Origin of the sequence: Streptomyces sp. NPDC005728, assembly GCF_040630895.1 — a bacterium.
Classification (GTDB): Bacteria; Actinomycetota; Actinomycetes; order Streptomycetales; family Streptomycetaceae; genus Streptomyces.
On the sequence record NZ_JBEXYL010000029.1, the window covers coordinates 57,672 to 100,940 of the forward strand.

Sequence of the window (43,269 nt, forward strand, 5' to 3'; positions counted from 1 at the left end):
CGGGCGGACGGGGTCCGTGGACATCCGCGGCGGAACTCGACCTGCTCGGCGATCCCGGCTCGACCGCCGGTGTCGTCGACCTGTCGCGGGAGGGATGGACCGCCACGGCAAGCGACGAGGAGAGCTCCGCGGAGGACGGACGCGCCGCCAACGTACTGGACGGCGATACCGACACCATCTGGCACAGCAAGTGGTCGGGGACCCCGGCTCCGCTGCCGCACAGCATCACCATCGACATGAAGAGGCCCCGCACGGTCTCCCAGCTCACCTACCAGCCGCGTCAGGGTGCCGTGAACGGGCGGATCGGCGCCTTCACCGTCGCCACCAGCTCGGACGGGGCGTCCTTCGGTGCGCCGGTGGCCTCCGGCACCTGGGCCGACGACGACACGGTCAAGGGCGCCTCGTTCTTCCGGCCGGTGACGGCCCGGTATGTACGTCTGACCGCCACCACCGAGGCGGGCGGCCGCGGCCCCTGGTCCTCGGCGGCCGAAATCCGGTTGGCCGGGCCCGCGGATCCTGCCCAAGCGGGTGCGTGGGGTCCGGTGAAGGGCTTCCCCCTGGTCCCGGTGGCCACGGCCGTCCTGCCGAACAACAAGCTGCTCGCCTGGTCGGCGTACGGCGTCGACCGGTTCGGCGGCAGCAATGGCTACACCCAGACCGCGATCATGGACCTGACGACTGGTCAGGTCACGCAGCGGCGCATCGACAACACCGGGCACGACATGTTCTGCCCGGGGATCGCCATCCTGTCCGACGGGCGCGTCCTGGTCACCGGCGGCAGCAACGCGGAGCGCGCCAGCATCTACGACCCGGCGACGGATGCCTGGACGTCGACTGCGGACATGCACATACCCCGCGGCTACCAGGCGATGACTCTGCTGTCCAACGGTGAGGCCTTTGTCCTGGGCGGTTCCTGGAGCGGCGGCGTCGGCGGCAAGAGCGCCGAGGTGTGGTCGCCTGCCACGGGAACCTGGCGCACTCTGCCCGGCGTTCCCGTCGCCCCGACCATGACTGCGGACCCGGCGGGTCCCTACCGGGCGGACAACCATGAGTGGCTGCACGCCACTTCGGACGGCCGGCTGCTGCAGCTCGGCCCGAGCAAGCAGATGAACTGGATCACCACGACGGGCGCCGGGGCCATCGCGTCGGCCGGGTCCCGGGCCGACAGCCAGGACACGATGAACGGCAACGCGGTCGCGTACGACATCGACAAGTTGCTCACCCTCGGCGGTGCCACCGCTTACGAGAAGGCCAAGGCCACGAATCGTGCTTATACCGTCGACGCGAGCGGTAGCGGACAGCCGGTGAGCGCCCGCACCGGGGACATGCGCTTCGCGCGGGCGTTCAGCAACAGCGTGGTCATGCCGGACGGGAAGGTCGCGGTGTTCGGCGGACAGTCGTACCCGGTACCTTTCAGCGACGCGACGTCCGTCATGACTCCGGAGATCTGGGATCCGGCTACCGGGCACTTCACGCCCGCGGCGTCCATGGCGGTGGCGCGCAACTACCACAGCGTCGCCAATCTGCTGCCCGACGGCCGGATCTTCTCCGGCGGCGGGGGCCTGTGCGGGGACTGCGCCACGAATCACCTGGACGGCGCGATCTTCACCCCGCCGTATCTGCTCAACGCGGACGGCAGCGAAAGGCCACGTCCGGCCATCACCGGTCAGGTGCCCGCCCGGGCAGGAAACGGCACCCAGTTGTCGGTGTCCACCGACAAGGCGGTCGCCTCCTTCGCCCTCGTACGCGCCAGTGCCGCAACCCACTCCACCGACAACGACCAGCGCCGCGTGCCACTGCGGTTCCGGGCCACGGCCGGCACCTCGTACCAGGTCGACATCCCGGCTGATCCAGGCATGGCCCTGCCAGGGACGTACATGCTGTTCGCGCTCGACGCTCAGGGGGTGCCGAGCAAGGCCCGGATGCTCACGATCGGCTGAGGCCGAGGACCCGGCGCGCTTGGTGAGCGTGCGCGGGCGGCCTGACGTGCGGCTCCTACGGAGGTTGCATGCGGTGTACCCGCTTGTCCCGGAGATGGAGGTCGCCGCCCTGTGCGGCGAGGGCCGCCACCCGCCCATGACCGCCGCCACTCGTGAGGTGTTCGGCCGCTACCACGCCTGCCGGCAGGCCCGCGCCCCCGACCGGACTGCCGAACTCCACACGGCCGACTCGGTGTTCCATCTGCACTCCGGCCAGGGTCCTGTGCGGGGACGGGCGGCCATCCATGAGATCGTGCCGCGATGTTCGCGCCGACGAGCGCCAGGGTTCTTTGCACGCCACGCACGCCTGGCCGCCGGGTTCGGCATCGTCATTGCGACCGGATCCAGCAACCGCACCACGATCACCACAGGACTGCCGCGCGGTGCTCGGTCTGCTCCACGCCCACGAGATCCAGGTGGTCGCGCTCGCCCCTTGAGCGCGCGTGACCGGGAGCGCGTCGGGGTTTCTTAGGTGTAGGTGGTCCCGGGTGTGCTTATTGCCGCGTACCACGGCATCGGCCAGAGTGATCGGGCCCCGAGGCATCGATCCGCACAGCTGCATCGGGGGTTCACGGCCCGGAGACACTGTCCTGCCGGTCCCGGACGCGGACCTGTGCCGACGGCGCCGGATCGACCGGCGCCGTCCCAACCATGTGGCGCTGTCGGTCTGTTGCCGCAACCCGCTCCGCCGCCCGTCGACCCACGCACCGATGGAGAAGATCACCATGCTCGGCACCCCCGTCGACATCGACCGGCTCACCGGCGTCTGGCGGATCGACCCCGACCACTCCGAAGTCGGTTTCACCGTGCGCCATCTCATGGTCCGCGTGCGAGGTGGTTTCACTCGCTTCTCCGGCACCATCACCGTGGCGGAGAACCCCGCTCGGTCCGGCGTACGGGCGGAGATCGACACCACATCGGTCGACACCCGCCATGCCGGACGGGACACACGTCTGCGGTCCGGCGACTACCTCGACAGCGACCGTCACCCGACGGCGTCCTTCGAGTCCTGCAGGGTCGGCAGAAAGGACGGCCGGTACGTCGTCGAGGGGCAGTTGACCATCCGGGGCGAGATGCGTCCGGTCACCTTCGATCTGTTTCTGTTGGGTGTGGACACGGACGCATCGGGTGGGACCCGAGCCGGATTCCGGGCGTACTCCCGGATCAGCCGGTCACAGTTCGGGGTGACGGGCAATGTGCCCCTGTCGGGAGGACGCGCGCTGATCGGCGACACAGTCATGCTGGAACTGGAGATCCAGGCGGTCAAGGACCGTACACGGACGTGACGCCGGTCGGCGCGGGCGGTCGCTGCTGCCCGGGCTGCTCCTGACAAGAGGTCAGCAGGAGCATCCCCACGCCGACGCCGGCCAGGAAGCCCCCGATCGCAACGGCGGCACCGGAGTGGCGGGAGGGGAGCGGGCGTCTGTCCCTTCTGTGGCGCCCTGGCGCCGTGGACGACGTGTACGGGGCAGTCGCCGTGTTCGCCGTGGCAGCAGCGGTCGCCGGTGCAGGAGGCCGGTTGGAAGGCTGCGCGGGGACATCCGACCGGAGCGGCTCCACGAGCCGCGCCAGGAACGCCGGTTCGTTCAGCGGTACGGGGATCGCTGCCTTCGCCCGCAGATACGACTCGCCGGTCCACCATCCCAACAGCCGTACCGGTAACTGTGCTTCGAGTTGCTGGTCGAGCCGGGTCACGTCCTTGTAGACGCTCATGCAGGCGGGACAGGCGCGCAGGTGGGCCCCGAGTTCCTCCTCCGGGGGAGCCTCGGGCCGCAGCGTCAGGCGTCTTATCGCCTCCCTGCAGTCCTGACGTTCCAGCCGCTCCAGATACAAGTCCGTTCGGGCCTGGCGCAGCGCGCTACCGGCCTGGTCGCATGCATCCGGAACCGCATGGGGTGCCAGCCCCGTGATGCGGGCCGTCAACGCGGTAGTGTCCCGGTCCACCACCGAGTGCCACAGCAGACGCTGGGCGCTCACCGGGAGTCGCTCGAAGGCGAGGGCCAGCTGGCCGTCCTCTCCCCAGGGCCACCGGGATCCCGCCGCAACCCAGTCCCGGAAGTCCGGTGACAGTGTCTCGGGCTCCTGGTGCCAGCTCGTGATCGCGGTTGTACGGACGTTCCCCAGTAAGTGGGGGCGCAGACATCCGGGGTGACGGCGCTCGACGAGGGACTCGCCGGCCAGTATCTGTTGCAGCAGGCCGGCGAAGACGTGAGCGGTCACCTCCTGCGCCTGCAGTGGGCCGGCCATGCACTGGAAGGCGTACGCCTGCACGGCGGCGTAGTGGCGGCGGTAGAGGTGTCGAAAGGGTGCGATCTCTCCCTTGCGGACCGCGAGCATCAAGGCCGCGTCGGAGAGGGGCTGCTGCGGCGGCCGCAAGCCCAGGAGCAGGTGCATCGGGGAGCCATCCATTCAAGTCCGGTCGAATGAGCCCGCGTAGCCGCGATGCCGGGCTTCGGTGACGTGCTACGGGGTCGCTGCGACTGCCGTTGCACCGGCAGGAGCGGAGGCGGCATGAGCCGGCCCGTACGTCGGCTCCTGGGCGAAGTACCGGAGCCGTGGGCTGTTGTAGTAGTTGTATGTGAGCACGACGCCGGCGTTCGTCGCGGGCGGTGTGTTTCCCTCCCACCAGTCGAGCATGCCGAGTTGCATCTCGTCCCAGGGCTTGCCGTCGTCGGCTTCGGCGCGCACGAGGAAGCTGCCGTCGTCCGCGCCCTGGAACGGCTCGAAGCGGAACAGCTGCCCTGCTCCCGAGGGCCGGCAGGGCCCCGTCGTCAGGGCCAGGTTTTCGGCGTTCTGCCGCACTCGCCGTTGACCCCCGCCGTAGTCGACGCACTCGCCGGTGGCGGCGTTGCGCAGCAGGCTGTAGCCGCGATTCTGGTCGAACGACACCGTTTCCCAGATCTGGTCCCGGCGGCCGTCGCACGAGTTCTGGACCACCGTTGTGCCGGAAGGCTCGACGCACTGCGTGCCGAATCCCGCGTTGCGGAGGGTGCCCGCCCATGTGACGGCTCCGAGGCGGGCGCGGTGGGAGGCGGCCGGTCCGGCGGGCGCCGTGGGTGATGCGGCCGCCGTGGACTGCTCGGCCGGGCGTGACGGCGCGGGCCGGGAGGGCCTGGCCGTGACGGTGACGGGCGGTGGCTCGGCGACGACCGTACGGGTCGGCACGGCCTGTGTCTGCGTGGACGAGCGCTCCGTGCCCCGGCCGTCCGGCCCCAGGGGCAGGGCGAGGACGGCGAGCCCGATGGCGGCTACGATGCCACCGGCCACCGCACCCGAACGCAGCGGGAAGCCTCCGGCCCAGGAACGCCACGCCGTACGGCCGTCCGGGCGGGCGCCGCCTTCCGGAGCCGTGGACGCCCTCGACGCACCGGCGGCCCGCACTCCGGCCTCGGTCATCCTGGCCGCCGTATAAGCCCTGCTGCCCCACAGGAGCACCGCGGCCGACAGCGCCGGGCCCAGTTCCTCGTCGAGGTCGGTGAGCTCGGTCAGTGCGCCACGACAGCGCGGGCACTTCACGAGATGCCGGTCGAAGTCCTCGGTACTGCGCCGACCCGTGCGGACGACGGCGCCGAGCATGGGCCGGTAGCGGCGGCAAGCATCACTGCCGGCGTGGTCGTCGAGCGCGGCCAGGCAGGTCTCCCGCAGGCCCTCCCGGGCCCGCTCGGCGAACGTGGCGACGTCGCCCTCGCCCGCGCCGAGCAGCAGGCCCACGGACCGGGCCGGATCCCCTTCCACCACGGTGTGCCACAGCGCGGTCTGCCGGCGTTCGGGCAGCGACCGGAACGCCCGGAGCACGAGGCTGCCTTCCTCCAGGAGGAGCATGCGCGCCGCGCTGCTGTCCGTTCCGGGGCCCTCGGGCAGTTGGGCGAGCCATCGCTGGAATTCCGGTGACAGGTCGCTGCGGCGTGTCGTGTCCGCCCAGTCGGCGGCGGTACGGCGGACGACGGTGAGCAGGTACGGGCGCCAGGCCGCCTTGGGGCCGCTGCCGGACCGTACGGTTTGCAGGGCCCGCGCGAAGGCCTCCGAGGTGAGGTCCTCTGCGGTGCGCGGATCGCGGCAACAGGCGTATGCGTAGGAGAGAACCGCTGAACGATGCCGCCGGTGCAGCTTCTCGACCCAGTCGCTGGATCCCGGGTCTGTCAGGAAGCCGGTGAGCTCGGCGTCGGAGGGCGGTTGGTGGTGGTCGTCGGCCATGGGCCAGTCAAGCCTTCCAAATGCTGTGAGCGACGGTCGGTGTGCTAGGGCTCCGCGATGGGGAGGCGGGCCATGACACGGGAGCCCGCCGCGGACAAGTGGATCGTGCACCAGCTGGTGCAGGCCCTGACCAGGTCCAGTCCTCGTCCGAACGCGGCATCCTCGTCCTCTGCCACACGGCGGTGGGTGCCACGTTCCAGCCACTGGCCGGAGTCGGTGACCTCGACGGTCACGTCGAGCCCGTCGAAGACGATCAGTGTGGTGACGTCTTCGCTCCCGCTGTGGAGCACGGCGTTGGTCACCAGTTCACTGACGACGAGTGACAACGTTGCGGTCGGATCTTCAGGAAGGGCCCATCGCCGCGCCGCCTGGCGCGCGAACCGTCGTGCCTCGGGCACGGCGGCAGCCACCGCTCTGGTGATGCACAGCGCCCAGGACCGCGAAGGCCCCGGCTGCGCCGCTGGGGCGGGCCACGGGCAGTCGGCGGTGACGGAGCGAAGGCCGTCGATGATGGCCATGCCGTTTTCTCCAGGAGTGATCGCTGATGGGCTGTGCGGGGCATCGCTCCGACCGTGGCCGCCCGCGCACCACCACGACAAGCAGGAGAAGCAACTTACGGATACGTAATAACGCTGAGTACGCACGCCGCCGCCCGAACCTCTGCTTCGATACAACTCGGGCGCTGCGCGATCACGTGGCTGACCGACCACTAGGGGTCAAGGCGACGTCCTGGCAAGCGCGGAAGATCACAGGGGGACCGTGATGCGTGTGCGCGAGTGGGAGACGGCGGTACGCGAGCCACTGGCATCGGCCGCGCCGGATGCGGCGGTGCTGGTGCTCGTCGACGGAGCGGCGGGGATGGGCAAGACCCGCTTCGTGAAGTGGCTTCTCGCGCTTCCGGAGTTCGCAGGGATGCCTCGCCTGAAGGTGACGTTCAAGGCTTCGGGCGCCGTTGTCGCCCAGGAGTTCGCCCGCCCGAAAGGGACCGCGTCGGCGGTGCCGGACACCGGGCCCGCACGTCGTCTCGCAGGTACCCGACCCGCAGCCCTGGCGACGTCGGCGCCGACTCCGTCCGCGGCCTCCTCCCTGGAAGAACTGGCTGCCTCGCTCGGCACCAGTGCTCCGGTGCTGCTGGTGGTCGAGGACGTGCACCGTGCGGACGAGCAGGAGGCCCGGCTGCTGCGCACCCTGCTGGCTCATCCTCCGGTGGGATTACGCGCGGTGCTGACCTACCGTCCCGAGGAACTGGCACATCCCGGGCTCGTACTGGGTGCTCCGGTGGGCTACCCCGCTGAGATGCTCCTGGTCCGACTAAGGCTCGGCCCGCTCGACGAGGACGAGGTCCGCCGGATGGCGGTGGAAGCACTGGGCGAAGACCGTTGTCCGCCCCAGTTCATCACCCGGCTCTATGAACGATCGGGCGGCGTCGCGCAGGCGGTGGCCGATCTCGTCACAGAGCTGAAGAGGTCCGGTCCGCTTCCGGGTGGGAGGGCCACGGTGACCGGCCGGGCCCGATTGACCGCGAGGCATGTGGATGACGCCGCGGTGCCGGTCCGGCTCACCGAGCTGGTGATGGGCCGTATGGCGGCGCTCGACGATCAGACCCGGCGCCTGGTGTGGGCGGCTGCTGTGCTCGACGAGGCCGCGACGGAGGACGAGTTGGCCTTGGTCGCCGCCCTGTCGGCAGAGAACGGCCGGGACGCGCTGACAACTGCTCTGTCGGAGGCAGTGCTTGATGAGCTCAGGCTGGGCCAGTACGGGTTCCGAGTGCCGATGGAGGCCGCGGCCGTGTATCAGCTGCTGCCCGGCCCGGTCCGGCGGGAGCTGCACGGCCACGCGGCCGACGCTCTGGCGGCCAGGCGCCCGGTGCCGCGGGCGCGGCTGGCCCGCCACCAGTTCGCGTCCGGCCGGACGGCGGACTGGCTGCAGAGTGTGGAGAACGCCGCGTGGGAGGCCGCTGAGGCCGGGAACCACCAGCTGGCCATCGCGTTGCTCGAGGACACGCTGGCGCACCCCGGAATCGTGCAGGCGAACCGGGCTCGGCTGGCCCTGATGCTCGCCCGCAGCGCGTACAGCGGGCTGCATTCCGAGCAGACGGTCGAGGTGCTGGGCCGGCTGGTCGACGACCCCGAGCTGCCTGCCGTCGTGCGGGGCGAGATCCGGCTGGACCTGGGCCTGCTCATGGGAAACCAGGTCGGGCGACCGAACGAAGGACGTGTCGAACTCACCAGAGCCGTGGAAGAGGTGAGGGCCCGGCCGGCGCTGGCGGCGCGGGCCATGGCGGCGCTCGCATTGCCGTACTGGCCGGCCGGCCCGCTGGCGGACAATCTCGCCTGGCTGGCGCGGGCCGAGGCGGCAGCGGCCGAGAGCGGGGATGCGGTGGTCCGGGCGGCCGTCGCGGCGAACCGGGCGACAACACTGCTCAGCGTGGGCGATGCGGACGGGTGGCGGGAGCTGGATCAACTCCCCAGGGAAAGCGATGACTTGCAGGTCGTCAGCCACTCGGCCCGTGGTGTCTGCAACGCCGTTGACGCGGCGATCTGGCTCGGTGAGTACGCGCGGGCGCGGAAGCTGCTGGTCGAGGGACCGAGGCTGGCCGTGCGTAGTGGGGACCTGTACAACGAGCAGGTGATACGGGGTACGGCGCTGCTTCTGGATCTGGTGACCGGCCGCTGGGCGGGCCTGGCCGACCGGGCCCGTGCCTATGTGACCGAGGCGGGCGAGACGCCGTACCAAACGGGCGATGCCATGCTGGTGCTCGGCATGTTGGCCCTGGCGAAGGGCGAATGGGGTCAGGTGGGCTCATGGCTCACGGGCGCCGTCGGCCCGTCGGAGGAAGGCGGCCCGGTACCTGTGACAGCGGCGGCTTCGGGTGGTCGCGTCAGGCTCGCACTGGCCCGCAAGGACCTGGGGGCCGCGGCCCGTGGAGCCGCCGACGCGTGGGCCGGACTGCGGGCCAAGGGCGTATGGGTGTGGGCTGCCGAACTGGCCCCATGGGCCGTGGAGGCGACAGCCCGCGCCGGTGAGCCCGGAACGGCACGGGACATGGTGGACGAATTCGCGGCGGGCATCGAGAACAGACAGGCACCCGCCGCCATGGCGGCGCTGACGTGGTGCCGGGGGCTGCTGGCCGGGATCGGCGGAGAGTTTCCGGAAGCGGCGGAGCGCTTCCGCCGCGCCCGTATCTGCTATCAGGCCCTTCCCCGACCCTACGAGGCGGCTCTCGCCGCAGAGGCGGCGGGACGGTGCACCGCCCTGGCAGAAAGCCCGCAGACCACTGCGGGCATGGAGGAACTGACCGCCGCGGCAGAGGAGTTCGAAGCTCTCGGCGCGACCTGGGACGTGGCCCGGGTACGGGCGGAACTGCGCGCCCATCCCGGCGCGGAGCGACGCCCGCCTGGCCGTCCCCGGTACGGCGAGCGGCTGTCGCCGCGTGAGCAGGAGGTGGCACAGCTCGCCGGCGCCGGCCTGAGCAATCGCGAGATCGCGGCCACCCTGCACCTGTCCCCGCGAACCGTGGAGCAGCATGTCGCCCGCGCCCTCAAGAAGCTGGGCGCGGTCTCGCGACACGACCTGGCGCAGCCGGACCCGGACGGCACACGCGGAAACTGAGTACGCGGCTCACCTGCTGCGCAGTTAATTAGGTACCCGTGATGTCCTACCTCGGATAGGTAACCACCCTGCGTCGGCCATAAGTTCGTTGCACAGCCAGACGCGCTGCTGCTCGAGAGCGTGCAGTACCGGCAGGCAGGCAGAAGCCGGCACCGTGGGCATCCGCGGCATCGCAGGGCGCCTGGCGTGTGGTCACCGCCCCGATCGATCCGAGACCGGGTGCGGGACACACACCGCCCGGTGCCGTCACGGCCTCCCCCTAGCCGCCCGTGCGGCGGCCCTGACGCACCGGGCGGGCCGACCCAGGGCCCAGGACAAAACCCACCATCACCCCCCGGCTCCGGCATGCCCGGATCCGGTCGATCCGAAAGGCGCACATGAACCGCACACACCGAAAAACCCGGCGCGGTCGGATACTTGCCGCCACGGCGCTGGTCACCGCGCTCGTCGGCGGTGCCGTGGCCACCGCCATGGCAGGACAGGACTCTCCTGCCTCCCAGGCTCCCTCCTCCCCCGCCCTTCTGAAGGCCGCTCCCCCCGCCGAGCGGACCGCCGGGCTCATCGTCGGCTACAAGTCGAAGTCGATGGAGGCGCGTTCGACCAAGGCGGTACGCGAGGCCACCAAGACCATGGCCGCCGAGTCCGGCCAGAAGCTGTCGTACAAGCGCCGTCTGGGCACCGGAGCAGTGCTGGTGGACCTCGGCGGAGTACGGCCCGCCAAAGACGTCGCCGCGCTCATGAACCGGTTCCGGGCCGACCCGGACGTTGCCTATGTCGTTCCGGACCGCCGGGTGCCGGCCGTCGCCTCCCAGGACGTGACCGACGCTCCCGTCGCCGACGCCGCCGGCGACGACACCCGCACGGGCGACGCAGACCTCACCTCCGAGCAGTGGAACCTGTCCGAGGCCAAGGCAGGAGTGGACGTTCCCGACGCGTGGAAGACGTCCACCGGCAAAGGAGTGACGGTCGCCGTCCTGGACACCGGCATCACCCAGCACTCCGACCTCGCGGCCAACACGGTCCCCGGGTACGACTTCATCAGCGACTCCTTCGCGGCGAACGACGGCGACGGCCGTGACGGTGACGCCACCGACCCGGGTGACGCCACCAAGCCCGGCGACTGCGGAAGCCAGTCGGCGAACCCGTCGAGCTGGCACGGCACCCATGTCGCGGGCATCGTGGCCGCGGCCGACAACGGCAAGGGCACCGTGGGCGTCGCGCCCGGCGCGCAGGTGCAGCCGGTGCGTGTGCTGGGCCGCTGCAACACCCCGAACTCCGACATCATCGACGCCCTCACCTGGGCCTCCGGCGGAAACGTCGCGGGCGTACCCGACAACAAGACTCCTGCCCAGGTCGTCAATATGAGCCTGGGCCTGCAGGGCCCCTGCGACGCCGCCATGCAGAGCGCGGTGGACGCATCCGTCGCGCGCGGCACGACGATCGTCGTGGCAGCCGGGAACCGGGGCACGCGGCCCGCGCCTCAGGACGCCGGCAACTTCGACTGGGCCAGCTGCCGCAACGTCATCACCGTCGCCGCCACCGACCGCGACGGAAACCGGGCCGAGTACTCCAACTTCGGCAAGGTCGTGGACATCGCCGCCCCGGGAGGCGACGCACGGCAGAAGGCCGCCGACGGCATCCTTTCCACCTTCAACTCCGGCGCCGACGAACCCGGCGCCGAGAACTTCAAGTTCGAGGTGGGCACCAGTCAGGCCGCCCCACACATTGCCGGCCTCGCCGCCCTGGTGAAGGCCGCCAACCCCACACTGACACCCGCGGAGATCGAGACGGCCATCCAGGCCAACGCCCGGCCCCTGCCCGGCACCTGTGAGGGCGGTTGCGGTGCCGGGCTCGCCGACGCCGCCAAGACCGTCGAGAGCGTCTCGACGGGCGCGGCCACTTCGTCTCCCGGGCCTTCCTCGGCTCCCGCTTCGCCCACACCGTCGGTCGGTGGCGGACGGGCGGCGGACGGCACTGATCTCAACGCGTGCCTCGACAACACCTGCGAGGTCGAGGTCACGGGCGGAGACACGATCCAGCTCGACGGTACGGCGGGCGTCGATGGACTCAGGATCGACAGCGTCGCCGACAACACGCTGAACTTCACCGGATCGTCCGGCAACGGAGCCCAGCAGTCCAGCAGCAGCCAGACCGCCCCGGGCCAGTCGACGATCAACAACCTCGAGGTCGACCTCATCAGCATCGATGGCGACCGGGCGATCATCCGTCTTTCCTGATTCGACTCGCTGCGGGGAGACACCTCGGTGCACTACGGAAATCCGCCCCTTTTCCTGGCCATTCAAGGGATCACCCAGAGGCTGGATCCTGCCAGGACGTACACCGTGGGCCGTGATCCGCAGTCGGACGTGGTGTTCCAGGAAGCCATCGTTTCCCGCCGGCACGCCCGCATCTACTGGGGTGGAACGAGCTGGGTCCTGCAGGACCTGAACAGCACCAACGGCACATACGACCTCGGCCGGCGCATCTCGCTGGCCGAGGTCGGCCACGGCGCCTCGTTCACCCTCGGTGACGCCACCGAAGGGCCACGGCTTCAGGAGATGCTCCGATCGTTCGAGCTGAACAGCGTGCGAAGATCCCGCCCTGCCACGACTCCCCCTGACGATCAACTGCAGCCAATCTACGCGACCTTGAGCGCAGCCTGGCAAGCCGCATTCAGGCAGGTCTGCAGGTCGCAGCACCGACCATCGCGGTGAGACGATCGGTAGAAGGTCAGGGCAGTAGAATGGGGCTCGGCCAGCGGCCACATCGGAGCATCTGTGCCCAGCCTAATGCGGCCCAAAGCGGTGATGACCTGCACCTCATTAGTCACGGGTCTCCGCTGACCACCTGTACGAGTCCCCACTGGCCGCGCACCTTTACCGCGGACAGCAGGATCCGCCAGCCGGCCCGGGCATGGGCGGCGATCTCGGGGCCTACAGGGATGGGGCCTACCACCGGGCAGTCGTCCTCCTCGTCGTATCCCCTGTCGTAGTCCTTGAACGTGAGGGACCTCGGTGTCACTTCCGCGATCGTCAGGTACTGGCAGTCGACGCTGTCCTCGATGCGAGAGCGATCGGGCCAGGGCACGAGATGGTCGTCGCCGAACGCGTCGACGAACGCCTTGAGGGAGGCTCGCTCGTCCACGGTGAGGTCGATTTCCTCCAGGCGGAGCCGGGCCTCGTCGGCGTCGAGGTGGTCGTTCGTGACCAGCCAATTCAGCAGGTCGGTCACCACACGCCTCGCCGTCCGGAGCTCCCGGGGCGAGGCGTGCTGCTTGTGGGGCAGGGTGCTGCTGAAGAAGGTGCCCAGTTCATCGAGGACCTCGGCGGGTGTCATCTCACTGGACGGCTTGTCGGCGTACCAGCCGATGCTGAAGCGCAGCGTCGAGATGACCGCGTCGGCGTCCTCGAACGCGTGCATGTCGTCCCACCGCTCGGCCAGGAACCGCGACAGCGCGACGTCCAGCGTGGTCTGCTCGCCCCGCGCTGCGGCCCTGACCGCCTCGCCACGGTGCTGGTGGTAGGCCAGTTCGGCGGCCAGGTCGCCTGACGTCTCTTCCGGCCATTCGTCGTCCTCAACCGCCCGTTCGTCGGCCTCGTCCCATTCGACGTGGTGCTGGGCGAGCAGCGGGCTCAGTCTTTGCCACAGGTCGGGCTCGTCGGGCGGGCGGCGCTGGGCGCGCTTCGTGTGCAGGGCCTCGTCGGCCACGCAGATCCGCACCCGTGATGGACGAGTCAGCGCTGCGAGACCTTCCACGACGGCCGTCAACGCCATCTGGTGGGACGTCGCCCTGGTGCCGCTGCCGCTGATCTCGCGCTGGTGGGGCCCGTAGGTCAGGACCGCCGCCCACCCGCCGTACCCGTCCTCGGACCTCCCGGCCGCGTGCAACATGACGACCTCGTCCGAGGCAAGATCCATCAGCCCTCCCGAAGCACGCCGAGACGACGAGAGGATCTCACCACAACCCATTCGGGGGGAAGCGCAGGCGTGGTGCTCACGGTGCACGCCGGCAGAGCGGTGCCACCGGTGGTGAACCGGAGCCGACCAGTCACCTCCAGGTCCCTGTTCCGTCGCGCCGGCGATCACGGCGGTCACGGAATACATGGGCGCATCCTGCTCCGGACCGCGGCCAACTGCATCAACTTCCCGACGAGCTGTTGGAGGAGGCTGCGACCACCGAGGCGCGGCGGTCGGCCATCGTGGAGACCCTCAGGCTTCTGACCACTGCAGAGACCGCTGAAGCAGTAAGGAAACTCAATAGGTGCCTTTGGCATCTCGAGTGGTTGGCCCGCGGTCAGTTGACTGGCAGCGCATCATCGTGGACCCAGGCTTTCAGCGAATACCGGGCTGCGCGGGTCGAGTTCTACCAACATGCTCGGCGGAGCCTGCGGGTCACAGACATGGGGTCCTTGCGTGAACCACCTTGGCCTCCACCTTGGCGGCCGGTTCGAGAGCCTTTTGATCCGTAGCTATACAGAGATCGGTCAATGGAGGTCATAGGGGTCGACGTGAGGTCCCCCAGAGCGACTACGGGTCATGGTCGGTTGCTGTGGTTGCTGCACTTCGCTGCTGTACGTCCAGAGCTGTGCCCGATGTTGGAGCTACCCCCTCGGGCCTTGCCTCCACCGGCTCAGACGACGGCCACGCCTACGGATGCCGTGCAGATCGCGGTGGATCGCCGTCTTGTGGCCGTCGGACTGCTCGTCCGCCACCACTTGAAGATTCTGAGCCTTGGCACGCGCCTCTCTCACAGCTGACCAGCCGGGGTCTGAATCCGGCGGTATCTCACCATAAGCCGCCTTGCGGTTCTCCTCCTGAAGGTCCGGACAGCGATCAGCCCGAGCCTCTTGGGTGCATCAGACACCGTCGCCTGGGTCCGGGGTGCTCGCGCGTGGGGGGTCCGTGCCCGGGGAGCACAACCGCGCACTGGTCGCGTCCCGCGCCCTCCGCCGCCGACAAGGAGCCCACCGATCAAGTCGCCGTCATTGGAAGTCCTGCAAGCGATGGGGGTCGCATTCGAGCATGGCGCGGTCCCACCGTCCTCGTTCGGCTGCCGCCTCGTAGGTCGTCTGAAGGAATGCGATGAGCACGACATCCGGGTCACTGGCGGTGCGAACGTTTTCGTACGGCAGGAGGAACTGGCCGTTTTCCCTGCTGTAGAAGGCATCAGCCGGAGTGACAGGGTAATCGGCGAAGCCATCGGGCTCTGGGTAGGCATAGGCGTAGAAGGCACCTTCCTCGCCGCCGCCGGGCCAGAAGCCGCAGCTGCTCAGCTCGCGGGAGTAGCCTTCCACCATCACCCAGTCACCGCAGTTTGGTGCGCCGCCCGGGTGTTGTGGGGCAGGGCGGCCGGAGAACCTCGTGCACGCCAGGTCCATGGCTCCCCAGAAGTAGTGCACCGGGCTGACCTTGCCAGTGAAGCGTGAGCGGAAAACGTTCATGACGCGACTGGCTTGCAGCAGTTGATGCCAGAAGAGGCGGGCTGCGGTGGTGTCGTAGGAGGCGTGGCGGTAATCCTCGGCGAACGGGATCGCCGGTTCCACTTCGTTCGGGTGGGCCTGGATCCGCGCTTCGATTCCCAACTCGTCGAGGGCGCGCATCGTCTCGGTGTAGAACCGGGCCACTGGCTTGGGCTCCAGGGACACCGTGCGTACGGCACCGACGCTGGTACGGATGCACAGCTGGTGGTCGATGAAGTCGAACTCGACATCAAAGGCTCCAGACTTGTACGGGATGGCGGAAGTGGTCAGCCCGCGTGGACTGACGTACAGCGTGACCTGCCACCAGTGGTTTATCAGCGGTGCGTGCGCGAGGCGTACTTTGCCGACGATCTGGGTCCACATGTGCAGGGTGTCTCTTGTTTCGGCCCAGTCGGCCGCCCGGAGCTGCGGCCATGCTTGGCGCGTGTGCGTTGTCTGCTGTGTCACCGTTGTGCCTTCCGGATCGGCGTCACCAGTGTTCGGGACGGGGGCCGGCTCAGCCGGTGGGAAGGGCCGACTGGCTGCACAAGCTCCCGGACGCAGGGGCCCTCTTGGCCCCTGCGGGGGACGGATGCCTTTTTAAGCAGGCTCACCTCCGCGCGATGCATGGGCAACTCGGACGGCTGCACGACCACCGGCGCTGTCAGGGCACCGGCGAGAAGCGCCCCTGACTTGGGCAGACGGCGACCAGCGCGCGATGGCATCCGTTTATTCCCGGGCCAAGCGGGAACTCGGGCTCAGCCGGTCCGGGCACGAGAAGTGGGCCCGGTGTGCGGCCTGGTTCTGCACCCGCACGGGAGGGTCACAGCGATGACGACGCCTGGCGATCTGCCCACACCTGAGCAAGGGCTTGTTCTCACCCATTTCCTGACCGTGCGCGACGTCGCGAGATCGAGTCGCTTCTACGCCGAGATCCTCGGCGGTGAGATCGTACTGAAGGAGAACCCGGCCGTCGTGAAGGTGGCCAACAGCTGGATCATCATGAACCCCGGAGGCGGACCCACCCCGGACAAGCCCGGCGTGACCCTGGCACCGCCGGAGATCGGCGACACCGTTTCCAGCTTCCTGAACGTCCGTGTCGCGGACATCGGCGCCTTCTACGCCCACGCCGTGGCCAAGGGCGCAGAGTTCCTCACGGAGCCTCTCGACCGGAAGGCCGAGCTGCGCTGCTACATGCGCGACCCCGACGGCTACCTCATCGAGGTCGGCCAGGCCACTGGCATGCTCCACGGTGTGTTTGCCGACCCACCCGGCGGAACAGGTCGCTAGTCCAGCGGCCCGGGGAAGAATACTGAGGTCGGTGGAGCCTCAATTGGCCAGTCAAGATCTGTCTTCTTGCCCCGGGTCTTGTCGGGGATCTTGGTGAGCTGGGTTTTTGCTGGTCGGCGCCGCGCTCCGGTGCGCCCGAGTGGTCGTCATTGGTCGTCGTCGGCCACTGCCGAGCGGTCTCGGACGGTCCAGAGACGGCCCGAGCTTCACCCGGGATTCGCTGCCCCAGATTTGATCGCCCACGGCTTGCCTTCCCCGCCGAGGCGTGCCGCGACGAGGTCGCCCGTCGGCATCTTCGATGGACTCATAAATCGAACACATGATTGAATTTGGCAATGCGATCGCTCCCCGACGACCTCACCGAGGCGCAGCAGGAGTGGAGTGCCACCTACCGGCAGCTCGCCGAGCAGCCCGGCCGTACCGAGCTGCGCCGGAGTCTGTACCAGCTGTCGACTCAGCTGTACTTCCATCCCTACTGGCAGCATCGGCACCCACGCCCGGCAGCATGGTGGGAACTGCGTGACCTGGGACGACTCGGGCCACGAGAACCCGGTGACCCGCTTGCCCTTGATCAGGGGCTCTCCGTTGCTCAGGGTGACGTTGAGCAGGCCGGCTGCGCCATGGCAGACGGTCGCCCTGCGGGAAGTCGAACATGACCCCGTGGCCGCCAGTGAGGTGGATGGCGTCGTAGTCGTCGATGTTCGCGTCAGAGGCCCTCATGGTGTAGCTCTCCGAGCCAGAGTCCGGTCCGCAGGCCCACCTTCTGGTATTCGTCGGCGTTGGTGACGATGACAAGGATCCTCTTCTTGGCTGTGGGCATGACATATCTCCAACTGTGGTTCGCCCCTTCATGGGGAGTACGGTCGTCCCCGGTAACACCGCCCGGCAGGGCTGGGGTCGCGTTGGGCGCCGCTTCCCCAGGGCCCACCTCCGCAGGTGCTGTCAGACGGTCAGAACGATCTTTCCGCGCGTGCGGCCCGCCTGGCTGAGGCGCCACGCTTCGGCCGCCTCGGCCAGCGGCAGCGCGTGCTCCACGGGAACCGTGAGCTTCCCCGCGTCCGCGAGGGCGGCGAGGGCTGCGAGGTCGGGCGCGTCCGGGCGGACCCACACGTGGTGGCCGCCCTTCGCCGCCACCTCGCTGTCGGTGATCGACGCGACCCGGTCCCGCTTCTTGAGCAGCTGCTGCGACACGTCCACCGCACCGCCGCCGACGAAGTCGAGGGCCGCGTCCACGCCGGCGGGCGCCAGTTCCCTTACGCGGTCGGCGAGCCCGTCCCCGTAGGTGACCGGCTCCGCGCCGAGGTCGCGGAGGAAGCCGTGGTTGCGTTCGCTCGCGGTGCCGATCACGCGGGCGCCGAGCGCGACGGCGATCTGCACGCCGAGCGAGCCGACACCGCCTGCCGCGGCGTGGATCAGCACGGTCTCGCCCTTGCCAAGGCCGACCCGCTTGATGCTCTGGTAGGCGGTGAGCCCCGCGAGCGGGACCCCCGCAGCCTGCTCCCAGGTGAGCGCGGCCGGCTTCCCGGCCAGGGTGCGCACGGGGGCGGAGACCAGTTCGGCGTATGTCCCGTTCTGCGCCCAGTCCTTGCGCACGTAGCCGAAGACCTCGTCCCCCACTGCAAACTCGCCGGCGTCGAGACCCACCCGTTCCACGACACCCGCGACGTCCCAGCCGGAGATCAGGGGGAAGCGGACTTCCATGATCGGATCCAGGAACCCGGCGGCGAGTTTCCAGTCGACCGGATTGACCCCGGCCGCCTTCACCCGGACGAGGAGCTCGCCGGGCGCCACCTTAGGATCGGGCAGGTCGATCAGCCGCAGATCGTCGGACGAGCCGTACTGTTCGAGCGCAATTGCCTTCATGATTCACGGTCGCTTTCCGGGCAGTCGGCGCGTCCCGGCCGAGTGGGGACGTCTGGCGCCTGTGAGGTCGGGTAGCTGTGTGCTTTCTGCCTCGAATCTAAACCGCTGACGTGTCCGGACCAATGGAAACGCCGGTATCAGGTATCGATGAACCGATGCCTGATACGGGGATGGAGGCCGCTGGCTGCCATGCGGATCTCGTAGGCTCGACACCGTGAGCGATCAGGACACCCGCGGGTCCTGTCCGATGGACCTCAACCTGCTGCGCACCTTTCTCGCCGTGCACCGCCTGGGATCCTTCACCGTCGCTGCGCGTCAGCCGGGCCTGTCGCAGTCCACCGTCACCACTCAGATCCAGGCACTGGAGAATCACCTGGGCCGTGAACTGTTCGAACGCCGGGCGCGCGGCGTCACCCCGCTGCTCCGATAATGACTTGAGAGGGACCGGGCCCGTGGAACGTCCGCGTACGCGCGCCTTGAGGCGGTCAGCAGTACCCGGCGGACGACGAACTTCACTCATGGCCCACGGCTTCGGCGGCCAGGGCGCACCGTGCGGGGGCGAGTTCAGGGTGGTCTCCGCGGAAGGCCGACCGGGTAGTTCGGGGATGACAATGATCTGTGAGATGCGTCCGGCCTCTGTCTCGAGTACCACCCCGATCGAGACTCCCGTTCGACGGACACTGCTCAAGATCGGAAAGACAACAGCTTCTAGCACCGCTGGTACCGTCGATGAACGCTGCACGATTGCCAGTTCCGACGAGCCCGCTACGAACCGGCCCCCTCCCTTGTCACCAGGTGCAGGCCGTGTTCTGCCAGCACACCGGAAAGGGGCTGGTATTGGCTGACGGGATTGTCCTTGTCGGCGCTGCCACCGCTGAGCACGCCCAGAAGACTGTGTCCGTCGCTGCTGTAGAGCGGGGCGCCGCTATCCCCTCCCTCGGAGTAGAGGTCGGTCTGGATGAGGCCGTCGACGGTCGGCCCGATTTCGTAGACCCCCCGCCCGTCCTCCGTCGTGTTGACCAATCTGTCGTAGTGAACGGTTTTGTTGAGGCCGGTGACCTTGCCGCACGTGATGTCCGTGGTAGCGCCGTGCTTACAGACGTCCTGGCCGACGTAGGCATCGCCGACCTCGGTGAAGGTACCGGGGTCGGGTACGAGGTCGTTGCGCACGAAGCTGTAGTCGCTGCCCTCCGGTCCTACCTCGTCGGTGTCGCCGATGTCCCGCCCGCCGTGATTGCTGTCCGTGGTCCAGCCACGCTCGGCTGCGCAGTGCCCTGCGGTGACGATGAAATCGCCTTCCCCGTTGCTGACATTGGCGCCAGCCGAGCACCAGCTCGTGGGGTCGTCCTTGACCTGGAGCTTGTCGCCAGGAGCGACGTTGGGCTGCGCGTCCTCCGTGCCAGATTCCGCATCGGCGCTGGACTGGTCCCGCGCGCCGGACTGCTCCCCCTCATCGGCAGGTTCACTCTCGGCACTCACGTCGCCCGCCGTGTCAGGCTGCTGGTCATCCCCGCCGGGCTGCGCCTGGTCATACGGCTGTTCACCATCCGTACCGGACTGCGATCCTTGATCCTGGTCCGACTGAACGTCGCCCGCACCGGGCTGCTGCACGTACGACTGCTCATCAATGCTGGGCTGCGTGTCCTCCGTACTGACGGGCGTTTCATCGGCGGCCTCAGCTGCCGACGCGCCCGAGACGAACAGCGCACCGGTCAGCAGCCCCGCCGCCGTTGCGGTCGCCAGTCCCCGGTGACTCTTCGGGGATATCCTCCTATGCCTGCCCAGTGCGGAAGTTCTCTTGTGTTTGGCCATGGCGGAGACCCTTTCTGCGCGGGAGGAGCTGACGTCACTGTGATCGGATGGCAGCCGAAGCCCAGTTGCACCGTCGCGGCCGCGCGACGAGGCCGGCGCGTCCGACGAACGAGAAGAACCATCTGAGGCGTGCTTCTCCTGACGGAATGCCATGTGCTCGCGGGACGCCGCCTTGGTGCCTCTGACGGAGGTGACAACGAAGGGAATCCTCGGCACCACAGCCACGGCAGTGGTCTGTGGATGCGGCAAACCTACGGAGCACAAGACGGAGTCGGCTATCCGTAGCCCCCAAACACCTATACGGACACAACAGCCGCGTAAACAATTGGGCACGAAGTCCGGGCGAGTGTTGACTGAGCCGCTGCTCGAGCACCGGGACTACGACGACAGGGCGCGCCCGCTGCTGGAGCCGACCCCGTCGGCAACCATCCCGGTGGGGGACTCGGGCAGGACCTCGTCCGGGTGCCCGGCCTCCCATGCGGTGATCGCGCGCACCAGCAGGTCGTAGGTGTCGCCATCCAGCGGCGACGTACCGCCTGCGTAAGTGCCCGTCTCTCAACCCGCCTACTGGATCTTGAAGGAGTCCAATCGGGCACGACCGCCACGGCCCGTCCGCGCGCTGTACGTTTCACCCTCGACGCGTGTCGACCGCGTCGAACCACTTCAGAGAAGGGTGATCCAGATGAACGGCCCTTCCGGCCCCCTCACCCCAAGCAGCGCCGGTGGCGCCGCGCCAACCTTCCGGCTGAGGGTGGTGCAGACCGCCGCGCCCGTGCTGGGCGGCCTGCTGGTGGGCACGGCGCTGGCGTACGTGCTCGTGGCGGCCACTGGCGGGCACATGACGGCGGGGGAGCTGTGGGCGTGCGTCTCGGCAGCCATGCTCGCGAGCGTGGTCGTTCCAGTCTTGCCCCCGCACTACCGTGTCGAGCTCAGCGACGACTTCCTCGTCCTCCGCGGGGGCGGGCGCCGCGATATCGCGTGGCGGGACATCATCGGCCTGGCGGTCCGGAAGACCGCTGGGGTCCGGACGGTGGTCGTGCACGTGTCGGATGGACGTCGGATACCGCTGCGCGCGCCAGTGTCCCTTCTGGACCGCCGCTTCGACGACAAGGCCCAGGTCCTCATGGACTGGTGGGCCGCGCGGCGGGATGGCTGCGTCCGCGTGTAGCCGCCGATTCGGGGCGGAACACCCCTGGGCCCCGATCGAAGCGGTCCAGCGTGACCTGGCCGCCGCGAGACTAACCGCCCCTCATGCCCGCTCAGTCAGCAGTGAGGATGCGGCAGATGTCACTCTCGGTGCAGGTAGCGGGGTCGGTTGCGGAGGCGGTGCGGGTCAGCTCGCGCAGCATGGCGCGGGTCGCCTCCAGTTCGGCGATCCGGTACTCGACGTCGGCGAGGTGCCGGTCGAGGAGTTCGGTGACGTGACCGCAGGGCGGGTGGCCGCTGTCGCGGATCGCCAGGACGTCGCGGATCTCGGCAAGGCTGAGGCCGGCCGCCTGGGCTGAGCGGATGAAGCCGACCCGGGCCCGGGCGTGGGCCGGGTAGTCGCGGTATCCGCCCGATGTGCGGGGCGGGTCCGCCAGCAGCCCGGCCTGCTCGTAGAAGCGCAGGGTCTTGGTGGTGGTGCCGGTGGCGGCGGCGAGGGCTCCGATGCGCATACCTCCACCGTAGCCCTTGACCTTCCATCGTGATGGAAGGTCTAGCGTGGGCCGTATGACCTGGAGGTGCCGCTGATGCGGGTGGAGATGCTGACGGTCCCGGACTGCCCGAACGGCCCGGTGCTGCGGGAGCGGCTGGCCCTTGCCCTCGCGGGCCACACGGACGCGGAGGTCACCGAGCACGTGGTCGACGACCAAGCGGAGGCGGAACAGCGCGGCATGCACGGCTCCCCGACGCTGCTGGTCGACGGCCGTGACCCGTTCGCCGCCCCGGGCACCGCGGCCAGCGTGTCCTGCCGCCTCTACCGTGGCACGGACGGCCGCCTCGGCGGAGCCCCCTCCGTCGAGGAGCTGCGGCGGGTACTCGGCACTCCCACCACCGGCGGCGCGGACCGGGCTGCCGGCCGGGCCGGGCAAGGCCGTCTCGCCCCGATCGAGGGTGGCCTGCGGGCGGTGCAGCAGGCCGTCCTGCGCTCGTTCGCCACCACCGGTGCCCCGCCTGAGCAGGCCGAGCTGGAGGCGGCGGCCGACCCCTTCGCCGTACCGGCCGCCCGGGTGCTCGCCGAGCTGGCCGCCGAGGACTTCCTCACCCTGGACGACACCGGCCGCATCCAGGCCGCGTACCCGTTCTCCGCCACCGCCACCGAGCACGTCGTGCAGATCACCGGCGGGCCGACGGTGTGGTCGATGTGCGCGATAGACGCGCTCGGCATCCCGGTCATGCTGGGCACCGACGCCGTGATCACCTCCACCGACCCGGTCACCGGTGACCCCGTCCGCGTGGAGTTCACCGGCGGGAGTACCACCTGGCAGCCGGCCACCGCGGTGGTCCACTACGGCGCCCGCCCCGGCACCGGCCCGGCCGCCGCCGTGTGCTGCGGCTACCTGCGCTTCTTCACCGACCGCGCCACCGCCGAGCAGTGGACCGGGCGCCACACCGACATCAGCGGCGCCGTCCTGGACCAGGCTGAGGCCGAGCGTCTGGGCGTGGATATCTTCGGCCCGCTGCTGGCCGCACCCGCACGGTAAGCCGGACCGCCATGAAGCCGCCCCAACGCCGCGACCCGACCACCCAGAGGGGGCCGGTGGCCCTGCTCGCGGCCGTCGCCGCCGCAGCCATCGTCTGCTGCGTGGGGCCTGCTCTGATCGTCGCTGCGGCTTCGGGTGCGCTCGCCGCCTGGCTCGGCAACTGGTGGGCGGTCACCGTCGCCGCTCTGTTGACCGCCGGGGCGGTGGCTTGGTGGCTACGGCGCCGTCGGCGGTCCTGCCGGCCACCGCGTCGCCCTCAATGATCGGGAATGCTCGGACACCGGCTCACCGCCGCAGCTACTGGCCGTTCCGATCACCAGTCCCCAAGGGCCACCCCGTGTCCGGCCCAGGATGCTGCCGATTCTCTTGCACATCGAACACACCGACCGCGGGGCGCGTCCCCATGTGATGAACAACCGCTGTCGAATCTCGGGCTCTGGTCCACTTCTTGTGGTCGTCTACGCAGCGTCACTGTTGATCCCGCGTGATGGGCACTGTGGTCGCCCGAAAATCGCGGACCGAGCGGCTGCGATCGATGTTGGTCTCGGTCGGCCTCGCGCAAACGCATCACGAGCGCCCGAAGCAACTTCAGGCGATGTGCGTGACCGGGGCGTCGGTGGGCATGCCCGGCAGTCCGTGCTGTTCACGGACCCGGAACGGCCGGTCCGGGTGTTGGCTGGTGGGCGGTGGACGTCTCCGGCGGTTCGGGCCCGTCCGCGGTCGGCGCCAGCTCGGTGATGAAGGTGCGGATCTCTTCGGCCTCGGGGACGGCGAGCGCGGTGTACAGCTCAAGGGCCTGTCGGGCGTGGTCGTGGGCGAGGTCGATTCGGCCGAGGTCACGGTGGACGTGCGCCAGGCCGTCGTGGGCGCGGGCCTGTTCGGGGCGGTAACTGAACTCGCCGGCCAGGGTCAGCGCGGTGTCGTGTTCGGCCGCGGCCCGGGCGAGGTCGCCCATGGAACGGGCGGCTTCCGCCAGGGCGTTGAGAGACTCGGCCTCGTCGCCGGGGAAGTCGTAGCGGCGGCTCAGCTCCAGGGCGTCGTGATGATGGTGCCGGGCCTGGTCGTAGTGGCCCTGCCGTTGGTAGAGCAGTCCGATGTTGTTCAGGACGATGGTCTCGCCGATGCGGGACCCGGTTTCGCGGTACACGTGCAGGGCTTGGCGGTGGTGGTCGTGGGCGTCCTCGTATCGTCCTTGGCGCTCGTGGACGATGCCGAGGTCGGTCAGGCACCGGGCTTCGCCGCCGCGGTCGCCGAGTTCGCGGAAGAGTGCCAGGGACTGCGCGCAGTGGTCGTGGGCTCGGTCGTAGTCTCGCCGCCGAATGGAGAGGGTGCCGAGGTTCTGCAGTGCGCGGGCCGCGGCGCCTTGGTCGCCGCTCGCGCGCGCGAGGTTCAGGGCGTGCCGGTAGTGCTCGGCCGCTTGCTCGTACGCGCCGTGCCACCAGAAATGGACCTCGCCGAGGTCGAGGAGTGTGCGTGCTTCGGCGGCCGTGTCGCCGCTTCGGCGGCTGGCTTGGAGTGCCAGGCCGTGGAGGACCAGTGCGTCGGCTTGGTGGGCGTGGCCCAGCAGGTAGCGATGCAGGGTGGCGGCCAGTTGGCTGGTGTGCGGGCGCCAGTCGTGGTCGGCGGCGTGCCGGCCGACCGCCATGAGGTTCACGCGTTCGCTGTCCAGCCAGGTGATCGCCTCGGCCTCGTTCCGCGGGGGCGGGGCCGGGGTGTCCGGTGCGGGGATGCGTGGTCTGCGGTTCTTGCCCTCGGGGTAGAGGTGGTCGATGGCCGTGCTCGCGGTGTGGAGATAGTGGTGGAGGAGTCGGCCGAGGGCCTCGTGCTGGGCGTTGAGGGGTTCCTGGGTTGCCGCGGTGGCCAGGGCGTGTTCGCGCAGCAGGTCGTGGAAGGTGTAGCGGCCGGGCTGGTGCTGGATCAGGACGTGGGCGTCCAGGAGGTCTTCCAGGAGCATCTCGGCCTGCTCGGGCGGGAGGCCCGCCAGCGCGGCGGCCGCCTCCGGGCTGATGTCACGGCCCGGCTGGAGCCCCAGAAGCCGGAACATGCGTTGCTGATCGGGCGTCAACTGCTCGTAGGACAGCGTGAACGCTGCCGCCACCCCCCTCTCCGAGGTGGCCAGCTCGGCCAGTCTGCGGCGCTGGTCGCGGAGCCGGTCGGCCAGGTAGGCGACGGTCCAGCGGGGGCGATGGTGCAGGCGGGCGGCGGCGATACGGACGGCCAGCGGCAGGAAACCACACAATTGCAGGACGTCGAGGACGGCCAGGGGTTCGGCGGCCGCCCGTTCGCCCACGATCGCCGTGAACAACTCCACGGCGTCCGCGGCGGGCAGCACGTCCACGGACAGGGCGTGTGCCCCGTCCAGGTCGATCAGCCGCCGGCGGCTCGTGATCAGGATGAGGGCGCGGGAGGCACCCGGCAGCAACGGGCGTATCTGGTCGGTGCCGAGGGCGTTGTCCAGCACGGCCAGCACCCGGCGACCGGAGAGTTCGGACCGCCACAGCGCGGCGCGATCGGCGACCGACGCCGGGATGTGCTGTGCGGGCACGCCGAGTTGGCCAAGGAGGACCTCGAGCGCGGCACCGGCGTCGAGCGGCGCCTGACCGACGGTGTGGGCCTGCAGGTCCACGAAGAGCTGCCCGTCGGGGAACTGGTCTGCGAGGCGGTGCCCCATATGGACCGCGAGCGTCGTCTTGCCGACCCCGGCCATCCCGTCGATCGCCGAAATCGTCACGACTCCTCCGCTGTTGCTCGCCAACTGGCGGGTCAGCCCGTCGAGCTCGCCTTCGCGTCCGGTGAAGTCCGGGACGTCGTACGGCAGGAAGTTGATCCCCTGCGGCTTCGCCGGCGCAGTGGCCGACGCCCGAAGATCGGGTTCGTCCCGCAGGATGTCCTGTTCGAGCTTACTGAACGCGTGGCCGGGGTCCAGTCCCTGCTCCTCGGCCAGGGCCGCCCGGAATTCTCTGGCCACGTGCAGCGCGTCAGGTTGGCGTCCTGCGCGGTGCAGGGCGAGCATCAGCTGGCAGCACAGCCGCTCCCGCAAGGGGTTGGCCGCCGCGTGGACGGTCAGTTCGTCGATGAGGTCGTCGTGACGGCCCAGGGACAGTTCCAGGTCGGCCAGGCGCTCGACGGCGGTCAGCCGCTGCCCGTTCAGGCGTGCTCGGGCGCCCTGGACGTAATGGGCGGTGATGTCGGCGAGCGGCTCTCCCCGCCACAGCGCCAACGCGGTACGTATCTGGTCCGCGGTGTCCCGCGGGTCCTCAGAGGTGGCCGGTGCCTTGGCGATCAGGTTGGTGAACTCGTGCAGGTCGAGTTGTCCCGGCTCGGGAGTGATCACGTACCCGGCCGGCCGAGTGGCCAGCATCCGGTCGGCTCCTGAAGCGCGCAGCATCCGTCGGATCGCGGCGATCGTGGTTTGGATCTGCGCCCGGGCAGAGTCCGGCGGCAGCGGCCCCCACATGGCGTCGATCAGGCGGTCGGTACTGATCGCGACCCCGGCATGCAGCAACAGGTAGGCGAGTACCGCGCGATGACGGGGTGCCAGCCCGGGTGAGTCCGGACCGGGAGCCAGGGCCTCCACCGGGCCGAGGATCGTGAACCGCATACCGTCACTCCGGGGGTCACCAGCGCGTGCATCGAAGAAGCATCGGGAATGTATCAAGATCCACCGGCAGGGTTACCGGCATGCCAGCACTCCACACCGTCGATCCGGAGCAGGTGACCGGTGAAACCGCGACCCTGTTCACCGCCACGCACCAGGCCCTGGGGGTCATCCCCAACCTGGCCAAGGTGATGGCCAACAACCCGGCCGTACTGAAGGGATACGTGGACGTCGTCACCGCCCTGAGCGCGGAGGGGACCTTGTCGGCGGGTGTGCGCGAGCGCATCGCGTTGCTGGTGGCGCAGGAGAACCGATCCGACTACTGCCTGTCCGTGCATGCGTTCCGCGGGACCAAAGTGGCCGGGCTGACCACGGCCGAGGCCACCCGCGCACGGCGGGGCGAGGCCGACGACCCCTGGGCCGCCGCTGTCCTGGACCTGGCCGCCGTGGTGGTCCGGGACCACGGAGTCGTTTCCGACGCGCGGCTGGCCACAGCCCGGCACGCCGGCCTCTCCGACGGGCACGTCGTCGAAGTCATCGCCCACGTGGCGCTCAGCGTGTTCACCAACTACCTGGCCACAGCGGCGCGCATCGACATCGACTGGCCGCTCGTGCGCCACACCGACTGAGAGAACGCGATGACCTGACGTACGCGATGACACGGTCAGGGCCGGATCGCCTGAACCGGATCCACCAGCCCGCCCCCAAAGAAATATGAGCCATCCCCACCGAGGAGTCACACATGATCAGCGCCGTCCCCCTCACCCAGGTCTCGACCGAAGACGCCACCGCCTGGCATGCGGTCGTGGCAGCCTCGCTCGCCTGCGATCTGCCCGAGGAGCCCCGGCCCACGTTCGAACAGGTCCACGCCCAACTCACCGTCACCGGGCGGGACAACCGCCGACTGCTGTGGCTGGCCACCACGGCCGACGGTGCGGTGGTCGGTGTGGCCGGGCTGCGGCTGTTCACCTCGCCCGGTCAAAGCCACCTGGCAGAGGTGGAGCTGCACGTCGCCCCGGACCGGCGGCGCTCAGGAGTGGGCTCGCACCTGCTGGCCACAGCCGTGAAGGCAGCACAGGCCGAGCAGCGTCGCAGCCTGGTGGCCGCCGCACCCGGCGACGGACCGAGTGGCGCCTTCTGCGCCGGGCGCGGCTTCCGGCGCGTACTGGCACTTGACCACCTGCTTCTCGACGTCGCGCACGCCGACGACGCCGAGGCCGACGCCGAGCACCCCGGCTACGAGCTGGCCAGCTGGACCGGCACGGTTCCCGACGAGCTGGCCGAGCCGTTCGCCGCGGCCAAGAACGCGATGAACGACATGCCCACCGGCGACATGGACTACGGCAGCCAGACCTGGACCGCCGACCGGGTCCGCGCCATGGCCGAAGTGCTGGCCGACCGCGGCGACCTGCTGCTGACGACCGCCGCGCTCATCAAGGGGGAGATGGCCGGATACACCGAGATCGTCATCCGGGCCGGGGAGACCCGCCGGGCCCTGCAGTACGACACCGTCGTGGTGCCCGCCCACCGCGGCCACGGGCTCGGGCTGTGGGTCAAAGCCGAGATGGTGCGCAGGCTCCGTGCCGACCACCCCGCAATCGTGGAGATCGAGACCGACAACGCACAGGACAACACCCACATGCTCGCCGTGAACCGCCGGCTGGGCTTCCGCTTCCACCGCAGCACCCACGAATACCAACTCGACCTGCCCGCCAACTGACCACTCCCCATTCCGACTGCTCCGCCACCTGACCGCTCCCCAAGGAGAACGTCCCGATGCAGAAGTTCGAGACCCCCGACCCGATCGCCGCTGTTCTGGAGATACCCGCCGGCCGCATCAGCCTCCTCGCCGCCGACCGCGCCGAGACCACCGTCCAGGTGCGTCCCGCGGACGCCGCCGAGGGACGCGATGTGAAGGCCGCGGAGCAGACCGCGGTCGAGTACGGCGACGGCGTGCTGCGCGTCGTCGCGCCGAAGGCGAAGAACCAGGTGCTGAGCAACCTTGGATCCGTGGAGGTGACGGTTCACCTGCCCACCGGCTCCCGCGTCGAGGCCACCTCCGCCGCCGCCGAGGTGCGCACCGAGGGCCGGCTCGGCGACGTCACCGCCCATGGCGCCCACCGCCGCATCGAGATCGCCGACGTGGAGGGCCTGCGCCTCACCGCCGTCGACGGCGACATCCACGTCGGCCGACTACGCGGCCCCGCGGAGATCTCCACCGCGCGGGGCGGCATCACCATCGGCGAGGCGGTGCGCGGCACGGTGGTGCTCCGTACTCAGCACGGCGACATCTCGATCGCCGCCGCCCCCGGCATCTCCGCCACTCTGGACGCCGACCCCCGCCACGGCCGCGTCAGCAACGCCCTGAAGAACGACGGCTTCCCCGTACTGGACATCAGCGCCACCAGCAGCACCGGTGACATCGTCGCCCGCAGCCTCTGACCCCCTGATCCATCGCCTTCTCCTCTCCCCCCGACACTTCCACCCGACCAGGGAGCACCCCACCATGTCCCACTTCACCGCATCAGGGCAGCGCAAGATCCGCGACGTGCTGGCCCGGCACGTGGAGTCCGGCAAGATCCCCGGCGTCGTCGCGCTGTTCAGCAAAGACGACGAGACGCACGTCGAGACGCTCGGCACGATGCAGGACGACGGCGGCGCCCCGATGCGCCGGGACACCATCTTCCGGATGGCCTCCGCCTCCAAGCCGCTCTCGATATCGGCGGCGATGGTGCTCCTGGACGAGTGCCGGCTGCGGCTGGACGACCCGGTGGACCATTGGCTGCCGGAGCTGGCCGACCGTCAGGTGCTGAAGGCGTTCGACGGCCCGATCGACGAGACGGTCCCAGCCCGCCGTCCGGTCACCGTCCGGGACGTGCTGACCTCCACCTTCGGCCTCGGAATGGACATGACCTCGATCGGTACGCCGATCATGAACGAGGTCTTCGCGCAGGGGCTGACACCCAACTTGCCCACTCCGATGCCCGACCAGGACGAGTGGCTGCGCCGCCTGGGCGCGCTGCCGCTGATGCACCAGCCCGGCGACCACTGGCAGTACCACATCGCCAGCGACCTGGCCGGCGTCCTGGTCTCCCGCGTGACCGGCAAGACCTTCGACGAGGCGCTGCGCGAGCGCGTCTTCGGCCCGCTGGGGATGAAGGACACCGGCTTCCACGTCCCGGACGAGAAGGTCGACCGCATGCCGGTCCTCTACGCGCCCGACCCGGCGTCCGGCGAGTTCCAGGTGTGGGACGAGTCCAAGGGCGGCCGGTGGAACATTCCTCCGGCGTTCCAGGGCGGCGGGGGCGGTCTGGTCTCCACCGCGGACGACTACCACGCCTACTTCAAGATGCTGCTGAACGGCGGCAAGCACCGCGGCGAGCGGATCCTGTCCAGGCAGGCGGTGGAGCTGATGACCACCAACCGCCTCGCCCCCACGCAGAACGCCGCCCGCACCGAGCTGGCCACCAACAACGTCCACATCTCCTTCGGCCAGGGGCAGCACGGAGGCTGGGGCTTCGGGATGGCGGTACGGACCTACCGCGGCGACTACGCGCCCGTCGGCCAGTTCGGCTGGGACGGCGGCGCCGGCACCTCCACGTACGCCGACCCCGTCAACAACGTCGTCGGCATCCTCCTCACCCAGGTAGGCACCTCCGTCCCCAACTCGGTCCACCTGATGCACGACTTCTGGACCACCCTCTACCAGGCGATCGAGGAGTAAGCGCCCACCCAGACCTACGCACCGGTGCCCGCTCCGCCCCGCAGTGCCGGGGCGGAGCGGCGCATGCCCCGGGCCGCTCCTCGGGCGGCGCGCTGCGCCGCACGACGGCCGAGGAGGCGAGGATGGCAGCCGTCAAGATCACCGAGGCGTGGACGGGAGCCCTGTGAGGCGGCTGGACCAGGCGCCTGACGAGGACCGGCAGGAGCTGATCCACCTCTTCCGGGAGGCCGCCTGCGAGGAGAACGACTCCGCGCACAAGGCGTTCGCTTCCGGTTTCCCGGAGGCCATCGGTTTGGTCGAGGAGAGCGACTGAGCGACGACCACCTGATCAGGTGATGAGTCGACCTTCGCGACGGTCAGGCTGACGGAGGTCACCAAGGGTGCCGGGTCCCGAGCCGCCGCCCTGGCGATGGTGTTCAACCTCGTCGAGTCCGCCCAGGCCCGCTGGCGAGCCGTGTCCGCACTCCACCTCGTGGCCCTCGTCCCCGCCGGGACCCGCTGCGAACGCGGCCAGATCATCGAACGCCCCGAAGCCCCCGCAGCCTGAAACAGGTCAATGATCCACAGACTGTGGCCGCTTGTCGGCGACCTGCCCCGGCAGGGACTCACGTCGGATCCGGCAGGTCCATCAGCGCGAGCTTGGCCGGGTCGATCACGACCGTGATGTCGGTGATCCGGCCGTCGACGACGGTGAACGCGAGGACCGAGAGCGGGGTGCCGTCCTCGCGCCAGGAAATGATCCCTGGGAGGCCGTTGACGAGCACCGCCCGCCCCTGTGCGGCTGCGCTGGCGGACAGTTGCGCGCCGGCTGCGACCTTGGTGGCGCCGAGGGCGATGACTACGCCGGACGGGGTGTCGACGGTCAGTTTCACCTCGGGGTCGAGTACCCGCAGCAACTCCTCGAAGTCGCCGCGGCGAGCCGCCGCCAGGAAGGCCTGGACCACCTGTCGCTGCTCCCGTCCGACCCCGGTCGGCCGCTCAATCGCCTGCACCTTCCTGCGGGCGCGGCTGGCGAGCATCTTGGTGGCAGCGGTGGACTTGCCGAGGATCTGGCCGATCTCGTCGAACGGCACCGCGAACAGGTCGTGCAGCACGAACGCCAGCCGCTCGCTCGGCCCGAGCGACTCCAGGACGACGAGGAGCGCGAGCCCGACCGAGTCGGCGAGCACTGCGTCGTCCTCGGGAACAGGACTGTCGTCGAGCGTCACCACGCGTTCGGACAGGCGGTCGTCGTAGGACGCCTCCGGGCGGGCCTGGCGCGATCGCAGGACATCGAGGCTGATCCGGCCGACCACCGTGGTCAGCCAGCCGGCGAGGTTGTGGATGGTCGCCGCGTCCTGGCGGGAGAGGCGCAGCCAGGACTCCTGGACCACGTCCTCGGCATCGGCGTGCGATCCGAGCATGCGGTAGGCGACCGCGCGCAGCCGGTCGCGCTGGGCCTCGAACGCCTCGGCCACCGGGTCCGCCGGGCTGGTGTCGGACATGTTGTTACCTTCCTCGGCTCTGCTCCGTCATGAGGATGACGCGCCCGCAGGGGCTCAGGTAACCGATGAAGGAGCAGCCCGATGGAAGCACGCATGAACGGCCCGGCGAACCCCGACGTGATCACAGCGATCCAGCACCTCTACAAGGCGATTCATGCCGGGGGCGTGGACAAGCACCTGTTGTCGCTGGTCCACTTGCGCACCAGCCAGATCAACGGTTGCAGCCCCTGCGTCTTCGCCACGATCCAGTCGGCGAAGAAGGCCGGTGAGACAGAGGAGCGGCTGCACAACGTGGTCGCGTGGCGCGAGACGCCCTTCTACACCGATGAGGAGCGGGCTGCCCTCTCCCTGACCGAGGCCGCCACCCGGCTCCAGGACGGCGCACCGGGCGTGACCGACGAGGTCTGGGACGCCGCCGCCGACCACTTCAGCGAGGAGCAGCTGGGCTCGATCATCCTGGAGATCGCGATGACCAACTTCTTCAACCGGATCAACCGCACCGTCCGGGAGCAGGCCGGCAAGACCTGGTGAGTCGGGCGGGGCGTCATCCCCCGGAGGCCGCGCCTTCCTGACGTCGAGGGATGACACCCGCACAGACTGGAACTCCGGGGTCCGTGGCATTCGTGAGGCACCACGGTCCACAGGTCTCGACTATTCCTCCCCCGCAGCTTCCGCCGGCGGTGCGGGAGACGGCGCGCAGCCCGGCGTCAGCCGGTCAGACGGGTCACCACCGAACGCATCGCGTGGCGCAGGGCCGAGCGAGTCTCCTCGGGGGCATCGAGGGTCTCGAAGCCGTGGTGGCCGTTCGGGACGTCGACCAGTTCCAGGTGCGCCCCGCAGTCCTTGGCTGCGGTCACGAACGCCTCGACGGTGGCGGCGATCTCGGGAGTCTCTCGCCCCGCACGGAGAAGGACGATGGGCAGGGCGCCCGCGTGCGCGACAGCCCGGACCGGGCGGAACCGGCTGTCGTTCAGCCCCCAGTTGGGCAGTGGCGACAGGATCGGGTAGGAGGCGGCCAGGCAGCGCAGCCAGGCGGGGGGTTGCGTCAGCCAGTCCGCAGTGAGCAGGCCGCCGCCGGAGAAGAACCACAGGGCGATCCGGTCGGCGTCCACCCGGGGATCGGCCCGCACCAGTTCCATGGCTGCTGCGACGTCCGCGGCGGCGCGTGCGAAGTCGCCGACATCGTGCAGCCGGTGGTCGAGGGTCACGCCGACCATGCCCTCGGCGGCCGCCAGGCGGGCGTACCCCACCAGGGTCGGCCAGTCGCGCGGGGTCGGCCGGGCTCCGGCGGGCACCGGGCCGCCGTGCACGAAGACCACAGCCGGTCGCGGGCCCTCGGCGTCGGGGACGTACAGGTCGACATGTCCCCTGCGGTCCCGGGGCAGTTCGGGTACCTCCAGCGGGAACGGGCGCAGGTGGGCGGGCGGCTCAGCGGCGCCGACCGGTCGCAGGCGGCGCCCCTCGCCGGCCGCAGCCTGCAGCAGGACGTCCGCCAGTTCGGAGGGGCACGACAGCATCGGCCAGTGGCCAGTGGGCAGTTCGAAGAATGTGACCTGGGGGTCGGTCAGGGCCGCCATCGCGGGGTCACCGAGATCGACGAGCCGTTGCACCAGATCGACGCTGACGCCGTTACGGGTGCACAGCACTCCGGTGGTGGGCACCGCGGCAACCGCTCCGGTCAGCTGCAGCGGCTGGAGCAGAGTGCCCAGCGGCTGCGGCGCGGCAAGGGCGGTGAGCCGCTCCAGTGCCGCGTCGGAGATGCCGGCGGTACTGCCCCACCGTTGCCACTCGTCACGGGACGGCGGCGCCAACTCGCCGTCATGTTCGTTGCGTTGGGCCCGGTCTGCCAGCTGTGCGCGCAAGGCCTGGTCCGGTACGGCGGCCAGGGCCGGGACGCCGTTCTGCGGCATTCCGCAGTCCAGGTACACGATGCGGGCGACGTGCTGGGGCCGCCGGTCGGCGGCGCCGAGCACCGGATGGATGCCGTAGTCGTGGCCGACGAGCACGATCTCCCGGCCGGAGGCCGCGCCCACTGCGTCGATCACCCCGATCACGTCCTCGATGTGCGTCTCCAGACCGACGCGGGCCGACGCGGCGGGGCGGTCCGCATCGACTCCGGTGAGCGGGACCGCATGCACCTCGCTGCCCGCCGCGGCCAGTCGCGCGGCTGTCTCCTGCCACACATCGGCGCCGGTGAACACGCCCGCCACCATGATGAACACGGTCATGACTGTCTCCTCGGGTCCGACACAAGACGTCACGCCGGTCGCGTACGCCCAGGCCCGCGGACCCGGACGTAGGCCCGGGCCGCATGCACCGGTACCGTAGGAACTCCCCCAGAGGGAGGTTCAACTGTCGTCGTACGAGGTCGCCTGGAGCATCGGTGAGCTCGCCGAGCGCGCGGGTGCCACCGTGAAAACCGTCCGCTTCTACTCCGACAGCGGTCTGCTGCCTGAGGCCTCCCGTAGCGGCGGCGGGCACCGCCGCTACGGCCCTGAGGCGCTGGAGCGGCTGCACCTGATCCGCTCCCTGCGGACCCTCGACCTGCCACTGCCCGAGGTGCGCCGGGTCCTTGAGAACGAGGGCGCAGCGGGCCGTGTGCTGGAGGACGCCGTCGCAGGTCGCCTGCGCGAGCTGGGCAGTGAGCTGAAGGCGTTGCGCTGGCGGGAGGCGGCGCTGCGGCTGGTGCAGGAGTGCCCGCCCGCGGAGCAGGCGGACCGGCTGCGACTGATCGGCGCAGTGAACATCCCGCCGAGCACGGCGCCTCTGGCCCGGTTCTGGCGTGCCTGGCTGCCGCCGCGGATGCCGACCCGGGCGACGTCGGCGTTTCTGGAGGTGGCCGTTCCACAGCCGCCCGACGAGCCGGAGCCGGCGCAGGTGCTCGCCTTCGCCCGGCTGCATGCAATGACGACGGCTCCCTGCCCGGGCGGCCGGCAGCCCCAGCCGGAGGTACACCGGGTGGCCGGGGCTCGTGGAGCGGCCACGCTCTACCCAGGTCTCGCCGAGGCGTACGAGCTCGCGGTCCCGCAGCTGCGGCGGGCACGGGATCCGTACCCGGGTGAGGCGCTGGACGCCTACGTGGCGGCGTACGCGAGCGCATACGGCAGCCGCGACAGCCGAGAGTTCCGCCGCATGCTGGCCGCACAGCTCGCGGCCGAGCCGCGTCTGGACCTGTACTGGGAGCTGACGGCCGTGGTGCTCACCCCGCCGGGCGGCAGGCCGGAACCGACCCCGGGCTCCGCGGACGACTGGCTGCGCACGGCACTGGAGCAGGACAACGCCGCAGCGGCGTAGATCCGCCTGATGGACTCCGTCACCCCGGGCCTCATCGACACCGCCGAGAGCACGCTGCGCGGCGTCGGCGGCGTCCGGGGCATCAGGCAGGTCCGCATGCGGTGGATCGGCCACGCGCTGCGCGCCGAGGCCGACATCGTCGTCGACCCGCAGCTCACCTTGGTGCAGGCCCACGAGCTCGCGGTCGCCGCCGAGCACGCTCTCATCCACGCCGTGCCCCGGCTGACCGCAGCCACCGTCCACACCGACCCCCGAGCACGGCGCCCCGCACGCCGCTCTCGCCCACCACGCGGCATGAGCCGCCGCACCCCAGTACCGGCCCCAGGAATGCACAGCAATCGCGGCCGTACCCGGAGGGGGTATCGTCGGAGGGCACAGCAGCGCGTGAGTGACGAGAAGGGCGAACGGCAGTGGGCAGCGAACAGGCAGGCAGGCGGGGTATCGCCCGACTGCTGGCGGTGTGCGCGGTGCTGCTCGGCCTGTCCCTCATGCACGGCGCGCCGGCCACGGCCGCCTCCGGCTGCCATGAGGCGGCGGCCCAGACCGCGCCGATGCCCGCCGGCCACGACGCTGCGGCGATGATCACCGCCGGGGGTCCGGCGGCCACGCAGCATGCACAGACCGCCGTCCAGGCCGCCGGCACGTCAGGAACACACGGGACGCTGTGCGTCTCGACCCCCGCACAGGAGCGGATCCCGCTGCCCTCAGCCGGCCTCGTCGCCGTGGTCGCCGTCGCGATGCTGGCTGCGTGGGCGCTGGCGCCACTGCGGGCGGCCACCGGCCGGACGCGGCGGCGCGGGCCCCCGGCCGGCGGAAGTGAACTCCTGCTCCAGGTGTGCATCGCACGGACGTGACAGGCACCGCCGACCCGGCCACCGGCCGGGACCGGCCCAGTGCCCTGCCCTTCCGCGCGCCACCGGTGTGGTGCGCCCACCCGGAAAGTCCTCACATTGTCCACCTCCTCCCGTTTCACCGTCCGCCGCCGCGCCCTCGCGGTGGCGGGCGCGGCAACCGCGCTCGCGCTGACGCTGGCCGCCTGCGGCTCCTCCAGCGACTCCTCATCCATGCCCGGCATGGACCACGGCGCCAAGTCCTCTGCGGCCTCCTCGCCCAGCGCGTCGCCGTCGATGGGTGGCATGCCCGGCATGGACCACATGGCCGTCGGCAATGGCCTGTCCGACACCAGGGACGGCTACCGCCTCACCTCCTCGGACGGGTCGCTGCCGCCCGGCAAGCAGGCCGCGTACCGGTTCACGATCACCGGCCCGGACGGTAAGCAGGTGGCCGCTTTCGCGCTCGACCAGACCAAGCGGATGCACTTCTACGCCATCCGCTCCGACCTGACCGGCTTCCAGCACCTCCACCCCACCATGGCCGCCGACGACATCTGGACCGCGGACCTCGCCTCTCTCGCCCCCGGTACGTGGCGCATGTTCGCCTCCTTCACCCCCGATGCCGGCACTGGGAAGGGCAAGGACTTCGTGCTCAGCCGCACCGTCACCGTCCGCGGCACCGAGGACAAGACCCCGCTGCCCGCCCCGGCCACCACCGCCGAAGTGGACGGGTACACCGTCACCGTCGAGGGCGAACCCATGGCCGGCATGGCCCATCCGCTGACGGTCACGGTGTCCAAGGACGGCAAGCCCGTCACCGACCTTCAGCCCTACCTGGACACCTACGCCCACCTGACCGCCTTCCACGAGGGCGACAGCGCGTTCGCCCACCTCCACCCCACCACCAAGGTCACCGGCAGCAACGGCGGCCCCGACCTGGCCTTCCACACCGAGCTGCCCACCTCGGGCAACTGGCGGCTGTTCCTGCAGTTCAAGACCGGCGGCACGCTCCACACCGCCGCCCTGACCCTGCGCGTCGGCTGAGCCCGGCGGGGCCCCGCCCCCGACCCGACGAACCCGCACCCCAACAACGTCCCTCGGGGTATGCCGCGCCTCGGCAGGAAGGCTCCACCGATGCACGCCGTACTGCACGCACTGCCGATCGCCCGGTCCATGACCAAGGAGATCACCTGGGCCCTGATCCTGGGCTTCGCCCTGTCCGCCGTAGTCCAGGCCGTGGTCCGCAAGTCCACGGTCGCCTCTCTCTTCGGTGACGACCGGCCTCGCACCCTTGTCATTGCCGCAGGGCTGGGAGCCGCGTCCTCGTCCCTGCTCGTACGCAACGGTCACGCCGACCCGCTCGCTGTTCCGCAAGGGCGCGAACTTCACCTCCGCGATGGCCTTCGAGATCGCCTCACCCACCTCGTGGTCGAACTCGGCGTGATCCTGGGGCATCCTCCGCGTCAGCGCCCACCGCACCGCCTGGGACACCCAAGCCCAACTCGCCGCCCGGCCGTTGCCGGACCTGTGCGGAACAGGGTCCGCCAGTCGCGGTGATCGTATGAAGACGCGTCGAACTGCGCTGGAGGCCCCGGCCTGTAGGCGGCCCGCGTGCTGAGACTGGCAGCCGGCGTGGGCGCCTTGCCTGAGGCGCTCAGGTCATCAGTCGAACGCCACCGACCGACTAAGGAGTTCAGATGGATCTGCGCAAGCGCGCGGCTGCCGGCGTGTTCATGGCCGCCGCAGCCTTCACCACCCTCGCCCCGCAGGCCATGGCAGCCCCCATGCCCTGGGAAACCAGCAAGCCCCCCGCAGCCACCACCCACGACACTCCGTCCACGGCGGCCGGCGAGAGCGGCACGGTCACCGTGCTGTGCGGGAATCCCTGCTACCAGTAGGCGGGCCGCACGCCGAGACCGCCCCATGCCGCCGACCGAAGTGGGGTGGCTCCCGAAGTCGCGTACATCGGGTATCGGTGCGAGCGTGCGACTCCCCATCCACATCGCAACGTCGTCGCTACTCGCGTGCAGAGCCCCCTGCGTCGCGGGCTCGCCCAGTACAAGTGACAGGTCGTCGGGCGTCTGTGAGCCGCCCGCTGGGGCGGGCTGCCGCCCCAGACGTGGACTACAGGCCGTGTCCGATGACGTCCGGCACCAGCCACGGTCCGTTGAACGTGAATTCCTTGCAATCGAACGGTTTCCGACGGTCAACACCGCATAGGTTCGTGCGGGCTACGTCAGCAGACACTGGACGGGTTCGGCTGCGATGCCCATTGAGGGACAGCTGGCCCTGCTCGACCTGATCGAGGCCCTGGACAGCGACCCGTACGCGGTGACCGAGCCCTGTTGAGGCTCTTTGAAGACGGTCCTGGCCCTTCGTCAGGGAGAGAGGTCAACGCCTCGATGTTGTGTGGGCATGCACGCGAACTAACGCTGTGCGGGTGTCCGTTCACATTTCCCTCTCGGGCTCGGCTGGGGCCGGGGCAGCGCGACGGTGCACGAGCGCGACCACCGCGCCCGCCCCGATCAGTGCTCGTTCCAATTCCGGATCTTCCCGGAGCGCTGCGCCCGCTTCGGGACCCGGACTGCGCCCACAGGCAGTAGGCCACCTTCGCGCAGGAGGTAAATGGGTGTCCTGGGAAGGCGCGGTGCCGCGACCATGGAACAGACACCGACCCGCTACCCACAAGGAACCGCTCCCCCATGCCTGTGCCTGCCGACCCGACAATCCTGCATCCGATGCCCGAGCAACCCCGGGTGGTGCTGCTCAAGCCGCTGGTGAAGTCCCCACTGATCGAGGTCGGGGAGTACTCCTACTACGACGACCCGGACGACCCGACGGCGTTCGAGACACGCAACGTGCTCTACCACTACGGGCCGGAGAAGCTGATCATCGGCAAGTTCTGCGCGCTGGCCACGGGAGTGCGGTTCATCATGAACGGCGCAAACCACCGGATGGACGGTCCCTCAACCTTCCCCTTCCCCACCATGGGCGGATCCTGGTCCGAACACTTCGACCTGCTCACCGGCCTGCCCAACCGGGGGGACACCATCGTCGGCAACGACGTCTGGTTCGGCCACGGCACGACGATCATGCCCGGCGTACGGATCGGACACGGCGCGATCATCGCCTCCGGTGCCGTGGTCACCAGCGACGTACCCGCCTACGGCATCGTCGGCGGCAACCCGGCCCGTCTCATCCGCACCCGCTACGACGCCCAGGACGTCGCCCGGCTGCTGACGGTGGCCTGGTGGGACTGGCCGACGGAGCACATCACCCAGCACATTCGCACCATCATGTCGGGCAGCATCGCCGATCTCGAAGCCGCCGCCCCGGACACCCCGCACGTGTGACGCACCCGCGGGCGCGCCTGCGTGGGCGCATCGGCCTGCGTGGGACGTCTCCAGATGGCGGTCAACGGATAGTGCAATACCCGACCAGCAATGCCGGGCCGCCAGCCTGACAGCCCGGCCAGTTCACCCGATCACGGAGGGCGAACGCAACGACCCCAGCGAAGGCTCCTCCGGCCGCCAGAACAGCAACTGCCCAGGTGTCGCCTGCGAGAACCGTCAGCACGCCAGTCGCAACAGCCACCTGCCGGCCCGACACCAGGACTACTGCGGCACGCACGGTCGTCAACGGTTCCTGGGACCAGTCGGACGGCACCACGCTGACGTTACTGTGTCACGACCTGGGGACGCGCAAACACCGAGTTATCGATGACAACATCCATCATCGGCAACGGGTCGACTTCCTGAAGATAGATACGCTCGGCCACCAGATACCTGTTGCGGTGGATCGACTCCGCCTCAGATCCGGCCCAGTTCTGGTCACGCTCAGCGCCCCGTACCTGCCGCAGCCATCCTTCCTCAGCCCAGCAGACACGATGAAGTCAGACACCGCCAGCATCTACTCTGCCCGCGAAAGCAAGATCAAACGAGACGGGACAGCAGCGTCGGAGGCACAATCCGGTATGGGGGTTCCTGTCCTCGACAGAGTCTCCCGCCCGGCAGGTCCCAGGGTGCCAAACCCGGGGTCTCTCCCTGGAAGCAGCTGCCGTATCGTTACCGCGCATGTGGCCAGGAGAGCAGCCGTCGGGGGGCGGCCAGAACCCGCAGCAGCCCCCGGTCGGACACCAGTCGAACCCGTACCAGCACCCCAGCCGGCCCAACCCGTACCTACAGCCGGGTTCCGGCCCTTTCCAGCCGAACTCCTACGAGCAGCCGCACCCCTGGCAGACGCCCCTGCAGCCGGCCGCCGGTGCACCCGTGCCCCCGCCGACGGGTGGCGGCCGGAACCGGACCGGAATCGTCGCCGTCATCGCTGCGGCGGCCGTCGTCCTTGCGACAGGCGTCACTGGCTTCTTGGTGCTCGGCGGCCACAAGCACGACGGGGCCGCCCCGGAGCCGACCAACACCTCGTCGCCGTCGCAGAGTTCCGCCAACCCCCGAGAATCCGACGCTCGAACCGCCACGATCAAGGGTTGGAAGGTCGTGATGAACCCGGCCCAGGGGATTGCGTTCGATGTCCCGCCCCAATGGGAGATCCAGTCCGCCGACTGGGTCAGCTATGTCTCCAAGGACGGAGACCCGGACGACAAACCACTCATCGCGATACGCAATGTCGCGATGCTGCAGAAGAAGTGGTGTTCCTCGGACGACGACCGGGACGGCACGCTGGAGGACACACCCCTCGCCGAGGTGGGTACGAGGGGCAACAACGGTTACCGAAGCACTCAGGAGATCGCCGGTTCCGACCCTGAGACCTGGATCTACGGGGCGTACACCCAGCCGGACAAGGCGAAGGCCAAGACCGGCACCGTCAAGGCGTTCACCACGACCTCCGGTCTCAAGGGCAGTCTGGGCATTGCCTGGTCCGCGGGTGTGAAGAAGTCGAAGAAGTGCGCCACGGACGGCAAGGCATGGACTTTCGCCTTCAAGAACACTGCAGGAGCTCTGGTCTCCTGGTCGTTCTTCGGGGCGAAGAACGTGTCCGATGAGGTACCGGACGCGACCATACGGAAAATCGCCGCCACGGTACGGCTCTACAAGGCCCCGTCGGACTCCTGATGGCAATTCGGAACACCCGGCGAAGGGAAAAGGACTAGGGGGCCTGTCTCAAAGAGCTCGTAACACGATCTTGTGGAGTGGTGCAGGTCAGCCGTGACCGGCACGACGATCGAGCTGTTCGTGAGGACGCGAGCGTCAAGCCGTGGGTCGTGGGCGACGAGCCGTGGGTCGTGGGCGACGAGTTGTGGGCGGTGATCGAACCGAGCCCGCCGGCCTGGCCCGAGCTCTCTCCTGGCCCTCGACCCGTGCCCGACCGGCTGTGTCTGCAGGGCATCCTGTTCGTTCTCCACACCGAGGTCAACGCGTGATCGCATCACGCCCCTGAAGGCCACGGCACAGCATCGTCCGGGAGGCCGTCAGCGATCACCGAGACGGCTTCCACCGCGCCGTTCACCTCCTGCACCCGGCCGTCGGCGAACCGCACGCGGTAGCGGTCGCCCCCGATCGGCATGACCCCGGGCAGATCACGGCAGATGGGCGGCGCGGCCCGGCGGCTGCAGGTGACCCCTTGCATGCTCCGGCCAGGTGACAGGACCCGAAGCCGCGGCTGTTCGAAGGCCGCCTCGACCAGCTCGTGCAGCGCGCTGTCCTGCATACGCACGGTGGTCTCGCGCAGTTGGCGCCATCGCACCGGCACAGCCTCGCCACGTTCTGGGCCTCGGCAAGCTCCCAGGTCCGCAGGAAGGGCCACTGCGTCACGAGTTCACCTACCCGGTGTACCCGCAGCCAGGAGTGGAAAGCCCCGGCAACCTCGGACAGGTCGTCGGTACAGCCGGTGGCCATGCGGACGCCGCCAGCCCAACAGTCGACAGAAATGCTGCGCTCCTGCCGTGCCATCAGCACATTCGCTGATCGATCGCCGACCGCCACGTCCGCCGCCACACGACGCCAACCCGGTGAGGACGTCAACTCGACCGTGTCCTGTAGCCCGCACGATCGACTTCCGCCTGCAGAGCGCTCAGCAAAGACCCCGCCCGCACCACCTCGGGACAGACCATCGCGTACTCGTGCCGTAATTCGATGGCGCGCACGAAACAATGTGCCCACCCTGGTCCCCATGGCAGAACCCAAATACCAGATTCGAGCCCTGCACACGGACGCCACGATCACCGTCTACCAGGCGTACGCGCCGGAGATTGGCCTGCCGGCCGCTCGGAAGGGCCGTTTCCCGGCGGTATGGAAGCGGGACCGGATGACATGGATCAAGCCGTCGTTCCTGTGGATGATGTACCGCTGCGGGTGGGGCACCAAAGAAGGCCAGGAGACCGTCCTTGCCGTCGAAATCTCCCGCGAAGGCTTCGAGTGGGCAGTGGAACACGCCTGCCTGTCCCACTACGAGCACGGGCTCCACACCGACCTCGCCACGTGGAAGCGCCAATTGAAGCGGGCACCGACCCGGGTGCAATGGGATCCCGAACGCGACCTGAACCTTCAGCCGCTTCCCCACCGATCGCTCCAGCTCGGGCTCGCCGGCGAAGCCGCACATGCCTACGCCGACGAGTGGACTGTCTCCATCACCGACATCACACCGCTCGCCCACACGATCCACGCCCATGTACGGGACGGTGACCTGGACGCCGCACAGCAACTCCTGCCTCGTGAACACCCCTACCCCGTGAACGACGGGACCCTGACCCACCTACACCAATGAGCCAAGTAGCCAAGTAGCCAAGTAGCCAAGTAGCCAAGTAGCCAAGTAGCCAAGTGAGATGATGGACGACCTTGTTGAGTTCCTTCGGGACCGCAACATGGCGGACAACCACGCCTATGCCGAGGTGGCCCACCTCTTCGGTGACGACGCCCTCCTCGACAGCCACCTGCCGATGCTCGACCTGGTCGACAGGCTGGCCAGGGATTACGAGGTAGTGACTCCTCTCCCTCATGAATGAGGGGGCTTCTCGCTATGCCGCTATGGCTTCGCGACGGACCAGCCCGGCCCGTAGAACGTTCAGGGCGCCGACCGTGTCCGCGTGGGCGTTGTGGCCGCACGCCTGGCAGTGGAACTTCTCCTGGGTGGGCCGGTTCTTTTTGGCGGTGTGTCCGCATGCGGGGCACCGCCGGGAGGTGTTGCGGGGGTCCACCGCCATCACTTGCCGTCCGGCTCCTTCCGCCTTGGCGGCCAGGATTGCGAGGAACACCCCCCATCCGGCATCAGCGATCGAGCGGTTGAGTCCGGCCTTTGCGGCGGCGCCGTTGGGCAGGAAGATGCCCGGCTGTTGGGGGTCCGGCTTCGGTGCGGGGGCCTTGCTCATGTTGCGGATCTTGAGGTCTTCGTACGCGATGAAGTCGTGTTCCCGTACGAGGTCAAGCGCGGTCTTGTGTGCGTGGTCCAGGCGCTGGCGGCGGACCTTGCGGTGCAGCCGGGCCACCG

Annotated in this window: 37 protein-coding genes and 4 pseudogenes (1 of these 41 cut by a window edge); 28 read left to right on the forward strand and 13 right to left on the reverse strand. The window is 69.5% G+C overall.

Translation table 11 applies throughout. From position 1 onward, the window contains the following. Together ABZ471_RS20980 and ABZ471_RS20985 are read left to right on the forward strand one after the other, a co-directional pair. A protein-coding gene (locus tag ABZ471_RS20980; RefSeq protein WP_359068281.1) for a discoidin domain-containing protein crosses the window boundary here: on the forward strand, window positions 1-1,940 show its 3' portion. The gene continues 394 nt to the left of window position 1, outside the view; the window shows 1,940 of its 2,334 coding nt (coding positions 395-2,334); the start codon falls outside the window, past its left edge; its stop codon occupies window positions 1,938-1,940. Between the two features lie 749 nt (window positions 1,941-2,689). Next, window positions 2,690-3,265, forward strand: coding sequence for a YceI family protein (locus ABZ471_RS20985; protein WP_359068282.1), 576 nt, complete (start codon window positions 2,690-2,692; stop codon window positions 3,263-3,265). Here the strand turns inward: ABZ471_RS20985 and ABZ471_RS20990 are convergent. The 3 genes from ABZ471_RS20990 to ABZ471_RS21000 form a co-directional block, all read right to left on the reverse strand. After that, on the reverse strand, window positions 3,243-4,373 hold the full coding sequence (locus ABZ471_RS20990; RefSeq protein ID WP_359068283.1) for a hypothetical protein: 1,131 nt from the start codon (window positions 4,371-4,373) through the stop codon (window positions 3,243-3,245). The two genes, ABZ471_RS20985 and ABZ471_RS20990, sit on opposite strands and share 23 nt — an antisense overlap. A gap of 69 nt (window positions 4,374-4,442) precedes the next feature. Beyond that, window positions 4,443-6,173 carry a sigma-70 family RNA polymerase sigma factor gene (locus ABZ471_RS20995; protein ID WP_359068284.1) on the reverse strand — a complete coding sequence of 577 codons (1,731 nt, stop codon included), beginning with the start codon at window positions 6,171-6,173 and terminating at the stop codon, window positions 4,443-4,445. A gap of 44 nt (window positions 6,174-6,217) precedes the next feature. After that, complete coding sequence (locus tag ABZ471_RS21000; RefSeq protein WP_359068285.1) at window positions 6,218-6,691, reverse strand: ATP-binding protein; 474 nt, start codon at window positions 6,689-6,691, stop codon at window positions 6,218-6,220. A 244-nt stretch (window positions 6,692-6,935) separates the two neighbouring features. Here ABZ471_RS21000 and ABZ471_RS21005 point away from each other — a divergent pair, with 244 nt between their 5' ends. The 3 genes from ABZ471_RS21005 to ABZ471_RS21015 all read left to right on the forward strand — a co-directional run bounded on the left by ABZ471_RS21005 (window position 6,936) and on the right by ABZ471_RS21015 (window position 12,499). Beyond that, a complete protein-coding gene (locus ABZ471_RS21005) occupies window positions 6,936-9,785 on the forward strand; it encodes a LuxR C-terminal-related transcriptional regulator (RefSeq protein WP_359068286.1) in 2,850 nt (949 codons plus the stop codon). A 377-nt stretch (window positions 9,786-10,162) separates the two neighbouring features. Continuing rightward, window positions 10,163-12,022 (forward strand): S8 family peptidase, encoded by a 1,860-nt coding sequence (locus tag ABZ471_RS21010; protein ID WP_359068287.1) that lies wholly within the window; start codon window positions 10,163-10,165, stop codon window positions 12,020-12,022. Between the two features lie 27 nt (window positions 12,023-12,049). Next, window positions 12,050-12,499, forward strand: coding sequence for an FHA domain-containing protein (locus ABZ471_RS21015; protein WP_359068288.1), 450 nt, complete (start codon window positions 12,050-12,052; stop codon window positions 12,497-12,499). Window positions 12,500-12,611: 112 nt separating this feature from the next. Here the strand turns inward: ABZ471_RS21015 and ABZ471_RS21020 are convergent, their stop codons facing one another. Together ABZ471_RS21020 and ABZ471_RS21025 are read right to left on the reverse strand one after the other, a co-directional pair. Then, entirely contained in the window at window positions 12,612-13,703 is a 1,092-nt protein-coding gene (locus ABZ471_RS21020; RefSeq protein WP_359068289.1) for a hypothetical protein, read from the reverse strand. Between the two features lie 1,064 nt (window positions 13,704-14,767). Next, complete coding sequence (locus ABZ471_RS21025) at window positions 14,768-15,712, reverse strand: DUF5996 family protein (protein WP_359068290.1); 945 nt, start codon at window positions 15,710-15,712, stop codon at window positions 14,768-14,770. 363 nt (window positions 15,713-16,075) lie between these two features. Here ABZ471_RS21025 and ABZ471_RS21030 point away from each other — a divergent pair, with 363 nt between their 5' ends. Continuing rightward, the gene (locus tag ABZ471_RS21030; protein ID WP_359068291.1) at window positions 16,076-16,534 is read left to right on the forward strand and encodes a VOC family protein; all 459 of its coding nucleotides are present in this window, start codon (window positions 16,076-16,078) and stop codon (window positions 16,532-16,534) included. Window positions 16,535-17,476: 942 nt separating this feature from the next. Here ABZ471_RS21030 and ABZ471_RS21035 read toward each other — a convergent pair. Beyond that, window positions 17,477-18,397, reverse strand: a complete 921-nt coding sequence (locus ABZ471_RS21035) for an NADP-dependent oxidoreductase (RefSeq protein ID WP_359068292.1) — start codon at window positions 18,395-18,397, stop codon at window positions 17,477-17,479. A gap of 247 nt (window positions 18,398-18,644) precedes the next feature. Here ABZ471_RS21035 and ABZ471_RS21040 point away from each other — a divergent pair. Further along, window positions 18,645-18,815, forward strand: a pseudogene (locus ABZ471_RS21040) (LysR family transcriptional regulator); the annotation flags it as partial. Window positions 18,816-19,162: 347 nt separating this feature from the next. Here the strand turns inward: ABZ471_RS21040 and ABZ471_RS21045 are convergent. Beyond that, window positions 19,163-20,209: a trypsin-like serine protease gene (locus ABZ471_RS21045; RefSeq protein ID WP_359068293.1), complete on the reverse strand. Its 1,047-nt coding sequence runs from the start codon at window positions 20,207-20,209 to the stop codon at window positions 19,163-19,165. 682 nt (window positions 20,210-20,891) lie between these two features. Between ABZ471_RS21045 and ABZ471_RS21050 the strand changes: the two genes are divergently transcribed. Further along, window positions 20,892-21,377, forward strand: coding sequence for a hypothetical protein (locus ABZ471_RS21050; RefSeq protein ID WP_359068294.1), 486 nt, complete (start codon window positions 20,892-20,894; stop codon window positions 21,375-21,377). A 91-nt stretch (window positions 21,378-21,468) separates the two neighbouring features. Here ABZ471_RS21050 and ABZ471_RS21055 read toward each other — a convergent pair whose 3' ends face one another. Then, a complete protein-coding gene (locus tag ABZ471_RS21055) occupies window positions 21,469-21,867 on the reverse strand; it encodes a MerR family DNA-binding protein (RefSeq protein WP_359068295.1) in 399 nt (132 codons plus the stop codon). A gap of 75 nt (window positions 21,868-21,942) precedes the next feature. Here ABZ471_RS21055 and ABZ471_RS21060 point away from each other — a divergent pair, with 75 nt between their 5' ends. Beyond that, window positions 21,943-22,896 carry an alkylmercury lyase family protein gene (locus ABZ471_RS21060; protein ID WP_359068296.1) on the forward strand — a complete coding sequence of 318 codons (954 nt, stop codon included), beginning with the start codon at window positions 21,943-21,945 and terminating at the stop codon, window positions 22,894-22,896. A gap of 11 nt (window positions 22,897-22,907) precedes the next feature. After that, window positions 22,908-23,159, forward strand: coding sequence for a mercury transporter (locus ABZ471_RS21065; RefSeq protein WP_359068297.1), 252 nt, complete (start codon window positions 22,908-22,910; stop codon window positions 23,157-23,159). Window positions 23,160-23,539: 380 nt separating this feature from the next. Here the strand turns inward: ABZ471_RS21065 and ABZ471_RS21070 are convergent, their stop codons facing one another. Further along, window positions 23,540-26,497, reverse strand: a complete 2,958-nt coding sequence (locus ABZ471_RS21070) for a BTAD domain-containing putative transcriptional regulator (protein ID WP_359068298.1) — start codon at window positions 26,495-26,497, stop codon at window positions 23,540-23,542. Between the two features lie 80 nt (window positions 26,498-26,577). Here ABZ471_RS21070 and ABZ471_RS21075 point away from each other — a divergent pair, with 80 nt between their 5' ends. The 6 genes and pseudogenes from ABZ471_RS21075 to ABZ471_RS21100 form a co-directional block, all read left to right on the forward strand. Next, entirely contained in the window at window positions 26,578-27,123 is a 546-nt protein-coding gene (locus ABZ471_RS21075) for a carboxymuconolactone decarboxylase family protein (RefSeq protein ID WP_359068299.1), read from the forward strand. Window positions 27,124-27,236: 113 nt separating this feature from the next. Beyond that, window positions 27,237-28,214, forward strand: coding sequence for a GNAT family N-acetyltransferase (locus ABZ471_RS21080; RefSeq protein ID WP_359068300.1), 978 nt, complete (start codon window positions 27,237-27,239; stop codon window positions 28,212-28,214). Window positions 28,215-28,270: 56 nt separating this feature from the next. Further along, complete coding sequence (locus tag ABZ471_RS21085; protein ID WP_359068301.1) at window positions 28,271-28,936, forward strand: hypothetical protein; 666 nt, start codon at window positions 28,271-28,273, stop codon at window positions 28,934-28,936. A gap of 64 nt (window positions 28,937-29,000) precedes the next feature. Continuing rightward, entirely contained in the window at window positions 29,001-30,218 is a 1,218-nt protein-coding gene (locus ABZ471_RS21090; protein WP_359068302.1) for a serine hydrolase domain-containing protein, read from the forward strand. Between the two features lie 148 nt (window positions 30,219-30,366). Beyond that, window positions 30,367-30,531 (forward strand): hypothetical protein, encoded by a 165-nt coding sequence (locus ABZ471_RS21095; RefSeq protein WP_359068303.1) that lies wholly within the window; start codon window positions 30,367-30,369, stop codon window positions 30,529-30,531. A 24-nt stretch (window positions 30,532-30,555) separates the two neighbouring features. Further along, window positions 30,556-30,765, forward strand: a pseudogene (locus ABZ471_RS21100) (IS256 family transposase); the annotation flags it as partial. Window positions 30,766-30,823: 58 nt separating this feature from the next. Here ABZ471_RS21100 and ABZ471_RS21105 read toward each other — a convergent pair. Then, window positions 30,824-31,702, reverse strand: a complete 879-nt coding sequence (locus ABZ471_RS21105; protein WP_359068304.1) for a sigma-70 family RNA polymerase sigma factor — start codon at window positions 31,700-31,702, stop codon at window positions 30,824-30,826. A gap of 81 nt (window positions 31,703-31,783) precedes the next feature. On the opposite strand from ABZ471_RS21105, the gene ABZ471_RS21110 reads away from it, so the two are divergent. Further along, the gene (locus tag ABZ471_RS21110) at window positions 31,784-32,233 is read left to right on the forward strand and encodes a carboxymuconolactone decarboxylase family protein (protein ID WP_359068305.1); all 450 of its coding nucleotides are present in this window, start codon (window positions 31,784-31,786) and stop codon (window positions 32,231-32,233) included. Window positions 32,234-32,409: 176 nt separating this feature from the next. Here ABZ471_RS21110 and ABZ471_RS21115 read toward each other — a convergent pair whose 3' ends face one another. Next, complete coding sequence (locus tag ABZ471_RS21115) at window positions 32,410-33,930, reverse strand: alpha/beta hydrolase (RefSeq protein WP_359068306.1); 1,521 nt, start codon at window positions 33,928-33,930, stop codon at window positions 32,410-32,412. Window positions 33,931-34,054: 124 nt separating this feature from the next. Here ABZ471_RS21115 and ABZ471_RS21120 point away from each other — a divergent pair, with 124 nt between their 5' ends. The 9 genes and pseudogenes from ABZ471_RS21120 (at window position 34,055) to ABZ471_RS21160 (ending at window position 41,206) form a co-directional block, all read left to right on the forward strand. After that, a complete protein-coding gene (locus tag ABZ471_RS21120; RefSeq protein ID WP_359068319.1) occupies window positions 34,055-34,996 on the forward strand; it encodes a MerR family transcriptional regulator in 942 nt (313 codons plus the stop codon). Between the two features lie 3 nt (window positions 34,997-34,999). After that, window positions 35,000-35,294, forward strand: a pseudogene (locus ABZ471_RS21125) (cation transporter dimerization domain-containing protein); the annotation flags it as partial. A gap of 112 nt (window positions 35,295-35,406) precedes the next feature. Continuing rightward, on the forward strand, window positions 35,407-35,850 hold the full coding sequence (locus ABZ471_RS21130) for a hypothetical protein (protein WP_359068307.1): 444 nt from the start codon (window positions 35,407-35,409) through the stop codon (window positions 35,848-35,850). Window positions 35,851-35,946: 96 nt separating this feature from the next. Further along, window positions 35,947-36,873: a hypothetical protein gene (locus ABZ471_RS21135; RefSeq protein WP_359068308.1), complete on the forward strand. Its 927-nt coding sequence runs from the start codon at window positions 35,947-35,949 to the stop codon at window positions 36,871-36,873. Window positions 36,874-36,963: 90 nt separating this feature from the next. Next, window positions 36,964-37,278 (forward strand): annotated as a pseudogene (locus tag ABZ471_RS21140) (permease); the annotation flags it as partial. 248 nt (window positions 37,279-37,526) lie between these two features. After that, entirely contained in the window at window positions 37,527-37,727 is a 201-nt protein-coding gene (locus ABZ471_RS21145; RefSeq protein WP_359068309.1) for a hypothetical protein, read from the forward strand. A gap of 804 nt (window positions 37,728-38,531) precedes the next feature. Next, a complete protein-coding gene (locus tag ABZ471_RS21150) occupies window positions 38,532-39,182 on the forward strand; it encodes a CatB-related O-acetyltransferase (RefSeq protein ID WP_359068310.1) in 651 nt (216 codons plus the stop codon). A 720-nt stretch (window positions 39,183-39,902) separates the two neighbouring features. Next, window positions 39,903-40,898: a hypothetical protein gene (locus ABZ471_RS21155; protein ID WP_359068311.1), complete on the forward strand. Its 996-nt coding sequence runs from the start codon at window positions 39,903-39,905 to the stop codon at window positions 40,896-40,898. A gap of 77 nt (window positions 40,899-40,975) precedes the next feature. After that, window positions 40,976-41,206: a hypothetical protein gene (locus tag ABZ471_RS21160; protein WP_359068312.1), complete on the forward strand. Its 231-nt coding sequence runs from the start codon at window positions 40,976-40,978 to the stop codon at window positions 41,204-41,206. 5 nt (window positions 41,207-41,211) lie between these two features. Here the strand turns inward: ABZ471_RS21160 and ABZ471_RS21165 are convergent, their stop codons facing one another. Further along, window positions 41,212-41,529, reverse strand: a complete 318-nt coding sequence (locus ABZ471_RS21165; protein WP_359068313.1) for a DUF6193 family natural product biosynthesis protein — start codon at window positions 41,527-41,529, stop codon at window positions 41,212-41,214. Window positions 41,530-41,955: 426 nt separating this feature from the next. Here ABZ471_RS21165 and ABZ471_RS21170 point away from each other — a divergent pair, with 426 nt between their 5' ends. Next, window positions 41,956-42,549 carry a DUF4291 domain-containing protein gene (locus tag ABZ471_RS21170; protein WP_359068314.1) on the forward strand — a complete coding sequence of 198 codons (594 nt, stop codon included), beginning with the start codon at window positions 41,956-41,958 and terminating at the stop codon, window positions 42,547-42,549. A gap of 58 nt (window positions 42,550-42,607) precedes the next feature. Next, complete coding sequence (locus ABZ471_RS21175) at window positions 42,608-42,787, forward strand: hypothetical protein (RefSeq protein ID WP_359068315.1); 180 nt, start codon at window positions 42,608-42,610, stop codon at window positions 42,785-42,787. Between the two features lie 12 nt (window positions 42,788-42,799). On the opposite strand, the gene ABZ471_RS21180 is transcribed toward ABZ471_RS21175, so the two are convergent. After that, on the reverse strand, window positions 42,800-43,269 hold a 470-nt coding region (locus ABZ471_RS21180), incomplete at its 5' end, for a transposase (protein WP_359068316.1).

What these genes read in the sequence shown, in the direction of transcription:
- ABZ471_RS20985 (WP_359068282.1), top strand. Translation starts at nt 2,690, where the DNA reads ATGGAGAAGATCACCATGCTCGGCACCCCCGTCGACATCGACCGGCTC.
- ABZ471_RS20990 (WP_359068283.1), bottom strand. Translation starts at nt 4,373, where the DNA reads ATGCACCTGCTCCTGGGCTTGCGGCCGCCGCAGCAGCCCCTCTCCGAC.
- ABZ471_RS20995 (WP_359068284.1), bottom strand. Translation starts at nt 6,173, where the DNA reads ATGGCCGACGACCACCACCAACCGCCCTCCGACGCCGAGCTCACCGGC.
- ABZ471_RS21000 (WP_359068285.1), bottom strand. Translation starts at nt 6,691, where the DNA reads ATGGCCATCATCGACGGCCTTCGCTCCGTCACCGCCGACTGCCCGTGG.
- ABZ471_RS21005 (WP_359068286.1), top strand. Translation starts at nt 6,936, where the DNA reads ATGCGTGTGCGCGAGTGGGAGACGGCGGTACGCGAGCCACTGGCATCG.
- ABZ471_RS21010 (WP_359068287.1), top strand. Translation starts at nt 10,163, where the DNA reads ATGAACCGCACACACCGAAAAACCCGGCGCGGTCGGATACTTGCCGCC.
- ABZ471_RS21020 (WP_359068289.1), bottom strand. Translation starts at nt 13,703, where the DNA reads ATGGATCTTGCCTCGGACGAGGTCGTCATGTTGCACGCGGCCGGGAGG.
- ABZ471_RS21030 (WP_359068291.1), top strand. Translation starts at nt 16,076, where the DNA reads ATGACGACGCCTGGCGATCTGCCCACACCTGAGCAAGGGCTTGTTCTC.
- ABZ471_RS21035 (WP_359068292.1), bottom strand. Translation starts at nt 18,397, where the DNA reads ATGAAGGCAATTGCGCTCGAACAGTACGGCTCGTCCGACGATCTGCGG.
- ABZ471_RS21045 (WP_359068293.1), bottom strand. Translation starts at nt 20,209, where the DNA reads ATGGCCAAACACAAGAGAACTTCCGCACTGGGCAGGCATAGGAGGATA.
- ABZ471_RS21050 (WP_359068294.1), top strand. Translation starts at nt 20,892, where the DNA reads ATGAACGGCCCTTCCGGCCCCCTCACCCCAAGCAGCGCCGGTGGCGCC.
- ABZ471_RS21055 (WP_359068295.1), bottom strand. Translation starts at nt 21,867, where the DNA reads ATGCGCATCGGAGCCCTCGCCGCCGCCACCGGCACCACCACCAAGACC.
- ABZ471_RS21060 (WP_359068296.1), top strand. Translation starts at nt 21,943, where the DNA reads ATGCGGGTGGAGATGCTGACGGTCCCGGACTGCCCGAACGGCCCGGTG.
- ABZ471_RS21065 (WP_359068297.1), top strand. Translation starts at nt 22,908, where the DNA reads ATGAAGCCGCCCCAACGCCGCGACCCGACCACCCAGAGGGGGCCGGTG.
- ABZ471_RS21070 (WP_359068298.1), bottom strand. Translation starts at nt 26,497, where the DNA reads ATGCGGTTCACGATCCTCGGCCCGGTGGAGGCCCTGGCTCCCGGTCCG.
- ABZ471_RS21075 (WP_359068299.1), top strand. Translation starts at nt 26,578, where the DNA reads ATGCCAGCACTCCACACCGTCGATCCGGAGCAGGTGACCGGTGAAACC.
- ABZ471_RS21080 (WP_359068300.1), top strand. Translation starts at nt 27,237, where the DNA reads ATGATCAGCGCCGTCCCCCTCACCCAGGTCTCGACCGAAGACGCCACC.
- ABZ471_RS21085 (WP_359068301.1), top strand. Translation starts at nt 28,271, where the DNA reads ATGCAGAAGTTCGAGACCCCCGACCCGATCGCCGCTGTTCTGGAGATA.
- ABZ471_RS21090 (WP_359068302.1), top strand. Translation starts at nt 29,001, where the DNA reads ATGTCCCACTTCACCGCATCAGGGCAGCGCAAGATCCGCGACGTGCTG.
- ABZ471_RS21105 (WP_359068304.1), bottom strand. Translation starts at nt 31,702, where the DNA reads ATGTCCGACACCAGCCCGGCGGACCCGGTGGCCGAGGCGTTCGAGGCC.
- ABZ471_RS21110 (WP_359068305.1), top strand. Translation starts at nt 31,784, where the DNA reads ATGGAAGCACGCATGAACGGCCCGGCGAACCCCGACGTGATCACAGCG.
- ABZ471_RS21115 (WP_359068306.1), bottom strand. Translation starts at nt 33,930, where the DNA reads ATGACCGTGTTCATCATGGTGGCGGGCGTGTTCACCGGCGCCGATGTG.
- ABZ471_RS21145 (WP_359068309.1), top strand. Translation starts at nt 37,527, where the DNA reads ATGGATCTGCGCAAGCGCGCGGCTGCCGGCGTGTTCATGGCCGCCGCA.
- ABZ471_RS21150 (WP_359068310.1), top strand. Translation starts at nt 38,532, where the DNA reads ATGCCTGTGCCTGCCGACCCGACAATCCTGCATCCGATGCCCGAGCAA.
- ABZ471_RS21155 (WP_359068311.1), top strand. Translation starts at nt 39,903, where the DNA reads ATGTGGCCAGGAGAGCAGCCGTCGGGGGGCGGCCAGAACCCGCAGCAG.
- ABZ471_RS21170 (WP_359068314.1), top strand. Translation starts at nt 41,956, where the DNA reads ATGGCAGAACCCAAATACCAGATTCGAGCCCTGCACACGGACGCCACG.
- ABZ471_RS21175 (WP_359068315.1), top strand. Translation starts at nt 42,608, where the DNA reads ATGATGGACGACCTTGTTGAGTTCCTTCGGGACCGCAACATGGCGGAC.